The sequence below is a fragment of the Candidatus Eisenbacteria bacterium genome (assembly GCA_005893275.1).
Classification (GTDB): domain Bacteria; phylum Eisenbacteria; class RBG-16-71-46; order SZUA-252; family SZUA-252; genus WS-7.
The window spans coordinates 1-47,224 of record VBOW01000028.1 but is presented as its reverse complement, the minus strand read 5'-3'; the positions used below and the strand labels follow the sequence as shown (position 1 = coordinate 47,224).

43 protein-coding genes are annotated in these 47,224 nt (G+C 66.9%); 28 read left to right on the top strand and 15 right to left on the bottom strand.

The window, feature by feature from the left end; genetic code table 11:
* From E6K76_06665 to E6K76_06625, 9 genes are all read left to right on the top strand, one after another.
* Window positions 1–384, top strand: a 384-nt coding sequence (locus E6K76_06665) for a YciI family protein (protein ID TMQ58897.1), incomplete at its 5' end; no start/stop codon positions are given.
* Between the two features lie 44 nt (window positions 385–428).
* A complete protein-coding gene (locus tag E6K76_06660) occupies window positions 429–845 on the top strand; it encodes a YciI family protein (protein TMQ58896.1) in 417 nt (138 codons plus the stop codon).
* Between the two features lie 78 nt (window positions 846–923).
* Window positions 924–2,210: an RNA polymerase sigma factor gene (locus tag E6K76_06655; protein ID TMQ58895.1), complete on the top strand. Its 1,287-nt coding sequence runs from the start codon at window positions 924–926 to the stop codon at window positions 2,208–2,210.
* Between the two features lie 145 nt (window positions 2,211–2,355).
* A complete protein-coding gene (locus E6K76_06650) occupies window positions 2,356–3,288 on the top strand; it encodes a tetratricopeptide repeat protein (GenBank protein TMQ58894.1) in 933 nt (310 codons plus the stop codon).
* Between the two features lie 48 nt (window positions 3,289–3,336).
* Entirely contained in the window at window positions 3,337–4,584 is a 1,248-nt protein-coding gene (locus tag E6K76_06645) for a tetratricopeptide repeat protein (protein TMQ58893.1), read from the top strand.
* A 58-nt stretch (window positions 4,585–4,642) separates the two neighbouring features.
* On the top strand, window positions 4,643–5,527 hold the full coding sequence (locus E6K76_06640; GenBank protein ID TMQ58902.1) for a peptidylprolyl isomerase: 885 nt from the start codon (window positions 4,643–4,645) through the stop codon (window positions 5,525–5,527).
* A gap of 92 nt (window positions 5,528–5,619) precedes the next feature.
* Window positions 5,620–6,780 (top strand): cysteine desulfurase, encoded by a 1,161-nt coding sequence (locus E6K76_06635; GenBank protein ID TMQ58892.1) that lies wholly within the window; start codon window positions 5,620–5,622, stop codon window positions 6,778–6,780.
* Window positions 6,687–7,901 carry a tRNA 2-thiouridine(34) synthase MnmA gene (gene mnmA / locus E6K76_06630; GenBank protein TMQ58891.1) on the top strand — a complete coding sequence of 405 codons (1,215 nt, stop codon included), beginning with the start codon at window positions 6,687–6,689 and terminating at the stop codon, window positions 7,899–7,901. Before E6K76_06635 ends, mnmA begins: the two co-directional genes overlap by 94 nt.
* 166 nt (window positions 7,902–8,067) lie before the next feature.
* On the top strand, window positions 8,068–9,087 hold the full coding sequence (locus E6K76_06625; protein ID TMQ58901.1) for an alpha-hydroxy-acid oxidizing protein: 1,020 nt from the start codon (window positions 8,068–8,070) through the stop codon (window positions 9,085–9,087).
* 35 nt (window positions 9,088–9,122) lie between these two features.
* On the opposite strand, the gene E6K76_06620 is transcribed toward E6K76_06625, so the two are convergent.
* Window positions 9,123–9,647 carry a hypothetical protein gene (locus tag E6K76_06620; protein ID TMQ58890.1) on the bottom strand — a complete coding sequence of 175 codons (525 nt, stop codon included), beginning with the start codon at window positions 9,645–9,647 and terminating at the stop codon, window positions 9,123–9,125.
* A gap of 152 nt (window positions 9,648–9,799) precedes the next feature.
* Between E6K76_06620 and E6K76_06615 the strand changes: the two genes are divergently transcribed.
* Both E6K76_06615 and E6K76_06610 read left to right on the top strand, forming a co-directional pair.
* Complete coding sequence (locus E6K76_06615; GenBank protein ID TMQ58889.1) at window positions 9,800–10,387, top strand: hypothetical protein; 588 nt, start codon at window positions 9,800–9,802, stop codon at window positions 10,385–10,387.
* A complete protein-coding gene (locus E6K76_06610) occupies window positions 10,369–11,331 on the top strand; it encodes a hypothetical protein (protein TMQ58888.1) in 963 nt (320 codons plus the stop codon). Before E6K76_06615 ends, E6K76_06610 begins: the two co-directional genes overlap by 19 nt.
* 233 nt (window positions 11,332–11,564) lie before the next feature.
* Here E6K76_06610 and E6K76_06605 read toward each other — a convergent pair whose 3' ends face one another.
* Genes E6K76_06605 through E6K76_06595 form a run of 3 tightly spaced genes read right to left on the bottom strand, consistent with a single transcriptional unit; the run spans window position 11,565 to window position 15,287 of the window.
* Window positions 11,565–13,238, bottom strand: a complete 1,674-nt coding sequence (locus E6K76_06605) for a tetratricopeptide repeat protein (protein TMQ58887.1) — start codon at window positions 13,236–13,238, stop codon at window positions 11,565–11,567.
* The gene (locus E6K76_06600; GenBank protein ID TMQ58886.1) at window positions 13,228–13,572 is read right to left on the bottom strand and encodes a hypothetical protein; all 345 of its coding nucleotides are present in this window, start codon (window positions 13,570–13,572) and stop codon (window positions 13,228–13,230) included. Before E6K76_06600 ends, E6K76_06605 begins: the two co-directional genes overlap by 11 nt.
* Entirely contained in the window at window positions 13,569–15,287 is a 1,719-nt protein-coding gene (locus E6K76_06595) for a benzoate-CoA ligase family protein (protein ID TMQ58885.1), read from the bottom strand. Before E6K76_06595 ends, E6K76_06600 begins: the two co-directional genes overlap by 4 nt.
* Between E6K76_06595 and E6K76_06590 the strand changes: the two genes are divergently transcribed.
* The 8 genes from E6K76_06590 to E6K76_06555 are packed head-to-tail and all read left to right on the top strand — an operon-like array spanning window position 14,979 to window position 23,401.
* Complete coding sequence (locus E6K76_06590; GenBank protein TMQ58884.1) at window positions 14,979–15,947, top strand: creatininase family protein; 969 nt, start codon at window positions 14,979–14,981, stop codon at window positions 15,945–15,947. The genes E6K76_06595 and E6K76_06590 overlap by 309 nt on opposite strands.
* 12 nt (window positions 15,948–15,959) lie before the next feature.
* The gene (locus E6K76_06585; protein TMQ58883.1) at window positions 15,960–16,754 is read left to right on the top strand and encodes an SDR family NAD(P)-dependent oxidoreductase; all 795 of its coding nucleotides are present in this window, start codon (window positions 15,960–15,962) and stop codon (window positions 16,752–16,754) included.
* Window positions 16,751–17,161: a RidA family protein gene (locus E6K76_06580; protein ID TMQ58882.1), complete on the top strand. Its 411-nt coding sequence runs from the start codon at window positions 16,751–16,753 to the stop codon at window positions 17,159–17,161. The genes E6K76_06585 and E6K76_06580 overlap by 4 nt, the downstream gene beginning before the upstream one ends.
* A 1-nt stretch (window position 17,162) precedes the next feature.
* Window positions 17,163–17,963, top strand: a complete 801-nt coding sequence (locus E6K76_06575; protein TMQ58881.1) for an enoyl-CoA hydratase family protein — start codon at window positions 17,163–17,165, stop codon at window positions 17,961–17,963.
* Window positions 17,963–19,114, top strand: a complete 1,152-nt coding sequence (locus tag E6K76_06570; protein ID TMQ58880.1) for an acyl-CoA dehydrogenase — start codon at window positions 17,963–17,965, stop codon at window positions 19,112–19,114. Before E6K76_06575 ends, E6K76_06570 begins: the two co-directional genes overlap by 1 nt.
* A gap of 11 nt (window positions 19,115–19,125) precedes the next feature.
* Entirely contained in the window at window positions 19,126–21,363 is a 2,238-nt protein-coding gene (locus E6K76_06565; GenBank protein ID TMQ58900.1) for a bifunctional salicylyl-CoA 5-hydroxylase/oxidoreductase, read from the top strand.
* A 17-nt stretch (window positions 21,364–21,380) separates the two neighbouring features.
* Complete coding sequence (locus E6K76_06560; protein ID TMQ58879.1) at window positions 21,381–22,163, top strand: tryptophan 2,3-dioxygenase; 783 nt, start codon at window positions 21,381–21,383, stop codon at window positions 22,161–22,163.
* 41 nt (window positions 22,164–22,204) lie between these two features.
* A complete protein-coding gene (locus E6K76_06555) occupies window positions 22,205–23,401 on the top strand; it encodes a kynureninase (protein TMQ58878.1) in 1,197 nt (398 codons plus the stop codon).
* Window positions 23,402–23,435: 34 nt separating this feature from the next.
* Here E6K76_06555 and E6K76_06550 read toward each other — a convergent pair whose 3' ends face one another.
* From E6K76_06550 to E6K76_06525, 6 genes are all read right to left on the bottom strand, one after another.
* The gene (locus tag E6K76_06550) at window positions 23,436–25,076 is read right to left on the bottom strand and encodes a response regulator (GenBank protein ID TMQ58877.1); all 1,641 of its coding nucleotides are present in this window, start codon (window positions 25,074–25,076) and stop codon (window positions 23,436–23,438) included.
* 106 nt (window positions 25,077–25,182) lie between these two features.
* A complete protein-coding gene (gene egtD, locus E6K76_06545) occupies window positions 25,183–26,160 on the bottom strand; it encodes an L-histidine N(alpha)-methyltransferase (protein TMQ58876.1) in 978 nt (325 codons plus the stop codon).
* A gap of 9 nt (window positions 26,161–26,169) precedes the next feature.
* Complete coding sequence (gene egtB, locus E6K76_06540; protein TMQ58875.1) at window positions 26,170–27,495, bottom strand: ergothioneine biosynthesis protein EgtB; 1,326 nt, start codon at window positions 27,493–27,495, stop codon at window positions 26,170–26,172.
* A gap of 63 nt (window positions 27,496–27,558) precedes the next feature.
* The gene (locus tag E6K76_06535; GenBank protein TMQ58874.1) at window positions 27,559–29,064 is read right to left on the bottom strand and encodes an ABC transporter permease subunit; all 1,506 of its coding nucleotides are present in this window, start codon (window positions 29,062–29,064) and stop codon (window positions 27,559–27,561) included.
* Window positions 29,064–29,834, bottom strand: a complete 771-nt coding sequence (locus E6K76_06530) for an ATP-binding cassette domain-containing protein (protein TMQ58873.1) — start codon at window positions 29,832–29,834, stop codon at window positions 29,064–29,066. The genes E6K76_06535 and E6K76_06530 overlap by 1 nt, the downstream gene beginning before the upstream one ends.
* A gap of 85 nt (window positions 29,835–29,919) precedes the next feature.
* Window positions 29,920–30,834 (bottom strand): EamA family transporter, encoded by a 915-nt coding sequence (locus tag E6K76_06525; GenBank protein ID TMQ58872.1) that lies wholly within the window; start codon window positions 30,832–30,834, stop codon window positions 29,920–29,922.
* A 168-nt stretch (window positions 30,835–31,002) separates the two neighbouring features.
* Here E6K76_06525 and E6K76_06520 point away from each other — a divergent pair, with 168 nt between their 5' ends.
* Entirely contained in the window at window positions 31,003–32,643 is a 1,641-nt protein-coding gene (locus tag E6K76_06520; GenBank protein TMQ58899.1) for an MFS transporter, read from the top strand.
* On the opposite strand, the gene E6K76_06515 is transcribed toward E6K76_06520, so the two are convergent.
* Together E6K76_06515 and E6K76_06510 are read right to left on the bottom strand one after the other, a co-directional pair.
* Complete coding sequence (locus tag E6K76_06515; protein ID TMQ58871.1) at window positions 32,640–34,133, bottom strand: RNB domain-containing ribonuclease; 1,494 nt, start codon at window positions 34,131–34,133, stop codon at window positions 32,640–32,642. The two genes, E6K76_06520 and E6K76_06515, sit on opposite strands and share 4 nt — an antisense overlap.
* The gene (locus tag E6K76_06510; GenBank protein ID TMQ58870.1) at window positions 34,130–34,930 is read right to left on the bottom strand and encodes a TIGR00730 family Rossman fold protein; all 801 of its coding nucleotides are present in this window, start codon (window positions 34,928–34,930) and stop codon (window positions 34,130–34,132) included. Before E6K76_06510 ends, E6K76_06515 begins: the two co-directional genes overlap by 4 nt.
* A gap of 130 nt (window positions 34,931–35,060) precedes the next feature.
* Between E6K76_06510 and E6K76_06505 the strand changes: the two genes are divergently transcribed.
* Window positions 35,061–35,444 carry a hypothetical protein gene (locus tag E6K76_06505; GenBank protein ID TMQ58869.1) on the top strand — a complete coding sequence of 128 codons (384 nt, stop codon included), beginning with the start codon at window positions 35,061–35,063 and terminating at the stop codon, window positions 35,442–35,444.
* Window position 35,445: 1 nt separating this feature from the next.
* Here the strand turns inward: E6K76_06505 and E6K76_06500 are convergent, their stop codons facing one another.
* Window positions 35,446–35,946, bottom strand: a complete 501-nt coding sequence (locus E6K76_06500; protein ID TMQ58868.1) for a hypothetical protein — start codon at window positions 35,944–35,946, stop codon at window positions 35,446–35,448.
* Window positions 35,947–36,160: 214 nt separating this feature from the next.
* Here E6K76_06500 and E6K76_06495 point away from each other — a divergent pair, with 214 nt between their 5' ends.
* Entirely contained in the window at window positions 36,161–37,990 is a 1,830-nt protein-coding gene (locus E6K76_06495; protein TMQ58867.1) for a tetratricopeptide repeat protein, read from the top strand.
* Between the two features lie 130 nt (window positions 37,991–38,120).
* On the top strand, window positions 38,121–39,320 hold the full coding sequence (locus E6K76_06490; protein TMQ58898.1) for an NAD-dependent formate dehydrogenase: 1,200 nt from the start codon (window positions 38,121–38,123) through the stop codon (window positions 39,318–39,320).
* A gap of 131 nt (window positions 39,321–39,451) precedes the next feature.
* Here E6K76_06490 and nagB read toward each other — a convergent pair whose 3' ends face one another.
* Window positions 39,452–41,365 carry a glucosamine-6-phosphate deaminase gene (gene nagB / locus E6K76_06485; GenBank protein ID TMQ58866.1) on the bottom strand — a complete coding sequence of 638 codons (1,914 nt, stop codon included), beginning with the start codon at window positions 41,363–41,365 and terminating at the stop codon, window positions 39,452–39,454.
* A 55-nt stretch (window positions 41,366–41,420) separates the two neighbouring features.
* Entirely contained in the window at window positions 41,421–41,924 is a 504-nt protein-coding gene (locus tag E6K76_06480; protein TMQ58865.1) for a DUF1203 domain-containing protein, read from the bottom strand.
* A gap of 230 nt (window positions 41,925–42,154) precedes the next feature.
* Between E6K76_06480 and E6K76_06475 the strand changes: the two genes are divergently transcribed.
* The 5 genes from E6K76_06475 to E6K76_06455 all read left to right on the top strand — a co-directional run.
* Window positions 42,155–44,416, top strand: a complete 2,262-nt coding sequence (locus E6K76_06475) for a TonB-dependent receptor (protein TMQ58864.1) — start codon at window positions 42,155–42,157, stop codon at window positions 44,414–44,416.
* Window positions 44,417–44,466: 50 nt separating this feature from the next.
* On the top strand, window positions 44,467–45,081 hold the full coding sequence (locus tag E6K76_06470; GenBank protein ID TMQ58863.1) for a sigma-70 family RNA polymerase sigma factor: 615 nt from the start codon (window positions 44,467–44,469) through the stop codon (window positions 45,079–45,081).
* A complete protein-coding gene (locus E6K76_06465; GenBank protein ID TMQ58862.1) occupies window positions 45,071–45,817 on the top strand; it encodes a zf-HC2 domain-containing protein in 747 nt (248 codons plus the stop codon). Before E6K76_06470 ends, E6K76_06465 begins: the two co-directional genes overlap by 11 nt.
* A gap of 107 nt (window positions 45,818–45,924) precedes the next feature.
* Window positions 45,925–46,710, top strand: coding sequence for a hypothetical protein (locus E6K76_06460; protein ID TMQ58861.1), 786 nt, complete (start codon window positions 45,925–45,927; stop codon window positions 46,708–46,710).
* Between the two features lie 105 nt (window positions 46,711–46,815).
* Window positions 46,816–47,224, top strand: a 409-nt coding sequence (locus E6K76_06455) for a hypothetical protein (GenBank protein TMQ58860.1), incomplete at its 3' end; no start/stop codon positions are given.

The window sequence follows — 47,224 nt, the reverse complement described above, 5'->3', positions numbered from 1 at the left end:
AATTCGGAGGCGGGCGTTCTTCCCGACACGAAGCTGCTCACCGAGATGGGGAAGTTCAACGAAGAGCTGGCGAAAGCAGGCGTGCTGCTCGCGGGCGAGGGGCTCCACCCGAGCTCGAAGGGCGCGCGCGTCAGGTTCTCCGGGGCGAAGCGCATCGTCACCGACGGGCCCTTCACCGAGGCGAAGGAGCTGATCGCCGGCTTCTGGCTGTGGCAGGTGAAGTCGAAGGAAGAGGCGATCGAGTGGCTCAAGCGCGCCCCGTTCGACCAGACCGAGGTCGAGATCCGCCAGGTGTTCGAGGCGGACGACTTCGGGCCCGCGCTCACGCCTGAGCTCAGGGAGCAAGAGGAGCGCTTGCGCGCGCAAGGGACGGCGAAGCGGTAGTCGCGGAGCCGCGCAGGGCGCTCGATACCAAGAGGAGAACGGCGATGCGATTCATGATCATTGTGAAGGCCACCAAGGACTCGGAAGCCGGCGTCATGCCGAGAGAAGAGCTCCTTGCGGCCATGGCGAAGTACCACGAGGAGCTGCAGAAGGCTGGCGTTCTGCTTGACGCCTCCGGACTCCAGGCGAGCTCGAAGGGCTGGCGCATCAAGTACTCCGGAGAGAAGCGCACCCTTACCGACGGGCCATTCACCGAGGCGAGGGAGCTGATCGCCGGCTACACGCTGATTCAGGTGAAGTCGAGGGAAGAGGCGATGGAATGGGCCAGGCGCTTTCCCAATCCCGCCGTGGATGGCAAGGAGGGCGAGATCGAAGTGCGCCAATTGTTCGAGCTGGACGACTTCGGCTCGAGCGAGGCGGTGGAACGCTTTCGCGAGATGGGTGTCGGGACGAAAAAATAGCTCGACTCTGATGGCGCCGCGCGCGGTCGCGGCGCCTCCTCTTGCATCGGCAGGCTGAAGATGGTGTGATCGTTGGCCGTGACGGCTACCGATACACATCGCGCGATCGATGCGGTCTGGAGGATCGAGTCGCCAAGGCTCATCGCCGGCCTCGCGCGAATCGTGCGCGACGTCGGCCTTGCCGAGGACCTCGCGCAGGATGCTCTCGTCGCCGCCCTCGAGACTTGGCCGAAGTCGGGCGTCCCGGACAACCCGGGCGCCTGGCTCATGGCCACCGCCAAACACCGCGCGATCGATTCCTTCCGACGAAACAAGCGACTCGAGCGGAAGCATGCGGAGCTCGGTCACGAGCTCGAGGCCCTGCAGGCGACCGCCGAGCCGGATCTGGACGCCGCCATCGACGATCCTGTCGGCGACGATCTTCTGCGCCTCGTGTTCATCGCCTGCCATCCCGCGCTCTCCACCGAAGCGCGTGTCGCGCTCACGCTCCGCTTGCTCGGGGGCCTGACGACCGAGGAGATCGCGCGGGCGTTCCTCGTTTCGGAGCCGACGGTCGCCCAGCGCATCGTCCGGGCCAAACGGACCCTCGCCGAGGCGCGCGTCCCCTTCGAGGTCCCCCGCGGGACCGAGTTCGCCGCCCGCCTGTCCTCGGTGCTCCAGGTCATCTACCTCGTCTTCAACGAGGGCTACGCGGCGACGGCCGGCGACGACTGGATGCGACCCGCGCTCTGCGAGGATGCCCTCCGCCTCGGCCGTATCCTGGCCGAGCTCGTGCCCCATGAGTCGGAGGTCCACGGTCTTGTCGCGCTGATGGAAATCCAGGCGTCGCGCGCGGGCGCGCGAGTCGGCCCGACGGGAGAGCCCATCTTGTTGCTCGACCAAGACCGCGGGCGCTGGGATCAGCTTCTCATCCGTCGTGGTCTCGCGGCCCTCGAGCGCGCCGAGGAATTCGGCGGCGCCCTCGGCCCGTACGCGCTCCAGGCCTCGATCGCCGCCTGCCACGCGCGGGCGCGTACCCCGGCCGAGACGGACTGGACGCGCATCGCCGGGCTCTACGATACGCTCGCCCAGCTCACGCCGTCGCCCGTCGTGGAGCTGAATCGCGCGGTCGCGCTCGCGATGGCGTTCGGTCCGGCTGCCGGCCTCGAGATCGTCGATGCGTTGACCTCGGAGCCCTCGCTCCAAGGCTATCACCTCTTGCCGAGCGTGCGCGGCGACCTTCTCGCCAAGCTCGGCCGCTTCAAGGAGGCGCGCGTGGAGTTCGAGCGCGCCGCATCGATCACCCGAAACACGCGCGAGCGCAACCTTCTCCTCGGTCGCGCGGCCGCGTGCGCGCGCGGGTCGGCACCTCCGCAGCCGGGGTGACGTCCGGCTGGCCCGATCCGACCGGCGCATCCCTCGGATGCGCGTCCGTATTGGCTTTTCGGGAAATCGGAGGGAGAACCGAGTTGACTTTGGGGTATAGAGCCGATAGCGTTGCGACGTTGATGCCCTCGTACCTACAAAACCCATGAACCACAAATTCCACGTGTCAAGGGCGAGAGTTGCCTGGTGCGGCCTCATCGCCGCGTTCCTGCTGACAGCGACCGCGTGGGCGCAGGCGGGCCCCAAACAAAGCGCGAATCCAGGCGCGAAAGCCGGGCCCGCCGGGCCCGCCGGAGCCGCGCCACCCGGGGCGGTGTCCGTCGAAGAAGCCCTTCAGCTCACGAAGAAATCGCCGAAAGATCCAAATGCCTACTTGGCGCTCGGGGGTGCCTACCGCCGCACCGGCCGTTACGAGGAAGCGGTGGAGGCGTTCAAGAAGATGGTCGCGCTCGATCCCAAGAGCTCAACGGCCCACGCGAGCCTCGGGGCGGCGTACATGGACTTGAAACGCCCGGTCGAAGCGGAGCGTGAGTTCCAAAAGGCGCTCAGGCTCAATCCGGGAGACCCGTCGGCTCATTTCAACCTTGGGAACTATTATCTTACGAAGGGTCGCCGAGACGATGCGCTCGGCGAGTTCCGAAGGGCCACCGAGCTCAAGCCCCCGCTCGCCGACGCCTGGATCAGCTACGCGCTGATCCAGGGGGAGCTGGGGAAGCCGGACGACGCGATCGCCGCTTTCAAGAAGGCGCTCGAGATCGACTCGACGAACGTCCGTGCGCTCACGAACTTGGGGAACGCGCTGTATTCGGTCCAGAAGATTCCTGAGGCGACCGCGCTTTACCGAAAAGCGCTGAAATACAACCCCCGGAGCCAGGAAGCCAATTACAATCTCGGGGTCGCCTTCGCCGACGCGCAGATCTACAAGCAGGCGCTCGTCTATTGGAAGCGGGTCGTGGAAATCGATTCCACCTCGGAGGTCGCCGAGAACGCAAAGAGCAGCATTCAAGTTCTCGAGGACTACCTCAAAGCGCAGAGTACCGGTTCCGCGCCCGGGGGCGCAGCCTCGGACGGGCATTAGCCAGAGCCCCGCTCCCGCTTCCGCCATGTCCCTAGGAGGCACGGACTCATGCTGACGCGCTCCGCACGCATCACCCGAGTTCTCGCCGCCCCTGTGTTCCTTCTTGCCTTCGTGGGCTGCGCCGCGCACGAGCGTCCTCGGGCCACCGCGGATTCGGGTCCCGTCCAGGCCGCGCCCCAGAGAGCGAACTCGCGCCATCAGGAGGCGCGGCGCCAAAACGAGGCGGGGAACGAGTTTCTGAGGCGCGGCCAGTACGACGAGGCGGAGCACGCGTTTCGATTAGCCCTGGAGGCGGATCCGGGTTCCCTGGAAGCTGTCTCGGGTCTCGGCCGGGTCAACGTCCAGCGCGGGCGCTACTCGGAGGCTCTGCCGCTTCTCGAGCGCGCCACACGTGTCTCCAGCCAGATCGTCTCGGCCTTCGAGGCGCTCGGCGATGCGTATGCTGCTACCGGCGACTTGGAGCGGGCCGCGGCCACGTACCGGCAGGCGGTGGCGCTCTCGCCGGGAGATCTCGACGTGCGGCTCTCGCTCGCCCGGGCGCTGACAGAGATCGGGGAGTACTCGGAGGCCGAGGAAATCTGCTCTCGATCCATCCGGATCGCCCGCGACGATCCCGGCAAGCTGTCGCGGGTCGAGCAGGAGATCGGGGAAGTCTATTCCCGGCAGGGCAAGAGCCCTGCGGCCATGTCCGCCTACTACAAGGCGGCCGAGCTGAACCCGCGGGACCCAGGGGTGATCCGCGGGCTCGCGAACTGCGCCATCCGTGCAGGGCTCTATGCCGAAGCGGCGGCCGCCTATACGAAACTCTTACAACTGGCGCCGCTCGATTTGGAGGCCAAGAAGCAGCTGGCGTGGGTGAATTTCAAGCTCGAGCGCTATCCGCTTGCGATCAGTCACTACGAGGCGATTCGGGACTCGCTCGGAACGGTGGATCGCTACTATCTCGCGCAGGCGTACGCGAAGTCGAACAAGCCGGATCGCGCGGTCGAGCAGTTCCGTGAGGTGGTCCAGCTGGATAGGGAAAACTACAAGGGGGTCTATTGCAACATGGCGTACGCCTACTATGATGCGAACCGCTACGAGAGCGCGATCAAGATCGCCCACGAAGGGCTCCAGGCGGATAGCACGAGCGGCTGCCTGCACTTCTGTTGGGCCCAGGCGCTCGACAAGCTGGGCCGGCACGCGGACGCGATCCCGGTGTTCGAGGCGGCCCTCGACGATCCGGCGTATGCCGATGCCGCCAAGCGGGAGCTGGAGCGGCAGCGTCGCATCGTGCGACTGCTTCAATCGAAGTAGAACGCCGCCCATGGCGGCAACCCATTACCAGGAGGAGGTCCCGATGGTTTCAAGGAGCATGAAGAGCGTATGTCTGACCGCGGCTTTTGGAGTGCTGGTGGCCGGCGCTGCGTGGGCCGCGGATCCCGTGACCAAGGCCCCGGCGGCCAAGGCGGCCAGACCGGCGGCGAAGGCGGCCTCCGACGAGGTGGCGGTGCTCGATACGTCGAAAGGGAGGATGGTCGTCGAGTTCTGGGAAAAGGATGCCCCGCAGACGGTGGCGAACTTCAAGAAGCTCGCGCGCCAAGGCTATTACGACGGGACGGGGTTCCACCGCATCATCAAGGGCTTCATGATCCAGGGCGGGGATCCCAATTCCAAGAATCCGAACGCGCCGAACCTCGGGACCGGCGGTCCCGGATACACGATCAACGACGAATTCAACGCGCACAAGCACGTGAAGGGTGTGCTCTCGATGGCGAACACGGGCACGCCGAATTCGGCCGGCTCGCAGTTCTTCATCATGCACGGCGCCAATTCCGGTCTGGACGGGAAGTACACGGCGTTCGGGCATCTGATCGCCGGCATGGACGTGCTGGACAAGATCGCCAACTCCTCGACCGGGCCGAATCCGGGAATGCCGAACGAGAACAGCAAGCCACTCGAGTGGACCACGATCAAATCGGTGAAAATCACGCCGAGGGCCGCGTACAACGCGAGCGTGGCGGCCGCGAAGAAGACCGAAGCATCGAAGCCGGCGGCGACCCGGCGGGCCGGCGTAAAGGCGGGCGTGGGCGCGGGCGTGGGCATGGACATGAAGGCGGGGGATACCAACCCGGCCGCGACGACGCCCTCGGACGAGACCGCCAAGCCGGCGACGGGTGAGGCCGGCGACAAGGCCAATCCGGAAACGCAGACTCCCCCCCAGAGCGAGGGCGGGAACGAACCGCAAGGCGGCAAGTAGTACGGGCGTAACGCTGCTCCGGGGCCGAGCGCCGTTGCGCTCGGCCCCTTTGCTTTGTTAGCCTGAGCGTGATCCCTGGAGGGTTCCGACCCATGTCCCGCATCTACCTCGACCATAACGCCAGCACCCCTGTTCGCCCCGAGGTCCTCGAGGCGATGCTTCCGTATTTCGGCGAGCATTTCGGGAACGCGTCGAGCGTCCACGCCTTCGGCCAGGAGTCGAAGGGGGCGATCGAGGACGCCCGGGCCCAGGTCGCGGCGCTCCTGAACGCAACGCCCGCGGAGATCGTCTTCACGAGCGGCGGAACCGAATCCGACAACATCGGGGTGATGGGCGGCGCGCGGGCCCTTCCCCTGAAGGGGCGCCACGTGATCGTGAGCGCGGTCGAGCACGACGCGGTCCGGCACGCGGCCGACGCGCTGGAGCGCGAGGGATTCACGGTCACCCGCGTCCCGCCCGACGCGCGCGGAGTCGTCGCGCCCGAGTCGATCGCGGCGGCGATCCGGACCGACACGGCGCTCGTTTCGGTCATGGCCGCAAACAACGAGACCGGCGTCGTGCAGCCGGTCGCGGAAATCGGAGCGATCTGCGCGGGGCGGGGCGTCGCATACCATGTGGACGCCGTCCAGGTCGCGGGGAAGATGCCGATCGACGTTCAGACGTGGCAAGCGACCCTGGCGACCATTGCCGGGCACAAGTTCTATGCGCCGAAGGGCGTGGGCGCGCTTTACGTCAAGCGGGGCTTCAAGCCGGTGCCGCTCCAATTCGGCGGCGAGCACGAGAAGGGGAGGCGCCCCGGCACGGAAAACGTGCCCGCGATCGTCGGGCTCGGCAAGGCGTGCGAGCTGGCGCTCCAGGAGCTTCGGGACACGGCTCCGAGGGTCGCCCGGCTGAGGGACCGGCTCGAGGCCCAGATCATGGAGCGGGTGCCCAACGTGATCCGCCACGGGGACGGAGCGCCGCGCGTGCCGAACACATCGCATCTTTCATTCGTGGGAGCCGAGGGGGAGCATTTGATTCTATCGCTCGACATGAAGGGAATCGCGGTGTCGAGCGGCGCCGCGTGCAAGGCGGGTTCCTCGCATCCGTCCCACGTCCTCCTCGCGATGGGCGTGCCGCGCGAGATCGCCCAGTCCGCGGTGCGGTTCAGCCTGGGCCGATGTACCACCGAGCAGGAGGTCGATCGGGTGCTGGAGGTTCTCCCCGCAGTCGTTTCCAAGCTTCGTGCCGCGTCTCCCACCGCAGCCTCGTAGAAAAAGCCGTGACGAATTTCATCCCTGGGAACCCATCGACCATCCTGGTCGCCATGAGCGGCGGCGTCGATTCCTCGGTCGCCGCGGCCGTGCTCGCCGAGCGGGGGCACACGGTGATCGGCGTCACGATGAAGCTCTGGTGCTATGCGGAGGGCCCGAGCCCGAGCCGCGGATGCTGCACGCTCGAGGCGATCGACGATGCCCGGGCGGTGGCGCGGCGCATGGGATTCGCCCACTATGTGCTGAACCTCGAAAGGGATTTCCGCGAGCACGTGATCGAAGATTTCGTGGGGGAGTATCTTTCCGGCCGCACGCCGAATCCTTGCGTCCAGTGCAACAACTGGCTCAAGTTCGGCGAGCTGATGCGCCGGGCGGAGAGCTTCGGATGCGACTATGTCGCGACCGGGCATTATGCCCGCCGCGGCTTCGACGGCGACGGCAGGGCGACGCTCCTCCGGGCGACCGATCCGGCGAAGGATCAGTCCTACGTCCTGTGGGGGCTCACCCAGGCCACGCTTCGCCGTTCGCTCTTTCCGCTCGGGCATCTGACCAAGGACCTTGTGCGCGAGAAGGCGCGGGCGCTTAGCCTTCCCGTCGCGGATAAGCGTGAGAGCCAGGACATCTGTTTCGTCGAGGGGAAGACGTACCTCGAGTTTCTCAAGCAACGCTTCCCGGAGCGCCTGAGCGCCGCGAAGCGCGGGGTGCTCCGCGACCGCTCGGGGCGCGCGCTCGGGACCCATGAGGGGGTGCACTCCTTCACGATCGGGCAACGCCGCGGCCTCCACGTCTCCGCGGGGGAGCGGGTCTACGTGAGCGCGATCGACGCCTCCACCGGCGCGGTGACCGTCGACCGCGAGGAGGCGCTGCTCAAGCGTCGCGCGAGGCTTTCGCGGGTGAATTACACCGCCGGGTTTACCCCGCAGGGCCCGGTCGACCTCCTGGGGAAGATTCGATACCTTCACACGCCCTCCCCGGCGGTTCTGACGCCCGCGGGGCCCGGGTCCGCCACGGTAACCTTCGCCGCCGCGCAGCGCGCGATGACCCCAGGCCAGTCGCTCGTCTTGTACGACGGGGACCGGGTCGTGGCCGGCGGCGTCATCGAAGAAGTCGCTGCGGAGTAGCCGAACGCGTGAGTCCGTGAGTCCGAGGAAGAGGGCACGCGCGCCGAAGAAGGCCGCGCGACGAGGGGTCGTCTTGGCCGCGCGGGAAGGGAGGCGCTCGTCCCGGGCCTCGCCGATCGACGGCTGCGCGAACGTGCTCGATTTCGAGGCGCTCGCCCGCGATCGCATGGAGCGGGCCTTCTACGATTACTACGCCGGCGGCGCCGAGGACGAGCGCACCCTCGCGGCCAATCGCGGCGCGTTCGCCGATGTCTTCCTGAGGCCGCGCGTCCTCGTGGACGTGAGCCGCATCGACACGGCCACGTCGGTGCTCGGCACGCCGGTCTCGATGCCGGTCCTCATCGCTCCCACCGCGTTCCATCGCCTCGCCCATCCGGACGGAGAGCTGGCGACGGCGCGCGCGGCGGGTGCCGCGCGGACGCTCATGGTGGCGAGCACGATATCCACCTATTCGCTCGAGGAGATTGCGGGCGCCGCGACGGGGCCGCTCTGGTATCAGCTGTACGTCTACAAGGACCGCTCCCTGGCGCGAAGCCTGATCCACCGGGCGGGAGCGGCCGGATACCGCGCGCTCTGCCTCACGGTCGATACGCCGCTTCTGGGATGTCGCGAGCGCGACATCAGGAACAAGTTCGCTCTTCCCGCGGGGCTCTGTATCAGTAATTTCGAGGCGGTCGGTCTCGATGCGGCGACGATGGGGGGGAGCTTCGCCGCCTATGCCGCCCGGCAGCTCGACGCCTCGCTCACGTGGAGCTCCGTCGAATGGCTCCGGAGCGAAACCAAGCTTCCGATCATCCTGAAGGGAATCATCGCGGCCGAAGACGCCGCGCGGGCGGCCGAACAGGGTATCGACGCCATCATCGTGTCGAACCACGGGGGAAGACAGCTCGACGGGACGGAAGCCTCGCTCAAGGCCCTGCCACGCGTGGTCGACGCCGCCGCGGGACGGCTCGAGGTTTTCATGGACGGAGGGGTCCGCCGCGGGACGGACGTGCTGAAGGCCTTGGCGCTCGGCGCGCGTGCCGTCTTGGTCGGCCGCCCCTGCCTCTGGGGCCTCGCGGCGGCCGGGGAGCAAGGGGTCGCGCGCGTGCTCGAGCTGCTCCGCCAGGAGCTGATGCTCGCGATGGCGCTTTGCGGCTGTCCCGACGTGAAGGCGATCGACCGCTCGCTCATCGCCGGCGGCTGAGCGTCCGCGGCCGGGCCGCGGACGCCTGTCTGCCCCTATGCCTTCCTTCTCGAGAAATGGAACAGAGTCTTCCGCTCCTTGGCGTTTTCCTTCCAGGTCCACTCCTGCGAAAAATGATCCGGGTCCTCGAAGCTCAGCACGAGATGGTGCATGTGGCCCGCGTCCTTGGAGGATAGATTGGAGCAGTCGACGAAGGTGAATTCGAGGGTCCTGGCGTCCGGCGAGGCGGCTTTGGCTCGCAGCCGCGGCTGGTTCTGGGCGGCGCAATAGTGAGTCATGAGGACGGTGGCGCCGTCCGGATGATACATCGTGACCATGCTCGGCTCGTCGGCCGGGCCGAGCTTTTCCTCCAACGCGGACCCGCCGGAAATCAGGCTGTAGGAAATCGCGACCGGTTTTCCATCCTCCCCCGTGCCCTCCCACGAGCCGATGAGCGCCTTGAGCCGCTCAAAACCGGGGTTCGGGGGACCGGCAGGCGTCTCGTGCTTCGGCTCGGCCGCGAAGGCCGCCGCAGCAAAGCCCAAGGTCAGGACCGCCAAGGCCATACCGCGCGCTTTCATGATGGGACTCCTCCTTCTGAGCTGCTGCCCCCTCTGGAGCAGGCGATGGGACGAGCTTGGTCCCTGTGAAAGGGATCAGGGACAGGCGCGTAGGGCAGGAAGTAAAATACAACCCGTCGGAAGGCGCAAGCGGCGGACTTCGGAGGGACCGGATGCTCGAGGCAACGGGCGTGAGAAGGCTCGCGCTCGCCGTTCTGGCGGCGAGTCTCGCGTGCCTTGGGTGCGGCTCCAACAAGCCGACGACGCCGATCCGGCCGCCCGGGAGCAACTCCATCTCCGACGGCTTCACCTTCACCCGCGAGGACTCCACGACCATTCTCATGGGGAGGACCCACGCGGTCTGCTGCTCCCTCTGGGAGCCGGGGTACATCAATCGAGAGACCGTGAAGATTCTCTACTACGACAACACGAAGGCGCGCTCGACATGGAAGATGTTCGTGATTCCCGACGAGATGACCCAAGACTCCGTCTTCTCGCTCCCGACTCCCGCCGCGGGGCAGGGCCCTGTCATGGTCTTCGTCTACGATGTGGGTACGGGGAACGAGGCGAGCAGCGTCGAGCAGGGCTCGTCCGGCACCGTCACGATCCATTCGCTCTCGTGCGGTCCTCCCACGCGCATCGACGCGACCATCGACGCGTTCTTGGGGAGCGAGTTTGCCGGGGGCGGCCGGATCCGCGTGCGCGGCCGGTTCACCGCCACTGTCTACACGAACCCCATCGCATGCGATTTCTCGATGTGACGCGCCTCCTCCGGGCGGGGGGGATGGCCCTGCTCCTGACGGTGCCTGGGCGTTCCTGCGCCGCGCCCGAGGCGCAGGGACATAAGGCCGCCCCGTCGCGGCCCGGCGACCTGGGAGCGGACCGTTCCCTTGTACCTGATCTTGGCCGCTATTTCGGTACGTGGCTCTGGATCAAGAGCGAGGGGCTGGTGGCGGACTCGGATCCCGAAACCAAGGGGGCCGCGCGGACCCTCGTCCTCCGGCCGGATATGACGTACGAGTTCCACGAGCGCCGGGCCACGCGCGACACGGTGCTCTGCCGCGGCGGCTATCTCTTCTCCGAGCAGTCCGAGCCGGGAGGGAATGTCATCCAGGCGCTCCAATTCGAAGGCTGGTACGAGTCATACGAACGCAGGATGCTCGCGGATTTCGAGGGACCCGACACGCTTCACCTGGCCGGCTACTCGTGCGAGAACTGCCCCGATCACGCGTTCGTCCGGGGCCGGACCGCCTTGTTCGGGGCGCGTGTGACGCGCGGCGAGCGTTTCGTCCACGATCTCTGGGACGGGCTCCGTCTCGAGCTCAATCCGCTGCCGCTCGGGTGGGAGATCGCGATTCGCGATACGATGAGGCCCGGCGAAAACCTCGCCCGGCTCACACCTCCGGGCCCCAACCGGGGGGACGTGAACGCTCCACGGCAGAGGCGTGAATTCATATTCTCGCGCGAGGTCGGAAAGACGATTCAGGGCCCCTCCGCCGATCACGGCGTGACCGAGGAGGAGGTCGAGCGCGTCGCCCGTGAGGGCCGCGGCGTGCTCACCGTCGAGGAGATGAATCTCGCGGCGCACGCGCCCGGCGGAAGGGCCGGGATCGAATGGATGCGGTTCACCGCCGCCGTCGAGGAGGTCGGGGGCGGCGCGCTGCGCCCCGCGGAGGGTCCCGCCAAGAGGGGAGCGGGCCCGTGAAGCGGGTCCTCATCCGGCACTGCCCCGTCTGACTGGTCAAGACGGCCATCGCGGCCCGTGTGGCCGCGGACCTTCGAAAACAACCCGGCGTGGAAGTCGCGGTCGAGCGGGGAGGCCTGGGGGAGCTGACGGTCCTCGTCGACGGCCGCGAGGTCGTGAGCTCGAGCCGCTTCTGGTATCCGAATCCGTGGCGGGTCATGAAACGCGCGCGAGAGGCTGTCCGGGGCTAGCCTCTAGGGCTTCTGCGTTTTCGCCCGCTTGGCGAGATCGAGCATCCTCCGCGCGTCCGGGTGTCGTGGATTGGCGCGGAGCGCGGTCTCGAGCAGCTCGATCGCCTTCGCTGTTTGAGACTGCGCGAGGTAGATCGACCCTCGCTTGTACGTCAGATCCGCGAGCTCCACCGGATCATCCCCTTTGAGCGCGTGCATCTGGAACGCTTTGTCGTTCGCTTGGAGCGCCTCCGCGAATCGGCCGGTCTTGTAGTAGACGACGGTCAGTCCGTCGTAGGACGTGACGTTGGGCTGCCGGGAGCCGAGCTTGTAAAGCCGCTCCGCCTCGTCCCAGCGGCCTTGGTCCATCCGGACCCGCGCGAGACTGTTGTAGGCGCGGAAATCCTCGCTCGCCTGAAGCGTGTAGGACCAGAGCGTCTCGGAGCTCGCCCAGACCCGGCTGTACTGGGTCGTGCGATACGCGAAGAACGCGGCCGGGATCGCGGTGAGAATCGCGGCGGTCGCGGCGCGGGCCGCCGGCGCTCTGAGGTTCGCGCTCACGGCCAGGATGGCGCCGGCCAAGAGCCAACAGAAGCCCAGGCTCGGCACGTAGAGATAGCGGTCCGCGATGTAGGTCGGGACAGGAAAGAGGATCGCCGGCAGGAGCATCACCAGGGTCCAACCCGCCCCGAGAGCGAGGACGCGGTCGCGGCGCCGATAGCCGAGCCACACGAGGAACGGCAGGAGGAGAAGCCCGGCCAGATGGGCCGCCATCGAGAGAACGTCGAGCGCGATGTGCGGTGTGTCGTAGATCGGGTTCTGCCGCGGAATGCCGGTGAGGATCCCGAAATAGTTCCACGCCGCGTGCCCCTTCAGCACCAGGTATCGGACGGGGTCTCGGGCGTAGGCTGCCTTCGTCTTCACCTCCACGACCCAGTTGACGATCGCAACCCCGAGGCCGATCACGCCGTAGGGAGTCTTGCTGCCGAGAGCCTGGAGCCAGCGCTTGCCGTCGCGGCGCGCGAGCGTGGGTGAAGCCATATCGACGAGGATGAGAAAGAGGGGCATCACGACCACGTTCACCTTCGAGAGAACAGCGAGCGTGAAGAATACGAGCGACGCGGTGTACGGCCCCCTCCGAAGCGACCGCTCTCCCCGGGGCAGATAGAAGTAGACCGAAGGAAGGAGAAACGCCGTGGAGAGGACGTCTTTTCGGGCGGAGACCCAGGCGACCGACTCGACGTGGGATGGGTGCGCCGCGAAGAGAATCCCGGCGATGGCGGCGAGCCAAAACCGCCCGAAGAGGCGCCGTCCTACGACGAAGGCGAGCGCCGTGTTCAGAGCGTGGAGGATGATCTGCTGGAGGTGGTACCCGAATGGCTTCAGTCCCCAGAAGCCGTAATCCGCCATGTAGGACACGTGCTGGAGGGGCATGTAGCTCACGAAATAGGGCTTGGTGAAAATGTGGCGGAGATTTTCGTAGGACCAGGAGCGGATCCAGGGATTCTGGTCCACGTACACGAAGTCGTCCCAGCCGAGGAACCCGAATTTCAGCGTGGGGAGGTAGAGGAGGAGCGCGGCGGCGGCGGTCGCGGCGCACGCGAGGAGCCACCGCGAGGCCGGGACGGGCGTGATCTTGCGCGATGGCCACCCTGCGGCGCCCGTGCCCGTGATCTCGGGCTTCCGACTACGGCCCACCTAGGCCCATCCGCGCGAACGGAAGAAGCGGGGTGAAGAAGACGACGCAGGGGATCGAGATCAGTACGCCCCCGATGAAGAGGACGGGCAGGATGTAGCGCGACCGGATCCCGAGCCAAGAGAGGTACGCCTCCGCGAGCGGCCCGGCCAGGAAGCAGATATTGGCGAGGACGGCCCCGGCGAGCCAGATCAGGAACACCATGGGCTCCAGGAAGGCCACGCCCATATAGGGAACGTGAGAAACGACGAGCACGACGAAGAGGATCAGGTTGTACCAGACACGAAGCGGCTCCCACCTCTGAAAGTAAGGCTTCAGGGTCACCATCCAGCTCACCCCTTCCGTAGCCTGCCTCGATCCACCTTGCCGAGGTGCGTCCGCGGCAAAGCGTCCACGAAGATCACATCGCGAGGATGCTTGTAGGGCTCGAGGCGCGCGCGAACGAACGCCTTCAGCTCCTCGTCGAGACCGTCGCGCCGATCGTTCGATACAACGTACGCGCGGGGTTTGACGAGACCGCTCGCGTCCTGCACGCCGACGACCGCGGCTTCCGCGACGGCCGGATGCTGGAGCAGGCATCCCTCCACCTCTTGGGGCGCGAGCCACTTTCCCGAGACCTTGAGCATTTCGTCACCGCGGCCGCAGTAGGTCACGTACCCATCGGGGTCCATCGCGATGAGGTCTCCCGAGACGTACCACTCACCGCGAAACCCCTGCGCCGTCTTCTCCATATGCTGCCAGTATCCGATCGCCCGGGAGTCGCCGCGTACCCAGAGCCAGCCGGTCTCGCCGCGCGGCAGCTCCCGCCCTTCGTCATCGCAGACTCTTACCTCGAACCCGGGCACCACGGTGCCGAGCGAACCCGGTCTCGAGGCACCCGGCCGGTTCGAAATGAAGATATGCCACATCTCCGCGGTGCCGAGCCCGTCCAGGAGCTCGACGCTGAACGTCTCCCTCCACTTTCGGTAGAGCTCGGCCGGGAGTGCCTCGCCCGCGGAGGTGCACACGCGGATCGAAGATAGATCCTGTGCCCGGGCGTCCGGGTGCGAGACCATCTTATGGATCATCGTGGGGACGTTGATCAGCACCGTGGGTCGGAAGCGCCGGATCTTTTCGAAGAGGACCTCGGCGCTCGCCGGCTCGGGGAAAAGCGCCGCCGCGCCGCCCGCCGCAAACGGGAAGAAGAGGTTCGAACCGGTCGCGTAGCCGAAGTAGAGCTTGGGAACGGAGAGGGTGACGTCGTCCGCGGTGTAGCCGATCACGTGCTTCCCGTAACACTCGGTCGTGTTCGTGAAGGAGCGGTGGGTCTGAATCACCGCCTTCGGGCGACCCGTCGTGCCGCCCGAGAAGAGCCAGATCGCGGGGTCGTCGCGGTGGGAAGGAAACGTGCCCAGCACGGGGGAGGAGGCGGCCAGACGGCGGTCGAAGCTCTCCTCACCGACGACCAGCACCGTTTTCGCGAAGCGGGAATCCCGCGCGGCGGTCTGAAACGTCACCGCCACGGAACGGTGCGTCACCACCGCCCGCGCGCGGGTGTATTCGAGCAAATAGCCGATTTCCTCTGCCGGAAGCCCAGGGTTCACCATCACCGCCACCGCGCCGAGCTTGAGCGTCCCGAACAAAGCGCCGACGAACGCCGGTCCGTCGGGGAGGGCGACCAGGACGCGGTGCTCGGGCTCGACCCCCTCCTCGGCCAGCACGGCGCGGAAGCGGTTCGCAAGGCTCTGCACGTCGGAGTAGGAATGGGTTCCGGAATCCGTGAGGAGCGCGGGACGCGCGCCACGGCCCTCGCGCACGCGCGCATCGAGGAAATGATCGGCGATGTTCAATCGTTCCGTCGGCCTTGGGGTCATGGTAACTTCGCTCGACGCCGCCCCCATGATGGATGCGCGCCGGGCGGGTGGCAACCCCTGACTGGGGACCCTTGGGAGCCCCGTGCGATGGCGATCCGCGACATGGCCGATTTGACGTGGGAGGAGGTGCGCGATCTGGACCGCGCGCGCACCGTCCTGATCCTGCCGGTGGGAGCGATCGAGGCGCACGGCCCCCATCTCCCGCTCGGGAGCGATATCATCATCGCCCAGGCGATGGCCCGGGCGGGGGCGGTCCGGATGGAGGCGCAAGGGCTCCGCGCGGCGATCCTTCCGGCGCTCCCTTTCACCGCCGCGACGTTTGGAGCGGGATTCGCCGGGACGCTCTCGGTCCAGGGCTCGACGGTGACCGGGCTCATCGTCGACCTGGCCCGCGAGCTGACGCGGCACGGCTTCGCGGCGCTGGCGGTCGCGAACGCGCACTTGGACCCCGCGCACCTGGACGCGATCGCGAAGGCGGAGAGCCGCGCCCGGGAGGAGGGATTGATCCCGGTGATCTGCCCCGATGTTTCCAAGAAGCCGTGGGCGCTCCGCTTGACCGAGGAGTTCAAGAGCGGTGCGTGCCATGCGGGCCGCTACGAGAGCTCGATCGTGCTCGCGGTCCGCGCGGATCTGGTGCGCGAGAGCATTCGGAGGGATCTGCCGCCCAACCCGGTCTCGCTCTCCAAGGCGATCCGCGGGGGCGCGCGAACGTTCGAAGAGGCCAATGGGAAGCGAGCCTACTTCGGCTGGCCCGCCGAGGCGACGGCCGAGGAGGGCAAAGAAACCATCGACGCCCTGGGGGGCATTCTCGCGGACGCGGTGATCGGGGCGTTTCCACGAAGCGGGGCGCGTGACTAAGCCGCTCTCCCGGTGGCGATCCCCGTGACCTCGGGCGCGATGGCCGGACGCGGCGCCGTCGTGACCGGCGGCGGCCGGGGCATCGGGGCGGCGGTCGCGCGCGCTCTCTCCGGAGCGGGGGCGGCCGTCGTGGTGGCCGCGCGGACCTCGCGCGAAATCGACGCGGTCGCCTTCGAGCTGCGCGCCGGGGGCGCCAAGGCCTGGGCGGTCGCGTGCGACGTGACCGTCGAGGGGAGCGTGGCCGATCTCGGCCGCGAATCCCGGCGGCTTCTGGGCACCGTGGATATTCTCGTGAACAACGCCGGAGACTCCGCCTCGGCGCCTCTTCGCAAGATCACGCTCGGCGACTGGGAGCGCATGATGGCGGTCAACGCCACAGGCACGTTTCTCTGCACGCGGGAGTTCGCGCCTGAAATGGCCGGGCGTGGATGGGGGAGAGTCGTCAACGTCGCTTCGCTTGTGGGGCTGAAGGGCGCCAAGTACGTCGCGCACTACAGCGCGGCGAAGCACGCCGTCCTGGGCTTCACGCGTTCCGTCGCGCTCGAGTTCGCGGGAACCGGCCTCACGGTCAACGCCGTCTGCCCGGGATACGTGGACTCGCCCATGACCGAGCGCACGCTCTCGAACGTGGGGTCGCGGTCAGGCGTCACGCGCGACGAGGCGCTCGCGGCGGTGCTCGCGTCCGCGGGACAGACCCGGCTCGTGAGCCCGGAGGAAGTGGCCGCGGCGGTGCTCGATCTGTGCGCCGGTGCGAGCGATCTGAGCGGCCAGTCGATCGTCCTCCATGCGGGAGCCCATACGCCGTGAAATTCGAGGTCATCAATCCCGAAGCGCTGGGCGCGCCGAAGGGCTGGAACAACGGGCTCCTCGCGCCGAGGGATGGTCGTCTGCTCTTCATCGCCGGGCAGGCGGGCTGGGAGGAGGGCTCGGCCGGCGCGCCGCCCGGGTTCGCGGACCAATTCGGGCGCGCGCTCGATAAGGTGCTCACCATCGTTCGGGCCGCGGGTGGCGAGGCGGGCGATCTTGCGCGGGTCACGATCTATGTGACCGATCTCGCAGCGTATCGCGCGAGCACGAAAGCCCTCGGGGAAGGCTGGCGCGCCCGGATGGGAAAGCACTACCCGGCCGTGGCGCTCGTCGAGGTGGGCGGGCTCGTGGACCGAGGCGCCCTGGTGGAGATCGAGGCTACCGCCGTGATCGCGGGAACCCGCTAGCATGGCAATCGCGCCCAAGTCGTTTCTCTACGCTTCGAACGCCGATACCGGCGTCGTGACACTCACGCTCAACCGGCCCGAGCGGCTGAACGCCCTCACCTTCGACGTCTACGCCGAGCTGCGCGACACCTTCCACGCGCTCGACACGGAGCCGGGCGTGCGGGCGATCGTGCTCACGGGCGCGGGGCGCGCCTTCTGCTCCGGGGGAGACGTCGAGGACATCATCGGGGCGCTCTTCTCGCAGGACGCCGCGGGCCTGCGCCGGTTCACGAAGATGACCTGCGACCTCATCCTGAATATCCGCGAATGCCAAAGGCCTGTCATCGCGGCCCTGAACGGAACCGTCGCGGGCGCCGGCGCCGTGATCGCCGCGGCCTGCGACATCCGTGTCGCGTCCGAGTCCGCCAAGATCGCGTTTCTGTTCGTGCGCGTGGGACTCTCCGGCGCGGACATGGGGGCGTCCTGGCTTCTCCCGCGGCTCGTCGGGCTGGGCCACGCGACCGACCTCCTGATGACCGGGGATTTCATCGATGCACGGCGGGCCTACGAAATCGGGCTCTACCAGCGCCTCGTGCCCGAAGGGCGCGCGCTCGCCGAGGCAACGGCGCTCGCCGAGCGCCTCGCGCGAGGCCCGTCCAGCGCGCTCGCCAAGACGAAGCGGGCGATCGAGGCGGAGTTCGACCTGAGCCTGGACGAGGCGCTCCGGCATGAGGCGGAAGTCCAGGCGGGGCTGATGGAGCACCCGAACTTCCGAGAGGCCTACGAAGCCTTCCGAGCCAAGCGCGAGCCCAAGTTCCGCTGATGACGATCCCCGACATACGGCCGGTCCGCGCTTTCCTCGAGGAGCGCCACACCTCGATCGCATCCGAGATCGGCGCCTTTGCGCGCGATGTCGTGCCCCGTTCCGAGCCTGGAGACGACGCCGCCGCGCGGACGGAGGCGCGGGGGCTCCTCGCGCAGGTCGGCGCCGCGGGATGGTTCGACCCAATCCGCAAGCAGGACTGGCGCGGGTGCTGCCTCGTCCGCGAAGCCCTGGCCGCCGCGTCGCCGCTCGCCGACGCCGTGTTCGCGTTGCAGGGATTGGGCACGCTTCCGATTCTCCTGTCGGAGAACGCGTCCCTGCGCGACCGCTGGGTGGATGCGGCGATCGCGGGGCGGGCGATGGCGGCCTTTGCCATGACGGAGCCCGAGGCCGGCTCCGACGTCACCGCGATCGGAACCACGGCACGGCGGGAAGGGGATTCCTATTTCCTGAACGGCACGAAGACCTACATCTCGAATGCGGGGATCGCCGACTTCTATACCGTTTTCGCCTCGACCGATCCCGCCGCGGGCGGAAAGGGGATCTCCTGCTTCGTGGTCCCGGCCGACACCGCGGGCCTTCGATTCGTGCGGCCCCAGATTCTGTCGGCGCCGCACCCCCTGGGGGAGATCGCGTTCGAGAGCTGCCGCGTCCCGGCCGCAAACCGGCTTGGAGAGGAAGGACGGGGTTACGCGCTCGGCCTCAGAACCCTCGACCGCATGCGGGCGACGGTCGGCGCCGCGGCGTGCGGCATGGCGGCCCGCGCGCTCGCCGAGGCGTGCGAGCACGCGCGCGTCCGCAGGCAATTCGGGAAGACGCTCGCGGAGTTTCAGCTCGTCCAAGAAAAATTGGCGCGGATGGCGACCGATCTCACCGCAGCGCGCCTGCTCGTCTACCGAGCCGCGTGGGCCGCGGACCACGGCGCCGCGCGCGTCACGCTCGAAGCGGCGATGGCGAAGGCGTTCGCGACGGAAGCCGCGCAGCGGGTCGTCGACGACGCCGTCCAGGTGCTGGGCGGCGCCGGCGTGATGGCCTCCCATCCCGTGGACCGTCTCTACCGCGCGGTGCGGGCGCTCCGGATCTACGAGGGAACGACGGAGATCCAGCACCTCGTGATCGCCGGACAGCTGATGCAGGATTCGGGCGCGTGAAAATCACCTGCATCGGGGGGGGACCGGCCGGGCTCTTCGCGGCGCTCCTCTTGAAAAAGGCCGATCCGAAACGTGAGATCGCAGTGTACGAGCGCAACCGGCTGGACGAGACGTTCGGATTCGGCGTCGTCTTCTCGGACGCGACCGAGCAGGCGCTGGGGCAGGCGGATCCGGAGATCTCCTCCGCGATGGCGTCCATGAGCCACCGCTGGGACGACATCGAAATCCACTACGCGGACGCGCGGCTCACGTCGGGCGGCCACGCGTTCTCCGGTCTCTCGCGAAAGGCCTTGCTCAAGATCCTGGCCGATCGGTGCCTCCAGCTCGGCGTCAAGCTCTGCTTCCAGCGCGAGATCGGGGACCCGGAGACACTGCGCGACGCGGATCTCGTGCTCGCCGCGGACGGGGCGAATTCGATCGTCCGGGAGCGCTACCGGGAGCACTTTCGCCCGGCCGCGGACACCCGGCCGAATCGGTTCGTATGGCTCGGCACCAAGAAGCCCTTTCCCGCGTTCACGTTCTATTTCAAAGCGGATCGCCATGGGCTCTGGCGCGTGCACGCCTATCAGTACGAACCGGGATTCTCCACGTTCATCGTGGAAGCGCGGGATACGACCTGGCGCGCGGCGGGGATGGACAGGGCGAGCGAGGGAGAGACCATCGCGTTTTGCGAGCGACTCTTCGCGAAGGAGCTGGACGGCCATCGCCTCGTCTCCAACCGGTCGGTCTGGCGGAGCTTCCCCACGATCCGAAACGAGCGCTGGCATCACGAGAACGTCGTCCTCCTGGGGGATGCCGCGCACACGGCGCATTTCTCGGTTGGCTCCGGAACCAAGCTTGCCATGGAGGACGCCGTGGCGCTCGCCGGGGCGCTCGAGATGCGCCGCGAGATCCCGGCGTCGCTCGAGGCCTACGAGGAGGCGCGGCGGCCGGCCGTCGAGAGCCTCCAGCGCGCGGCGCAGGCGAGTCTCCAATGGTTCGAAGACACCGAGCGGTACATGAAGCTCGACCCGCTCCAGTTCGCGTTCACCCTTCTCACGCGCAGCCTGCGGGTGACGCATGAGAACTTGAAGACCCGCGACCCGGCGTTCGTAGCCAAGGTGGACGGCTGGTACGCAGCGATCGCAGCCCGTGAGGCGCGGGTCCCGGTGGGCACGAATCCCCCTCCGCCCCCCATGTTCACGCCGTTTCGGCTGCGGGACCTCGTCCTCGAGAACCGCGTTGCGGTCTCGCCCATGTGCCAGTACTCCGCCGCGGACGGGACGCCCGACGATTGGCACCTCGTCCACCTGGGCTCCCGGGCGATGGGGGGCGCGGGGCTCGTCTTCTGCGAGATGACCAACGTGAGCGCGGGGGGAAGAATCTCCCCGGGCTGCACCGGGATGTACAAGCCGGAGCACGCTCTGGCCTGGAAGCGGATCGTGGATTTCGTGCATCGGCACACCCGCGCCAGGATCGCGATTCAGTTGGGCCACGCCGGGCGAAAGGCCTCGACGCGCAAGTCGTGGGAAGGGGACAACGAGCCCCTGCCCTCGGGGAATTGGCCGGTCCTCGCTCCTTCGGCGATTCCCTACTTTCCGCACAGCCAGGTCCCGAAGGAGATGACGCGCGGCGACATGGACGCCGTGATCGCGGACTACGTGCGCGCGGCCGGGCTCGCGGTCGAGGCGGGATTCGACATGCTCGAGATCCACGCCGCCCACGGCTACCTTCTCGCGAGCTTCATTTCCCCGATCACGAACCGGCGGGCGGATGATTACGGGGGATCGCTCCCGAACCGCATGCGGTTCCCGCTCGAGGTTTTCGACGCGGTGCGCGCGGCCTGGCCGAAGGAGAGGCCCATGTCCGTCCGCATTTCGGCGGTGGATTGGTACCCTGGGGGCATGGAACCCTCCGATTCGGTCGAAGTCGCGCGGATGCTCCAGGAGCACGGCTGCGACATCGTCGACGTGTCGGCGGGGCAGACCGTCCCCGATCAGCGGCCGGTCTACGGACGCCTTTTCCAGACACCGTTCGCAGACCGGATCCGTCATGAGGTCGGGATCGCGACGATGGCCGTGGGCAACATCTCCTCCTACGCGGACGTGAACACGATCCTTGCGGCGGGGCGCGCCGATCTCTGCCTCCTCGCGCGCGCCCATCTCTGGGATCCGTACTGGACGCGGCACGCGGCGCACGAGCTGGGGTATACGCTCCCATGGCCGGATCCCTACGAGTCACTGAACAACTACAAGCCGCGATTCACGTGAACGAACGGAGAACCTAGATGCCCGTTACGTACTCCAGCTACTTGAAGCTCGACGAGCTTCTGGCGCTCCAGCGGCCGCTCTCCGAGGGGCCGGAGCACGATGAGACCCTGTTCATCGTCATCCACCAAATCTACGAGCTATGGTTCAAGGAGCTCCTGCACGAGGTGGATTATCTGAAAAGGCTGTTCGCCCGGGAGGACACGCCCCGCGCGCTCCACACCCTGAAGCGAATCCTGACCATCCTCAAGGTCGTGGTAGCCCAGATCGACGTCCTCGAGACGATGACGCCGCTCGAATTCCTCTCCTTCCGCGCGCGGCTCGAGTCGGGGAGCGGATTTCAATCCTTTCAGTTCCGGGAGCTCGAATTCGTGCTCGGCGCGAAAAATCCCGAGGCGCTCACGCGTTATCCAGCCCATAGCGAGGCCCGCCGCGGTCTGGAGCGGCGGCTTCGGGAGCCAACGCTGTGGGACTCGTTCCTCCGTTTTCTCGCGGCAAAGGGCCATCCCGTGCCGGCCGATCTTCTTGCCCGCGACATGACCCGCCCCGCCGAAGCCGTGCCCGCGCTCAGGCCGATCCTCATCGACATCTACCGCCGCGATCCCGTGCTGACCTCCCTTTGCGAGCGGCTGGTCGATTTGGACGAGGGAATCCAGGAGTGGCGCTACCGGCACGTGAAGATGGTGCAGCGCACGATCGGGACGAAGCAGGGAACGGGGGGATCGGAGGGCGCGAGCTACCTCATGACCACGCTCAACAGGCCGATCTTTCCCGACCTCTGGGCGATCCGCTCGGACCTCTAGCCGGGCGAGCGCCGCGGAGAGTGTGCTAGGCTGCCCCGTCCATGATCGCGCTACCCGACCTCGAGCACCACCCCAACCCGCTCGCCGCGCACTACTCACGCTTCCGGGTCGCCGACCGGCTGCTCCTGACAGGGCATTCGCATCAAGCGTGGCCCGATGTCGGGTTCGAGGGTCAGGTCGAGGCGTGGAACGACGCGGCGGAGCTGGTCGATGAGAAATGGGTGCGTGCCGAGGCGAAGGCCGATCGGGTCCGGCGCGGGTATTCGAAAATCCTTGGGGATCGCGAGGGCTCGATCGCGCTCGGGCACAACACGCACGAGCTCATCATCAAGTTTCTCTCCGCCCTGCCGTTGCGCGAGCGGCCCAGGCTCGTCACCACCGACGGCGAGTTCCACACCCTTCGCCGCCAGCTGAACCGCCTCGCGGAGGACGGCTCGCTCGAGATCGTGAAGGTGAGCGCCAAGCCCGCCGACGCGATCGCGGAGCGGCTCATCGGGGCTACGAACGGCCGCACCGCCGCCGTGCTCGCATCCTCGGTGCTCTACGGGAACGCCCACATCGTGCCGGGTCTCGGCTCCGTGCTCGAGCACTGCCGTCGCGTGGGCGCGGAGCTGCTCGTGGACGCCTACCACCACGTGAACGCGGTGCCGCTTTCCCTGGAGCGGGACGGCTTGGGCGATGCGTTTATCACCGGGGCCGGGTACAAGTACTGTCAGCTCGGTGAGGGAAACGGATTCCTGCGCGTGCCCCCCGGGCGCGACCATCTCCGTCCCGTGATCACGGGCTGGTTCAGCGAGTTCGCGCACTTGTCGGAGCGGGTGAGGGATTCCGTACTCTACGGCGACGGGCCGGCGCGCTGGGCGGGGGCGACGTACGATCCGACGAGTCACTACCGCGCCGCGCGCGTTTTCGAATTCTTCGAACGGGAACGGCTAGCGCCCGAGCTCTTGCGGGACATCAGCCGCCATCAAGTAGGCGTGCTCGCGGCGCGATTCGACTCGCTGGACCTTGACCCGCACGCGATCACGCGCGACCGTTCGGTGCCGCTCGAATCGATTGCGGGGTTCCTGGCGCTCGAGAGCCCCCGCGCCGGAGAGGTCGCCGCGGCGATACGCGAACGGGGCGCTACGGCGGATTTCCGCGGCACCGTGCTCCGCCTGGGTCCCGCCCCGTACCTCTCCGATCCCCAGCTCCACGCCGCGATGGACGCGATAGCCGAGGTCGTGCGCGCCCTCTAGGGCTCCATACCGCCGGGAACGTCTTCGGGGCCGGCTAAATCTGACTGGAGAGCGACGCCAGCAGTTTTTCCAGCTCTCTTGGATCGGCGGGTTTGGTCAGGTGGAAATCGAAGCCCGCCTCGTGCGAGCGCAATTGGTCTTTGTGCTGTCCGTAGCCGGTCAGAGCAATCATGAACGCCGATCCCCGTGGAAAGTCCCGGCGCAGAACCTCGGCTACCGCGTAACCGTCCATGGGGCCGGGCAGCCCGATGTCGCAGATCACGATCTCGGGCCGATAGCGTTTGGCGACCTCGACGGCGGCCGGACCGTCGTGGACCTTCTCGACGTCGTGCCCCATGAGCTCGAGCAGCATCTCCATGCTCTCCGCCGCGTCGGCGCAATCTTCGATGACGAGAACCCGATAGGACTTCGTGGGCGCCGGGGCGGAGCGGATCGCTTTGGGAGCGGGGGCCGTTTCGCGCTCCAGAGGCAGGCGGATCGAGAACTCACATCCCCGTCCGGGTCCGTCGCTCGAGGCCGCGATCCGGCCGCCGTGAAGCTCGACCAGCCCTTTGGCGAGCGCCATGCCGATGCCGAGCCCTCCGCCGCTCCGCGCGGATCCGCGCGTGCCCAATCGGAACGCATCGAAGATCCGCGCCAGGTGCTCCCCATCCATACCGACTCCGGTGTCGCGAACCGCGATGATCGCCGCGCTGCCGTCGGGGTCCTCCGAAAGGGTGATCAAGACCTTGCCGCCCGCCTCGGTGAACTTGGAGGCGTTTTGGAGGACATTCGTGAGGATCTGGGAGAGCCGCGTGGCGTCGCCGTTCACCCAAAGTTCCTTCTCCGGTAGCCGCGTCTCGAGCTTCAATTCCGCCGTCTCCAGCGTGATTCGGTAGTCCTCCGCGGCGCGACGGACAAGCTCGGCCAGGTCGAGCCGCACCGCCCTGAGCGGGATCGTTCCGTTGGAGATTCTGGATAGGTCGAGCAGGTCATCCGTGAGGCGTGCCATGAGCGTCGTCTGCCGCTCGACGATTTCACGCGCCTGCTGTGCGAGCGGTCCGTGGGGGTCGCGCTGCAGTACGTGGAGGGCGTTCTGGATGGGGGCAAGAGGTCCGCGAAGCTCGTGGGAGAGCACCGCGAGGAACTCGTCCTTGCGGCGGCTGGCCTCGGCGATTCGCGCCTCGCTCAGCCGCAAGGCGTCCTCCGCCCGCTTGCGCTCCTCCAGCTCGTGTTCGAGCCGCTCGGCAAGCTGCTCCGCACGACGGCGCGCGAGCTGCTCCGTCAAGTCGGTGACGATCAGGTAGGTCGCGGCTTCCGAGTCCTGAATCGCGTTGACGGCGACGTGAACCGGGGTGACGGTCCCGTCCGACCGGACCAGCCCGAACTCTCCCTGACCACTGCCTGAACCCGCGACTTCGGCGTAGGCGACCTGGGAAGGGGCGGCGAGGAAACGGTAGACCGACGCGCCGATCACCTCGTCCACCGGACGCTTGAGCATCTCCGCGAAGCGCCGGTTGCAGTAACGGATGGTTCCGTCGGCAGCCGCCGCGACGGCTCCCTGCTGCATCTTCTCAACGAGGATGTGGTACGGGCGGCTGGCGGTCTCCAACATGAGAACCCGCTCGTTCCCCGTACCACTCGCTGCCGGATTCATGGCTTCCTGCCTCACCCGGACGGTTGCGATCATCCGCATTGCGTCCTTCTTCGAGGGGCAGTGAGTATAGGTTCATCCGACGCAAACGGAACGCAAAATCGCGCCAATGCTCGTATTTGTTCCTAAGTTCCTACCCTCATAGCCTTTACCGACGCAGGAGCAGGCTCTCGGCGAAGGGCCATTCGCGATCGACCCACTGGGACGAGCACTCGAAACCCGCCTGCTTCGCGAGACGCACGGCATCCTCGCGCTCGAATTTGTACGAGCTTTCGGTCCAGATGGTCTCGCGCTCGCGGAACAGAACCCGCATGTCCGTCGCGCGAATCTGAACCGCGTGGGCGCGACGCGCGACGAGGTGCATTTCGATTCGTTTCTCCGCGGCTGACCAGCGCGCTTCATGCGCGAAGGAGCCCGGGTCGAAGTCGGCGTCCAGCTCGCGATTCAAGCGAAGCAATAGATTCAGATTGAACGCCGCGGTCACGCCGAGCGTGTCATCGTAGGCTGCCAGCAGGGTAGGCACGGGCTTCAGGAGGTCGGTCCCGAGAAGGAAACCGTCGCCCGGTCTCAGTCGCCAGCCGATCTCGCGGATGAAATCCCGGGCCTGAGCCGGCTCGAAGTTGCCGATCGTGCTGCCGAGGAAAAGCAGGAGCAGGCGATTCTTGTCCACGCGCCGCGCGGCCACCTCGGAGAGACCCCGCAGGTAGTCCTCCTCGACCGGCTCCACCCGGACCGAAGGGAGCTGGCCGAGCTCGAGCGCGCAGCGGGCGAGGGCCGCGCGAGAGATGTCGATCGGGTAGTACGTCGTGGATCCGCGCGGTGCAAGCGCTTCCAGGATCCATCGCGTCTTTCGCCCGCTTCCGCTCCCGAGCTCCGCGACCGTGATCGGCCCGGGCAGACGCGCGACAATTTCTCCGGCGTGCGCGCGGAGGATGCGTTCATCGGCTCGCGTGAGGCCGTACTCGGGCAGGAAGCCGATCGCTTCGAAGAGCGCCGAGCCCAAGTCATCGTAGAGATAGCGCGACGGGAGTCTCTTGGCCCCGGGCCCGCCCATTCCCGCGCGGACGTCGGCGGCCAGCTCCTCAAGGAAGGCCAAACGCGCGGGCGATGCCGCCTCGGATCGCATCTCGCACCCTCACGGACCCGCCAGGCGGAAGCCGGCGTAGACGTAAGGGTAGTGCGGCTGGAACCAGTTTCGGAACGACCGGCGAAGCATGCACGCCGCGGTCCGGGGCGAGCCCCCCTTCTGGACGTAATGCTCCCCGTCGAAGAAATTGGCGGAGTAACCCTCATAAAACGGATGCGGCCGAAACCCGGAGAATGGACCGAACACGCTCGCCGTCCACTCCCAGCCGTTTCCGACAAGCTCGGATACCCCAAACGCGCTGTCCCCGTCGGGGAAGGCGCCGAGCGGGGTGGGATCCCAGAGCCTGAGATCGAAGTTGCCGTGCTTTCGCTCGGGCGGCTCGGCTCCCCAGGGGTACTCGCGCTCCCCGCCGTCGGGTGCTCCGTAGGCGGCGCGGTGGAACTGGGGCTCGGTGGGCAGGGCACGCCCCGCCCAGCGCGCGAACGCCGAGGCTTCGTCGTGGCTCACGTACACCGGGGCATTCAGGGGGAGCGGAACCGCGGCGAACATGCCGCGGTAGAGCCAGTCCCCCTCGCGCTCCCGCCAAAAGTGCGGATGCTTGATCCCCTCGCGCTCTTTCCAATTCCACCCGGCCTCCGACCAAAGGTCCCGCCTTCGGTAGCCGCCGTCGCGGACGAAGTCGAGATAAGAGGCGTTGGAGACCTTGTGAACGTCGATGGAAAAGCCGGGGACCTGCACCCCGAACTGATCGTACTCGTTATCCCACCCGAAGCCCCCGCCGACCCTGGCGCGGCCCAACGTCGCGTGGCCCGCGGGAATGGCGGCGGTCCGCCCCGGATCGATCTCCACCGGAGAGCGTGGAGCAGGAATCTCGGCCGGCGGGATCTTCGCGTCGTACGGGAGCTGGTGCAGAAGATAGGCGAGGGTCTCGGCGTGCATCAGGCGATGCTCGATCGCCATGTTGAAGATCGTCTCGTGATCCCCCTCGGAGCGTGGCGATCGCGGCCGGTTGAGGCACTCGTCCACGATCCCCCGGACGCGCTCGTTGTAGTCCCGTATGGCGCCCGGCTCGGGCCAATCGGAGGCCGGCTCGTTCGGCAGCCCACCGCCGACAGGGTCGATGCCGAATGCGAACAGACGGTCGAACGCCTCGTGGAACGGCTCGATTCCGAAGGCTTGCCGCGCGATCAGGTTCCAGTCGAACGCCTCGACGTGCCCGAGGTAGAACACGAGGCGGTGGCGCTCCGGGATTGAGCGCTCGTAGAGCGCCTCGGGTCTCAGGATCGAGAAAATCTCGTCGGTCCTTGCGCGCGCCTCTCCAAGCCGTGCCGCAAGGGTTGGGCGGTTTTCGGTCAGAGCCAGGGTATTCGGCATGGCTGCCTCCGGGATCCGGGAACGGGTCGATCCCCTAATAATGAAGCAGCCGCCTCGCCCGGTCTATCCCTTGATGGGGGGAAGGCGGAGGCCCCTCGGGACCGCCACAAGGTCGATCAGGTCGAAGGCCCTCTGAACCAGGAGTGCCAGGACGGCCGCGGGAATCGCCCCTTGCAGGATGAGCGAGTTCTGCCGGAGCTGAATGCCCGACAGGATCGGCTCCCCCAAGCCTCCCGCGCCGATCAGGGCCGCCAGCGTCGCGGTTCCCACGTTGATCACGGCGCTTGTCTTGATTCCGGCCATGATCGCGGGGGAGGCCATCGGAAGACGCACCCGGAAAAGCTGCGCCCGAGGGGAGAGCCCGATCGCCGCCGCGGCTTCGGCCAGGGGGACGGGGATCGTGGTCAGGCCGACGTAGGTGTTCCGAACGATCGGGAGGAGGCTGTAGAGGAAAAGCGCGATCAACGCGGGCGCCACGCCGATTCCGAAGAGCGGAATGAGCAGCGCGAGGAGCGCCAGGGAAGGGATGGTCTGGAGGAGGCCGGTCAGGGAGAGAATCGTGCTTCCGATCAGGGGCGAGCGCGTGGCGATCACCCCGAGTGGAACCCCGATCAGGACCGCGACGAGCAGAGAAAGGGCCACGAGCTTCAGGTGTTGCCCGGTGTTTCGAAGAATCGAGCCCGCCACGTCGGCTTCGGCGGGTTTCCGCGCCGGAGCGCGGCCGAGCGCCTCGGCGAGAAGCGAGTCCGCCGATTGCCGGAAGGTTTGACCCCCCAGCACGACGCGCGCGTTGGCCCGGATCATCCGCGCTTCGTCGATCTTGCCGGTGAGGGCCAGGATCGCCTCGAGCGCGCGGGGCTCGCGCGCGGCGAGATCCAGACGGTAGAGCCACACGGCGTCATACCGAGGGAAGAACCCGCGATCGTCCTCGAGCACATGGAGCCCCAGGCGCTCGATCTGGGCGTCGGTCGTGTAGATGTCGGTCACGTCGATCCGGCCGCTCGCGAGCGCGGTGTACGCCAGCTCGTGCTGGATCCCGACGACGTGCTTCATCCGCAGCCCGTAGTGGGCCGCGAGCCCGGCGTAGCCGTCGGGGCGTCCCATGAACTCGTGCGTGAGCCCGAGCTTGAGCTCCGGGTGGCGCGCGAGATCCGAAATCGTGCGCAGGGCGTAACGCTCCCGCACCGCCCGGGTCACCGCGAGGGCGTAGCTGTCGTTGAATCCAATCGGCTCGCTCACCCCTAGCCCCTCCTTGGCCATGGCCGCGCGCATCGCGGGCAGCGCGACCGGGCGCGGGGCGTGGAGGATGACCTCGAGGAGGGTGCCGGTGTACTCCGGGTAGACATCCACGCTCCCCGAGCGGAGCGCCTGGTAGACGATCTCCGTGCCGCCCAGATTGCTGCGGTGCTCGACATCGGCGACGCCGAGCGCCCGCGTCTCCTCGGCGAGGGCTTCTCCCAGAATCCAGGATTCGGGAAAGGCCTTCGAGCCCACCGTCACTCCCGCCGTCGCCGGGGCCGTGAGCAGAAGGAGGCCAAGGGCCGCCGCGTGGACCGGATGCGCGCGCATCAATTCGCCGTGAGGTCGGCCACGTCGAGGAGACGCTGGGCCCGGATGAACTCGGTGACAAAAGGATCGGCGGGGGTTCGGATCAGATCTTGCAGTCTTCCGCGCTGCAGAACTCTGCCCGACCGCATGATCGCCAGCTCACCCGCGATGTAGGCAGCTTCGGCCATGTCGTGGGTCACGAAGAGCACCGTCTTTCGCAGCCTCTCGAAGACGCGCTTGAGCTCGCGCTGGAGATCCGATCGGATCATGGGGTCGAGGGCCGTGAGCGGCTCGTCCAGGAGGAGCACGTCGGGATCGAGCATGAGCGCGCGCATGAGGGCGACGCGCTGCCTTTGCCCGCCGCTCAGCTGCGTCGGGTAGCGCGCGAGAAGGCCGCGGGAGATCTGGGTCAGCTCGAGGAGCTCTGCGACCCGGGCCGCGACCTTGCCCCGCTCCCATCCTGTGTCGCGGGCGACGAGCGCGATGTTCTCCTCCACGGTCAGGTGCGGGAAGAGCCCGCCCTCCTGGATCACATACCCCATTCGAAGCTGGAGCCCGCGCCGGGTCGAGGGCTCCATCCTGATGCCGGCGACCGTAACCCGACCCCGGTCCGGCCCGAGGAGCCCCACGATGAGGCGGAGAAGGGTGCTCTTGCCGCAGCCGCTCGGGCCGATCAACGCGAGTGTGGCCCTGGGTTCGATCGTGAGGCGATCCACGTCGAGCGCGACGGTGCCATCGTAGCTCTTCCGCAGATCTTCGATTTCAATTCCCGCGGCATCCGGCAAGGGCATCCTCCGTCGCGCTACGGTCGCGGCTCGGCCCGGACAGGGGACCCATCATGGGGGCAAAGGGCCGCTCCGTCACCGTCCTTCGTGATCAGCGCGCCGTTTGCGCGCTGATGATCAACGCGACCCCGGTAATCGCGACCGCCGCGGCGCTCAGCGTCCGAAGGGTGAGAACCTCCCCCGCGAGGGCCCATCCGAGAAACATCGCCACCACGGGGTTCACGAACGCGTAGGTCGAAGCGCGTGCCGGAGTGGTCGCGCGCAGGAGCCAGATGTAGGCGGAGAACCCGACCAAGGAGCCGAAGGTGATCAAGTAAAGGAGCGAGAACAGCGATCGGGCCGAGGCAGCCGAGGGGTTGATCTTCGACCACTCCCCCAGGACGGCGCCCGCCAGAAGGAGGAGAGCACCCCCGGCCACCATTTCCATGCCGATCGCGAGGAAGGGGGAGGTCGGGAGCTTCGCCCGCCGCGAGTAGAGCGAGCCCGCCCCCCACAAACCCGCGGCAAGGAGGAGAACGGCGGCGCCGAGGGGCGGGGCCGCGCCGCCGGGCGCGCCCCCGGTGTGAACGAGGAGCGCGACCCCACCGATCCCGAGCGCGAGCCCGATCACGATTCGCCGGCTCGGCCTCACGCTTCCTTGCCAGAGCCAATCGAGCAAGACAATCCAAATCGGAACCGCCGAGATGAAAAGCGCCGCCACCCCGGAAGGAACGATCTGCTCGGCCCAGCAGACGCCGCCGTTTCCTCCGAGGAGCATGAGCCCCCCCACGACCGTCGCCTCCCGCCATTCGAGCGCCGTCGGCCAGGGCGTGCCCCGCGCCCGCTGCCAGATCACGAGCACGGCGCCGGCTACGAGGTACCGCACACCCGCCATCCAGAGGGGCGGGAGCGTCTCGATCGCGAAGCGTATGGCGAGGTAGGTCGAGCCCCAAATCACATAGACGGCGCCGAACGCGATCCACAGGCGCAGGCGGGTTGGGGCTCTGCCGGCGGGAGCGGGCTCCATGGTCGGCGGAACCTACCAGGATCCCGCGCCCGCCGTCGCGCCGGATTTCGCCTTGTTATCGGAACGCGCCGTGCGCGAGCCGAGGTGGCTTGACGCACCCCCGCGGCGTAAGCGACCCTCATCGCTGCCGTGCTCGCAAACATCCCGAAATCGCGGAAGCTGCTCGTCATGGTCGGCGTCATGCTGGCGCTGTTCCTGGCGGCACTCGACCAAACCATCGTGTCGACGGCGCTCCCGCGGATCGTCCAGGAGTTCCATGGTCTCGAACACCTGAGCTGGGTCCTCGCCGCGTACCTTCTCGCCTCGACGGTCGTGGTCCCGGTCTACGGCAAGCTCTCCGATATCTACGGGCGCAAGCCCTTCATCCTCTCGGCGATCGTCTTGTTTTTGATCGGCTCGGTGCTCTCGGGCGTGTCGCAGAACATGCTCCAGCTCGTCTTTTTCCGGGCGATCCAGGGCCTGGGCGGGGGGGCCATTTTCGCGAACGCGTTCGCGGTCGTCGGAGATTTGTACCCCCCTGCCGAGCGCGGCCGGTGGCAGGGGCTCCTCGGCGGAGTATTCGGGCTCTCGTCCGTCATCGGTCCGACGCTCGGAGGCTGGCTCACGGACCACGCGTCCTGGCGATGGAATTTTTTCATCAACATCCCGGTGGGGATCGTGGCGTTTCTTGCCGTGGCCTCGCTGCTCCCGCGCATCACGCCCGACCGAAAAGGACGGTCGATCGACTATGCGGGCGCTCTGCTCCTGACGGCCGGTCTCGTGTCGCTGCTTCTCGCCCTGATCTGGGGCGGCACGCAATCTCCGTGGGGCTCGGCCACGATCCTCGGGCTCTTCGCGGCGGCGTTCGTCAGCCTTGTCGCATTCGGTTTCGTGGAGGCTCGCGCCGAGGAGCCTATCCTCCCGCTGTCTCTTTTTTCGAACCCCATATTCTCCGTGTCCATGGCCGCGCTGTTTCTGGTCGGGATCGGCATGTTCGGCGTCATCCTCTTCATTCCGCTCTTCGCGCAGCTCGTGCTGGGAGTCACCGCGACCAATTCGGGAACCATCCTCACCCCGCTCACGCTGGCGTTCGTGGCGGCCAGCGTCCTCTCGGGTCAGCTCACTTCCCGGACGGGGCGATACAAGACGATCGCCGTGGCGGGGCTCGTGGTCGCGACGGTGTCGCTCTTTGTGATGTCCCGCATGACCGCCGCGACGTCGCAGGTCTCCCTCGTTGCGCGCATGGTCGCGACGGGACTCGGCATCGGCGCAACGCTTCCCGTGTTCACGCTCGCGGTGCAGAACGCATTCGAGCACGCGAAGCTGGGGATCGCTACGGCCTCCGCGCAGCTCTTCCGGAGCATCGGGGCCACGGTGGGCACGGCGGTGCTGGGGAGCGTGCTCAACGCGCGCCTCTCGCGCGAGCTGGGAAGCCTGGCCCACGATCCCTTCATCCAGGTGGCGGCCCGCGCATACCCGGCCGCGCACCTGGAGCGCCCGGACGCGAACACGCTGCAGCTTATCCTCACGCAGCCAGGGCGCGGGCGCATCGAGGCGCAGCTGGCCCATCTCCCGGCCGTGCTCCCGCCCGAAGCGCACGCCGCGTTCCATTCCTTCCTCGGCAGGGCGCGCGCGGCGTTCGCGGTGTCGATCACGGAGACCTTCCTCATCGCCTCCGCGCTCATGGCGGTCGCGTTTGTCGTTTCTCTCTTCCTGAGGGAGATTCCGCTGCGGAAAACCCACGCGGAGCGCCCCGGGGATGCCGCGGAACGGGAGCTGGAGGCCGAGAGGGCCGTCCTCCCGGCGCGGGACGCGCCGGGGAGCCCCTAGCGCGGCTCGGCGCGTCCGATTCGCGCGAAGTCGATGAATCCGCGCTCGGGATCGGTGTGGATGAGCTTCACGCGCACGCGGTCGCCCACATCGAGCCCCGCCGAACCCCGCTCCACGCGTCCTTCCACCGGCGGATCGAGGGTGCGCACCCAGGTCCCCTCGGGCGACGCGCCGGTGACGATCCCCTCGAACTCTTGTCCGATCCGATCGCTCAGCAGGCACGCGGCGGCGGCCTTGCGCGTCAGGCGTTCGACCTTCTGGGCGGCGTCCTCCTTGAGCGTGCAGTGGCTCGCGAGCGCCTCGAGCTGGTCGCGGTTCAACGGGGCGCTGCGCCTCGCGAGCGCCGCTTGGAGCAACCGCTGCGTGATGAGGTCCGGGTAGCGCCGATTGGGCGCTGTCGAATGGGTGTAATCGGTTACGGCGAGGGCGAAATGTCCCGGGACATTCTGTCCTGGGAAGCTCGCCACGTACTCGCCCCTGCCGAGCAGCTTGATGATGGAAAGAGAGAGATCGGGGAAGCGCAGCGGATCGGCGGCGCGGCGCCGGAGCAGGAACTCGTTCAAGGGCTTCGCGTCGGGCTCGGCCGGCAGGGATTCGCCCAGAGCCCGGGCGATCTCGACGATCCGCTGCCACCGCTCGGGTGAGCGCACGACCCGCCTCATCACCGGAAGCCGCCTCTCCGTGAGAAAGCGCGCGATCGCGCCGTTCGCGGCGATCATGAAGTTCTCGATGATCTCCTTCGCCCGATTCCGCCTCTCCGGGGTGAGGCCGGTCACGGCTTCGTCCTCGAAACGGGCGCGCACGTCGATCGTCTCGAGCTCCAGCGCCCCGTGTTCGTGGCGCCGCGTCTTGATGGCCTGGGCCGCGCGATCCTGGATCCGGAGATTTTCCGTGAGGTGGGGCACCGCCTCGACCGCGGAGGGGATTCCCGCATTCCCTTCGAGCCACGCGCCCACGCTCGAGTAGGCCAACTTCGCCCGGTTCCGCACCGCAGCCGGGGACACGCTCGACTCCGTCGTGAGGCCCTCGCCGTCCACCGTGAATTCCACGGCCACGGCGAGTCTGTCGACCCCTTCGTTGAGGGATGTGAGATCCGTGCTCAGCCGCTCGGGGAGCATCGGGAACACCTTGGGCGGCGTGTAGACCGAGGTTGTGTTGGCGACGGCGTGCCCGTCCAGCGCCGATCCAGGCTCGACCATCGCGCTGACGTCGGCCACGGCCACGATGATTCGGGTGGTGCCCCCGTCCGGCGCCGGCACAGCGACCGTGAGCTGGTCGAGGTCGCGCGAGTCGTCGTTGTCGATCGAGCACCACGGGAGATTTCTCAGGTCGCGCACGCCCGCGCCACGCGGCTCGGCCGGGCCGGCGATGCCCTCGACCTCCGCGATCGCCTCGGCGGGGAAGTCAGGCTCGAGCCCGTACTCGACCATCGCGCGGCGCGCCACCCGGAGAAGCAAGGCGCGGTGCTGAGTCTTGGGAATGACGGTCATGGCCCGGGTCGCGGATCCTCTGGGGTCGTCGATTTGGCGATCGCCGGGGTCACCTCATTCTCGTCCGATCCGAGCATTTTCTGAAGAAGCTCGAGCCCTGCGGCCGGAGATTCGACAAAATGCAATAATTCAAGATCGCGCCGCTCAATCATTCCGTCACGGACCAGCACGTCGAAACGGATGAGGTCCTTCCAGTATTCGGCTCCGTACAGGAGCACCGGCACCCGGCGATCAAGTTTCCGGGTCTGCGAGAGGGTGAGGATCTCGAAGAGCTCGTCCAGCGTCCCGAATCCGCCGGGAAAGACGACCAGCGCCCGGGCAAGGTGCGTGAACCACAACTTGCGCATGAAGAAATAGTGGAATTGGAAGCAGAGACCCGGGGTGATGTAGGGATTGGGACGCTGCTCGTGCGGCAGCCCGATGTTCAGGCCGATCGTGCGTCCTCCCGCGTCGGCCGCGCCGCGGTTTGCGGCTTCCATGATCCCGCCCCCGCCGCCCGTGCAGACCAGGAACCGGTGTGCCGGGCGCTTCAGGGTTTGGGACCACGCGGTCACGAGACGCGCCAGCTCGCGGGCGGCCTCGTAGTAGCGTCCCATGGGCCCGTTGGCGCCGAGCCGCGCGGACCCGAAGAACACGATGGTGTCGTGGACGCGATGCGTCCGGAAAGCATCCAGCGGCTGGAGATACTCCGCGAGAATCCGGAGCGGCCTTCCTTCCTCGCCTTCGAGGAACTCCGGATCGCGGTAGGCAAGCGGGGGCTGAAGGGGGGCGGGGCGCGGTCCGGAGTTGCGCGGCATGGGAGCCACGCTAGCACAATGATCGGGCGCTCACCACGTCGCGGAACGATCCTGCCGCGCGAAGCTCCGGCCTCCACGTGCTATATTTGGCGAAGGAGAGGGGTCGGTTCGGTTCCTGGAGGCTCCGACGATGCAGATGGGGCGGGGAAGATTTTCGATCCTTTCGGCTGTGGCGCTCTGCCTCACCGTTCTTTCGTGCAGCACAAAGTCCAACCCGGTTGCCGGCACGACACCCGACGTGATCATCTCGATCAAGGCGAACAGCTCGCAGCTCGGGTCACGGGCGTATTGGCCGAGCCCCGATACCGTGCTGGTTGGCACCAAGGTTGCCTGGAAGAACAACGACTCCATGGCCCACACCTCGACCCAACGTACAGGGGCGTTCACGTGGGACACGGGCCCCATCTCACCTGGAACCAGGAGCGTGGTGGTCACGATGACCGCCCCGGGGAACTACGACTACATCTGCACGGCCATGATGCACACCATGAAGGGGGTTCTCGTCGTCAAATAGATCAGCTCATCACTTCGCGGAGGATGCGTTGCAGCGCCTTCTCGGCGAATTTTCGATGGATCGCGGTCATGATCCACGGCCAGAACAGGCAGAAGAAGGTGACCAAACCCCAGAACATGTAGGGGCCGTAGGCGTAGGCGGCAACATCTCGCCGCATCCTCTCGATGCCCAAGAAGCAGATCAGGAAGACGAGACCCAAGATCGCGCCGTGGGCGACGGCGGTCCAGGTCCAGCGCCAGAATGTGACGTGGTAGCGCACGGAAGCTGCGCCGTTCCGGCGAACGGTGACGTCGTTGAGCCCCACATTGTAGGCTGTCAGGAAATCCCCGGCGCCAAAGGTGATCTCGTCGCGCCCCTGGGAGCGGACCACATAGTTCGCGCGCTTCCGATGGCCGCGCATGAGCAGCCCTTCCTCGACGCGCTTCCGAATGCGGGCGACGAAATCGTCGGGGATCCGGACCAGCTCGAGTTGGCCTTCGAACTCTGGAAGGAATGGATTCAACGGTGACCTCCCAGGCGGCTCGGCGCTGCGATCGCAGCCGTGGTTTCCTCGGCGTTCATCCTCTATCGTTATCGGCCGCCGACGGCGTTGGAACAGCAAAAAGTCATCCTCCTGAACGGCCTGGTTCGGAGGCATTCTGAGAGTCCGCACTCCCCCAGCAGGTCGCAGCCGTTGGCCGCTCTGGCTCGGCGCCATCCTGGTCCTCACGTTTGTCGTGTACCTGCCCAGCCTGGACAACGGCTTCATCAACTGGGACGACAACTCCTACGTGACGGAGAACCCCGCCATCGCGCAACCGAGCCTCCACGACCTGACCGTCCCGGTCGGGGGCAATTACCATCCGCTCACGATGGTTTCCCTCATGCTGAACTATCGCCTCTCCGGGCTCAACCCGGCTTCCTACCACTGGCTGAATCTTCTGATTCACCTGGCGAACACCGCGCTCGTATTCGTATTTATCCGGAGGCTCTCGGGCGGGAGGTTCTGGACAACGATCGCCTCGAGCCTTTTCTTCGGGATCCACCCCACGCACGTGGAGTCGGTCGCATGGGTCTCCGAGCGTAAGGATGTCCTGTACGCGTTCTTCTATCTGACCTCGCTGATCCTCTATCTGCGCTACCTCGGTTCTGGACGGGTTCGATGGCTCATCCTGACCCCGTTCGCGTTCCTCCTGTCCCTGGCGTCCAAGCCGGCGGCCGTCGTCCTGCCGCTGAGCCTCCTCGCGATCGACTATTTCCGCCGACGCCCCTGGAGCCTCTCGCTCGCGCTCGAAAAGGCACCCTTCTTCGCGATCTCGATCGCGGCCGGTCTCCTCACGATCCATGCGCAGCACCTGGCGGGCGCGACGAGCGCCTCGGAGCTATACAGCCCGTTCAAGAAAATGCTCTTCGCTTCCTATGCGACGGCGATGTATGTGGTGAAGCTGTTCCTGCCGGTTCATCTCTCCGCGATCTACCCGTATCCGCGCTACACGTTGACGACCCTTGGACCGAAGTTCTATATCGCGCTCGCCGCCCTGGCGATTCTTCTTCCAGCGATCCTCTATTTTTGTCGCCATGTCCGGGTCGTTCTCTTCGGCTTGGCATTCTTCTTCATCAACATCGTTCTCGTCCTGCAGCTCTTCACGGTCGGGACCTCCGTCATGGCGGACCGGTACACCTATCTGCCCTATATCGGTCTGATCTTCGCCCTCGCGTGGTGGCTGGATGAATCGCCCGGGCCGAAGCTCGCCCGGCTTCCGGTACGACCTCTCGTAGCCGGGGGCCTGCTTCTCCTCTTCCCGTTCTCCCTCGTCCAAACCTGGAAGCGATGCGATGTGTGGCAAGATCCCGAAACCTTCTGGAACGACACGATCCAGAAGTACCCGCGGCAGATCGTCGATGCCTACAATAATCGCGCAAACTACTACTATCGCTCCGCCAAGCGGGTGGACGACGCCCTCGCCGATTACGATCAGGCGCTGGCCCTCAATCCAAGGGTTCCGCGCACGTGGATGAACAAGGGGATGGTCCTCGCCGAACAGAACCGCAACGACTCCGCCCTTGTTTGTTTCGACCACGTCCTGGAGCTTCAGCCGGAGCATACGGACGCGTTGAATAACCGGGGCGGCATCAAGTTTCGGATGGGCGATTTGACCGGAGCGGTGGATGACTTTTCACGCGCGATCGAGCTGAAACCGGATTTCTGGTACGCGTACACCAACCGGGGCCTCGCGTATTTCCATTTGGGCGAATACGAGAAATCGATCGCCGATTGGCGCCGCGCGACCGAGCTGCAACCAAACAATCCGACGACCTATCAGACGTTCGGCTCGATCGGAGAGGCGCTCCTCCAGCTGAATCGTCCCCGCGAGGCGGTCGCCGAGTACGACAAGGCGATTCGGAGCGCGCCGCCGGGCGATGAGCGTCTGGCCGCCTACTACCTCAATCGAAGCAACGCACGGTGGGCTCTGAACGATCGCGGCGAAGCCCTGAGGGATGCGCTGGAAGCGCAGCGGCTCGGAGCCAAGGTGGACCCCGCCTACCTCCGGCGGCTTGGCAAATGATGCCACGCGATTTCCATAAGCCCCCTCTGATATTCTCCAGCCACCGGCGTGCCCCGGTCCATTGCCGGGATTACCTCCCCGTACCGCTTCCGGCCGTGCCCACTGGTTGAGAAGGAGAGGAGTGACCCATATGGCCAAGGTGCTCTGCGTGCTGTACGACGACCCCGTCGAGGGGTATCCGAAATCCTATGCTCTCAGCGGCATTCCAAAGATTGAACGCTATCCCGGCGGCCAAACCGTTCCGAGCCCGCAAGGGATCGATTTCAAGCCCGGCGCGCTCTTGGGCAGCGTCTCCGGCGAGCTCGGGCTCCGTCGGTTCCTCGAGTCGCAGGGGCACACCCTGATCGTCACCGCCGACAAGGACGGCGCGGGCTCCGCCTTCGAGCGGGAGCTGCCGGATGCGGAGATCGTGATCTCACAGCCGTTCTGGCCGGCGTACCTGACCGCGGAGCGGATTGCCAAGGCGCGGAAGCTCAAGCTGGCCATCACGGCGGGCATCGGGTCCGATCACGTCGACCTCCAGGCCGCCATGGAGCGCGGGATGACGGTCGCCGAGGTCACCTACTGCAACAGCATCAGCGTGTCGGAGCACGTCGTAATGATGATCCTGGCCTTGGTGCGCAATTACATCCCGTCGTATCAGTGGGTCGTGAATGGCGGATGGAACATCGCGGACTGCGTCTCCCGCTCCTACGACCTGGAGGGGATGGCGGTCGGAACGGTGGGCTCGGGTCGCATCGGCACGGCGGTCCTACGCCGCCTCAAGCCCTTCGACGTGAAGTTGCACTACACCGATCGGCATCGGCTGCCGGCCGAGGTCGAGAAGGAGTTGAACGTGACGTTCCATCCGAACGCCGAGTCGCTGGTCCGCGTTTGTGATGTGGTCACGATCAACACCCCCCTGCATCCGGAGACGGAGCATTTGTTCAACGACGCGCTCATCGCCAAGATGAAACGGGGCGCCTATCTCGTGAATACGGCCCGAGGGAAGATCTGCGACCGCGACGCGATCGTGCGGGCCCTGAAGAGCGGACAGCTCGCAGGATACGCGGGTGATGTTTGGTTTCCGCAGCCAGCGCCGAAGGATCATCCGTGGAGGACCATGCCGCACCACGGAATGACGCCGCACGTGTCAGGCACCAGCCTGTCCGCCCAAGCTCGCTACGCGGCCGGCGTGCGCGAGATATTGGAGTGCTGGTTCGGGGGCCGTCCCATCCGCGAAGAGTACCTGATCGTCGCCGGCGGGGAGCTTGCCGGCGCGGGCGCGCATTCCTACAGCGCGGGGAACGTGACGGGAGGTTCGGACGAAGCGGCGCGATTCAAGAGATAGAACCACCGGGGAGCGAGAGACGTGCCCGCGACCAAATCCTTGATTCGGAACATCTCCGATACCGCACGCTGGGTCGCCGTCTATAGGGTGTGCTTGCTGGAGAAACGCCGGCCGGTTGCGGAGAGGACCGGCTAACGGCGATCCAGAATGGATGCCGCGGGGGCGGAGGCGCGTACGGTAGCCCTCTCTTCGTTCCCCGCCGGCGCGCCGGGGCGCACCACGAGCGCTTCCATCGCGAAGTACTCCGGCAGTCCCAGCCGGTCGACCAGGTGCGCCGTGGCCTTGTTTCTCTCCTCGACGCGCTGCCAGAACTCGCGCTCGTCCACCCCGGGGAAGGGCGCGCGATCCTTCTGGCTCTGATGCTTGAAGATCGCGCTGATCTTGAGCCTTAGCTCTTCCTCGGACATCGGGACCAGGATGTCCGCCTCGGCGACGGACCATTCCTCCCATGCCCCGCGGTAGTACCAGATCTCCGGCGCCTCTCCCGTATAACGCTCGAGCGCGCGGTCGATCGCGTCTTTACACATCCGGTGGGTCCCGTGCGGATCGGAGAGGTCGCCCGCGACCAGGATGATGTGGGGCTTCAGGTCATCCAGCAACGCGAGGATGATCTCGATGTCGCGCGCGCCGATCGGATCCTTCCGTACCTTCCCGGTCTGGTAGAAGGGCAAGTTGAGGAAGCGGGCCCGATCCGGCCCCACGTGCAACACCGCGATCGCGGATATCGCCTCGACCTCCCGGATGCGCTGTTTCAGCATGAGCACATTCTCGCTGTCCACCTGGCCCGGCTCCTTGCGGGCGAGGAAGTCCTCCACATCGCAGATCAAGGGGGCGAGCAGCTCGTTGCCGTAGCCGAAATCCTGTGCCGTTCGGCGCAGGAAATCGAGGTAGCGGCGCACCTCGTGATCGAAGACCGCGATGTTGCCCGAGGTCTGATAGGCGACGACGATCTCGTTCTGGTTCTGGCGCAGCTTCCGGAGGATGCCGCCCGCCGAGATCACGTCGTCATCGGGATGCGGCGAGAAGACGATGATGCGTTTGCCTTGCGGCAGCTTGCTGCGTCCGCGGATCTTGGCGCTGAGCGCGTTGAAGACGATCCCGTTGAGGTCTCCGGAGGAAGCGTAGCGGGCGAGGAGCCCCGTGAGGCGGTGCTCGCGATAATCCACGTCGTCCAGCTTGAGCACCGACTTGCCGGTGACCTGGCTGAGCCACACGACGGCCTCGATCTCCAGCGCGCGGGTCCACTCGCTGTCGCCCAGGAGCCAGGGCGTCTTCCGGCGCGTCAGCTCGGCGGCGGCCGCGGCGTCGAGATAGACCGTCGCGTTGGGATGCTCTTGCAGGAATGTCGCCGCCACCGAGCGGTCGATGTCCCCCTCGACGGCGCGTCTCACGATCGCGGCCTTGTGCTCGCCGGTCGCGACCAGCGCGATCTCCTTCGCCTCGAGGATCGTTCCCACGCCCATCGTGATGGCTTCGACCGGCACGTTCTCCGTCCCGAAGAAGTCGGCCGATGCCACCCGCCGCGTGATCGTGTCGAGCACCACGAGGCGGGTGCGCGAGCCGTCGCTCGACCCCGGCTCGTTGAAGCCGATGTGGCCCGTCTGCCCGATTCCCAGGATCTGGAAGTCGATGCCGCCGGCCTCCGCGATCGCGCGCTCGTACTCGAGGCAGTGTGTCTCGATTTCCGCCCGCGGAATGTCACCACGCGGGATGTGTACGTTCCGGGGTTCGATGTTGACGTGCTCGAAGAGGTTTTCCCACATGAACCGGTGGTAGCTGTGGAGGCTGTCGGGGGGCATCGGGTAGTACTCGTCGAGATTGAAGGTCACGACGTTGGAGAAGTCGAGAGCCTCGTCGCGATAGAGGCGAATCAGCTCTCGATAGATGCCGATGGGGGTCGAGCCGGTCGCCAGCCCCAGGACCGCCGTCTTCATGGCGTCGCGCCGGCTGCGGATCAGCTCGGCGATGCGCCGTGCGACCCGCAGGGCGATATCGTCGTACGCCTCCTCCACGACGACCGGAATCCGTTCCGAACCTTCGCGCATGCCCACGAGACCTCTTCGGATGTCCCCTGACCCTCCCAGCCAGGAGCTCGTGATCCTACACGAGCGGGCCGAGCGCCGGTGAATTCTCCGCTTCCCGCTCGATCCGGCACAGGAAGCAGCCGGCCCTCGCATTGTGCGCGTGAATATAGGCGACGGCGGGGTTTGAGAAAAACCGCTCGATGAGCGATTCCAGCACGGCACCTTCCACGATGTCGCACTCGATCATTCGATGCTCGGCGTCGTAGCCCCGCAATGCGAGCAAACGTCGCCGCATGAGGTCCGGCACGATCGCGGGGCGGTCGTAGGGCTTGCACCCGCCCGCGTGGACGAAGATCGGTCCCACGTTTCTATAGGGAACCGGGCGTTCAAAGGGCGAGTATGAGAAGAGGAACACCTCCTCACCGACCGCCACGTCCTCGAGGCAGACACGGCAGGGCATGGCCCGGGGCTCTGTGGCGCGCATGGGTTGGATCTCGAGGTTTCCGTGGCCATCCGAGCGCCCCTCGCGGATCCGGTTTGTGGTGGATTGCGGGATGGGTACGATCCGAAACGCATTCATGACAAACCTCCGGGGAATCCGTGTGGTACTAGGTCGATCGCTTCCATGTGTCTTGCGCTGACCGGATCATTAGATTCAATCGAGGGTCCGGTTCGCGACTCGATTTCGATCTAGTTATTCGACCTCGCTCCAGGTGGAGAGGCCGCGCAGGAGCCCCGCCCGCGCCGTGTTAGAATCGAGGGGTTCCCGACCCCAATTTGGATCGATTCAGGCAGTCCGGGGGAGGATGTATGGGGCCCGTCTTGCTGGGTGCGGTCAAGGTCCTGCTCGTGGTGCAGGCGACGCAAGCCACGGTCGTCGGCACGGTCAGGGACGTTGAAACCTCCCAGCCTCTCGCGGGCGCCGTCGTCGCCCTGGCCGATTTGGACCACCGTGCAACCGCTACCGACGAGAGCGGGCGCTATGGGCTGCGACAAGTCCCGCCAGGGGAGCACCAGATCACCGTCCGTTTCATCGGCTATGCCCAGCATTCCCTGCACGCGCTTGTGCCGCGGGAGGGGGAGCTCACGATCAACTTTTGGCTCCGCTCCGAACCCGTCCGCATCCAGGCCATCGACGTGCGCGCTCCGGCGATCGCCCGAGCCGGCGACACGGCCGAGTTCCCCGATCGCGAAATCTCCGTCGACGCCGTGCGGAACCACCCTCTGCTCGCAGAACCGGACGTTTTCGAAGCCCTCGGCGGCGGCGAAGTATTCCTGAGGCCGGAGTCGCCGAGCGGGGTCAATGTTCGAGGCAGCGCCTCGGACCAGACCGCCTACCTGCTCGACGGGATCCCGGTGTTCAACCCCTTCCATGCCGGCGGAATGTCCAGCGGATGGAACCCGGACGCGCTTTCCAGGCTGCATCTATCGGCCACGGCTCCGTTGCTGGCGTATCCGCATAGCTTGTCCGGGGCCATCGAGGCGGTCACCCGCGCTCCGGGAGACCGCCTGCGCGCGCAGGGGAGCGTGAGCACCATCCAGTCGCGCCTCACGTTCGATGCCCCACTCGGCACGGACGGGGCGGGCTATCTCGTGAGCCTGCGGTCGGGACTGCCCGACGGCATCGCCCCGAGGCAGGAGGCTTCCTATCTGAGGGGCGAGACCGGCGACTGGCTCGCCAAGCTCGAGGCGCCGGTGCTCGGCGGCCGAGTTCAGCTGCTCGGCTACGGCAACGAGAACGACCTCAACACCGCCGCCGCCGTGTCGACGGACGACGGAACGGCCCAGGATGCGCGCCGCAACGTCTTCGAGTGGTACAGCCGGTCGCTGGGCGCCCGGTGGAGGCGTGTCTTCTCCGGCACCGCGGTGAACGTTCTGGGATGGAGCGCGGCCGGGGAGGAGGGTTCCATTTGGTCGGCCCGCGCGGGCTGGGTGGACATGGCGGCGGCTCGCCGGGACCAGGGCCTCCTCGCGGCCGTGGAGCACAGCTCGCCACGGACCACCACCGCCGCGGAGCTGCGCCTCGAGGAGAGCCGCACGTCCTATCGCGTCCAGCCCGATTCCGCGGGCGGGCCCTCGTGGAGGCTCACCGCGATCACGCCGGTCGCAACCGCGCTCGCGAGGCATTCCAGGATGCTTAATCGACAGATCGAATTCAAGCTCGGGGCCGCCCTCGCCGCGATCCGAGGCGAGATGCGCTTTGGGCCCGACGCACAACTGGCATGGCATCCTTCGAAAGAGCTGACCCTCTCCGGGAGCTACGCCCGAACACACCAGTTCGCCCAGTCGCTCCGAAACCCCGAGTCGGTTGTCGGCAATGTGTTCCCGGTCGATGTCTACTTGGGCGCCGGCGCCTCGGGCGTCCCCGTTGCTCGGTGCGAGCAGGATGTGATCGCGGCGGACTTCCGGCCCCGGAGGGGCTTGCGTTTCGCTTTGCAGGCCTATGAGCGCCGCTCGGATGGACTGGTGCTTGTCGCGCCGCGGGACGGCGAGCCGTTCGCAACGGGTCCGTTCGCCATCGGCTCCGGTGTCTCGCGCGGCGTGTCGGCGGATGCCGCCGTGAACGCCACTCGGTACGGGATCGTCGCCAGATACGGCTACCAGCGCGTACGGCTCACGTACGGCGATCTGAGCTACACCCCCGAAAACTCAGCCATGCATCTTCTGGAGGGCGGGGTGACCGCTTTCCCGAGCGCGACGACCTCCATCCGTCTCGGCGCCACGGCCGCCATGGGGCGCCGTACGACGGCCATCTCCGACGGCTTCGAGTGGGAGGCCTTCAACCTCCTCGACAAGGGGTCCGAGTTCGGCGGCAGCCCTCATTACGACGGGGAGCAGCTGGGCGCGACGGCGCTGCCGGCCTATTTGCGCGTCGACCTGGGTCTCAGGAAGCAGTGGCACGTCGGGGTCGGGGCAAACCACGCGACGGTTGCGCTCTTCGCCACCGTCACAAACATCCTCGGCCGGAAGAACATCTTGACCTACGCCAGGGATCCTTCGACAGGAGAGCTTTTCGGGATCGAAATGCGTCCCCGGGCTCCGCTCGTCGTCGGGCTCGACTGGGGTTTTTGATCCGGCCGCTCGCATCGTGTCACAAATCCATCAGACCTTGGTTCCCTTCCATGGAGGCCAGTGTGGAGGGTCGGGGACTGGTTCAAGGCTACGGCAAAGCGCCGGCGGGCTTGCGAGCGCGTCGGCGGGGGGGTGTTCGCGCGCTGCCTGAGAGCTTGCCGTCGTTCCACGACCGGTTCGTGGACCTCTTCGATGCCCACTTCCAGCGGCTCTACCGCTTCATGAATCGCCTGTCGGGCGAGCCGGAGCTGGCCGCCGATCTGGTTCAGGAGGCTTTCGTCAAGCTGTACCGAAGAGGCTCGCTGCCGGATGCCCCAGAGGCCTGGTTGATCAGCGTCGCGATGAACCTCTTCCGGAACGAGAAGTCGACGCGCAGCAGGCGGCTCAAGCTGCTGACTCCGGCCCGGAGCGAGGGAGCGCTCTCCGACCCGCCTCCTTCCCCCGAAGAGGCGGTTCAGGGAGAAGACTCGCGTCGGAGCGTGCGCATCACGCTCGACCGAATGCCGGAAAGGGAGCGGCGAATGCTCCTGCTCCGGGCGGAGGGGTACCGCTACCGGGACATCGCGGCGGCCCTCGAATTGAACGAAGCCAGCGTGGGCGTGCTCCTGGCCCGCGCGCGACGAGCGTTCCGCAAGATCTACGAGGATTCATTCGGTGCACCTTGACGAAGAACAAGTTCAGCGCCTTCTGCACGGCGAGCTCTTGTCGGGGGCGGAAGCCTCCGCCCGCGAGCACCTCGCCGGGTGTGTCGACTGCCGGCGTCGTGTCACCGAAGCGGAGCAAGAAGAGGACGAGGTGTACGCGCTGCTCGGGACCGTGGATGACCCCCCGCCGCACGTGAGCGCCGGCGCGATCGCGGCCAGGGCGCGCGCCCCTGACTTCACGTGGGTTCGCCGAGTGGCGGCCGTTCTCCTGGCGGTGGGCGTCGCGACCGCGGCGTACGCGGTGCCCGGCTCCCCTCTGCCGCGGTGGGTGGGCGCGTTTGTGGGATGGGTCGGGGGACGCCAGGCCTCTCCGCCCTCAGCCCGCGGCCCGATGCAGGCCCCGGAGCCGCGGGTCGCGGGCATCGCCGTCAGCCCCGGGCAGAGGCTCGTCATTCTCTTCACGTCGCCCCAGGCCGAGGGCCGGGCACGGGTGTCCCTGACCGATGGCACGGAGGTCGTGGTCCGAGCGCCGCCCGGCGCCGCGGCCTTCACATCGGGCGTGGATCAGCTCGTGATCGACGACCAAGCCACTTCGGCCACGTTTGAGATCCAGATTCCCCGCGCCGCGCCATGGATCGAGATACGTGTGGGCGGCGATCGCATCTTCCTCAAAGAGGGTCCGCGCGTCACTGCCAGGGCGTCCGGGGATTCTACGGGTGCAGCCGGTTTCTATTCCTTGCCGTTGGCACCCCCCTAGGTTCCTCGCGGCTGACCCCGCTGTCACAAGCCTCCGCCCTCGTTTGTTCCCTCCATTGCAGCGCTGTGTTCGCCGGATTTCAGGCAGTGCAAAGGAGGAGACAACCCATGAACGTCCAACCGATTTTCGCCTTCCGGATGGCCCTGATCGCCACCCTTCTGGGCCTCTTGGGATGCAGCCATGACGGGACCCAGAGCGCCTTCAACTCCCTCGCGCCGAGCCGTCAAGACGCGCAGGGCATGTCCGCCAGCTCAAACGCGCGCTCCGTCGTTCCCCCGTTCGACCCGGCCAGCTTCGTGCCGCGGGTGGACAACCCATACTTCCCGCTTACCCCCGGCACGGTTTACTCCTACGTCTCAAGAACGGCCGACGGCGTGGAAAGCAACCAAGTCGAGGTGACCCGGGACACCAAAACGATCGTCGGCGTCCGGACCACCGTCGTCCACGACCGGGTCGACCTGGACGGCTCACTGATTGAGGACACCTTCGACTGGTACGCCCAGGATGGCGAAGGAAACGTCTGGTACTTCGGTGAAGATACGAAGCAATACGACCACGGCGTGCTCGTGGGCACGGTGGGGTCATGGGAGGCGGGCAAGAACGGGGCGAAAGCGGGGATCATCATGCTGGCCCACCCTCAGAAAGGCGACGAATATCCACAAGAAGAATCCCCGGGGGTTGTTGCGGACAGGGCGCGCGTGGTCAGCCTGAGCGAGACCGTGACCGTACCCTACGGCACGTTCAGCGGGTGCCTCCAGACCATGGACTGGACTCCCCTGGAACCGGGAGTTCGCGAGTTCAAGTTCTACGCCCGCGGGATTGGAACCGTGCTGGAGCTCACGCCCCGCGGCGGCCGCGAGCGAGTCGAGCTGACGGCGCTGTCCAGACCGTAGGCAGCGGTCGGAATCAGCCCACTTGCCGCGCTCGAACGGGGGCCGCATAATGAGCTTCTGAAACGACTCGTTACGAAAATTCCTCCATCGAGGGGAGACGCCGCGATGAGAGATTTCTCGACGTTCAACCGGGTCGGCGGCCTCGTCGCGGCCTCCTCTCTGCTCGCTGCAATCCTTTTGGGGCTGCCCACCTCGACCGATGAATCCTCCGTAGCGAACCCGTCTGGAGTGAACCCGTCCGCCGCGTCGCCTGCGATCGCCCGCGCCGCGTCGCCTGCGATCGCCCGCGGGGCGGAGCGCCCGGGAGTGGCCGGGATGGTGATCGGGATTGATCCGGAGACGGGCAAGTTTGGCATGCCCACACGGGAGCAGCTGAAGGAGCTTTCGGAGCTGGAGCAGCTCCGGCTCGACCATTCGCCGGCGGATCTCGTCGAGGTGCACCACTCGGACGGGTCGGTCAGCGTGGACCTGCAGGGCCGATTCCAGGAGTTCATGACGGTCCGAGTCGGCCCGG

Bases quoted from the DNA above. Each gene is read 5' to 3' on its own strand.
- E6K76_06625 (TMQ58901.1), top strand. From the start codon at position 8,068: ATGGAGCGGGCCTTCTACGATTACTACGCCGGCGGCGCCGAGGACGAG.
- egtB (TMQ58875.1), bottom strand. From the start codon at position 27,495: ATGCCGAATACCCTGGCTCTGACCGAAAACCGCCCAACCCTTGCGGCA.
- E6K76_06480 (TMQ58865.1), bottom strand. From the start codon at position 41,924: ATGAATGCGTTTCGGATCGTACCCATCCCGCAATCCACCACAAACCGG.
- E6K76_06515 (TMQ58871.1), bottom strand. From the start codon at position 34,133: ATGACCGTCATTCCCAAGACTCAGCACCGCGCCTTGCTTCTCCGGGTG.
- E6K76_06615 (TMQ58889.1), top strand. From the start codon at position 9,800: ATGCTCGAGGCAACGGGCGTGAGAAGGCTCGCGCTCGCCGTTCTGGCG.
- E6K76_06640 (TMQ58902.1), top strand. From the start codon at position 4,643: ATGAAGAGCGTATGTCTGACCGCGGCTTTTGGAGTGCTGGTGGCCGGC.
- E6K76_06525 (TMQ58872.1), bottom strand. From the start codon at position 30,834: ATGGAGCCCGCTCCCGCCGGCAGAGCCCCAACCCGCCTGCGCCTGTGG.
- E6K76_06610 (TMQ58888.1), top strand. From the start codon at position 10,369: ATGCGATTTCTCGATGTGACGCGCCTCCTCCGGGCGGGGGGGATGGCC.
- E6K76_06470 (TMQ58863.1), top strand. From the start codon at position 44,467: ATGGAGGCCAGTGTGGAGGGTCGGGGACTGGTTCAAGGCTACGGCAAA.
- E6K76_06550 (TMQ58877.1), bottom strand. From the start codon at position 25,076: ATGCGGATGATCGCAACCGTCCGGGTGAGGCAGGAAGCCATGAATCCG.
- E6K76_06595 (TMQ58885.1), bottom strand. From the start codon at position 15,287: ATGGGGGCCGTGCGCCTCGATCGCTCCCACCGGCAGGATCAGGACGGT.
- E6K76_06505 (TMQ58869.1), top strand. From the start codon at position 35,061: ATGCAGATGGGGCGGGGAAGATTTTCGATCCTTTCGGCTGTGGCGCTC.
- mnmA (TMQ58891.1), top strand. From the start codon at position 6,687: ATGTACCACCGAGCAGGAGGTCGATCGGGTGCTGGAGGTTCTCCCCGC.
- E6K76_06660 (TMQ58896.1), top strand. From the start codon at position 429: ATGCGATTCATGATCATTGTGAAGGCCACCAAGGACTCGGAAGCCGGC.
- E6K76_06590 (TMQ58884.1), top strand. From the start codon at position 14,979: ATGGGTTCCGGAATCCGTGAGGAGCGCGGGACGCGCGCCACGGCCCTC.
- E6K76_06570 (TMQ58880.1), top strand. From the start codon at position 17,963: ATGACGATCCCCGACATACGGCCGGTCCGCGCTTTCCTCGAGGAGCGC.
- E6K76_06520 (TMQ58899.1), top strand. From the start codon at position 31,003: ATGGTCGGCGTCATGCTGGCGCTGTTCCTGGCGGCACTCGACCAAACC.
- E6K76_06620 (TMQ58890.1), bottom strand. From the start codon at position 9,647: ATGAAAGCGCGCGGTATGGCCTTGGCGGTCCTGACCTTGGGCTTTGCT.
- E6K76_06490 (TMQ58898.1), top strand. From the start codon at position 38,121: ATGGCCAAGGTGCTCTGCGTGCTGTACGACGACCCCGTCGAGGGGTAT.
- E6K76_06645 (TMQ58893.1), top strand. From the start codon at position 3,337: ATGCTGACGCGCTCCGCACGCATCACCCGAGTTCTCGCCGCCCCTGTG.
- E6K76_06555 (TMQ58878.1), top strand. From the start codon at position 22,205: ATGATCGCGCTACCCGACCTCGAGCACCACCCCAACCCGCTCGCCGCG.
- egtD (TMQ58876.1), bottom strand. From the start codon at position 26,160: ATGCGATCCGAGGCGGCATCGCCCGCGCGTTTGGCCTTCCTTGAGGAG.
- E6K76_06575 (TMQ58881.1), top strand. From the start codon at position 17,163: ATGGCAATCGCGCCCAAGTCGTTTCTCTACGCTTCGAACGCCGATACC.
- nagB (TMQ58866.1), bottom strand. From the start codon at position 41,365: ATGCGCGAAGGTTCGGAACGGATTCCGGTCGTCGTGGAGGAGGCGTAC.
- E6K76_06650 (TMQ58894.1), top strand. From the start codon at position 2,356: ATGAACCACAAATTCCACGTGTCAAGGGCGAGAGTTGCCTGGTGCGGC.
- E6K76_06530 (TMQ58873.1), bottom strand. From the start codon at position 29,834: ATGCCCTTGCCGGATGCCGCGGGAATTGAAATCGAAGATCTGCGGAAG.
- E6K76_06460 (TMQ58861.1), top strand. From the start codon at position 45,925: ATGAACGTCCAACCGATTTTCGCCTTCCGGATGGCCCTGATCGCCACC.
- E6K76_06535 (TMQ58874.1), bottom strand. From the start codon at position 29,064: ATGCGCGCGCATCCGGTCCACGCGGCGGCCCTTGGCCTCCTTCTGCTC.
- E6K76_06475 (TMQ58864.1), top strand. From the start codon at position 42,155: ATGGGGCCCGTCTTGCTGGGTGCGGTCAAGGTCCTGCTCGTGGTGCAG.
- E6K76_06560 (TMQ58879.1), top strand. From the start codon at position 21,381: ATGCCCGTTACGTACTCCAGCTACTTGAAGCTCGACGAGCTTCTGGCG.
- E6K76_06635 (TMQ58892.1), top strand. From the start codon at position 5,620: ATGTCCCGCATCTACCTCGACCATAACGCCAGCACCCCTGTTCGCCCC.
- E6K76_06510 (TMQ58870.1), bottom strand. From the start codon at position 34,930: ATGCCGCGCAACTCCGGACCGCGCCCCGCCCCCCTTCAGCCCCCGCTT.